The 57,671-nt window shown below is 39.6% G+C and carries 51 protein-coding genes (1 of these 51 cut by a window edge); 29 read left to right on the top strand and 22 right to left on the bottom strand.

The annotated features are described in order from the left end of the window. Positions 1–14: 14 nt before the first annotated feature. Complete coding sequence (locus IAE19_RS08345; RefSeq protein WP_200460476.1) at positions 15–1,409, bottom strand: cobyric acid synthase; 1,395 nt, start codon at positions 1,407–1,409, stop codon at positions 15–17. A 339-nt stretch (positions 1,410–1,748) separates the two neighbouring features. On the opposite strand from IAE19_RS08345, the gene cysD reads away from it, so the two are divergent. Together cysD and cysN are read left to right on the top strand one after the other, a co-directional pair. Continuing rightward, positions 1,749–2,657, top strand: coding sequence for a sulfate adenylyltransferase subunit CysD (cysD, locus tag IAE19_RS08340; protein ID WP_004990602.1), 909 nt, complete (start codon positions 1,749–1,751; stop codon positions 2,655–2,657). 52 nt (positions 2,658–2,709) lie between these two features. Then, positions 2,710–4,323, top strand: coding sequence for a sulfate adenylyltransferase subunit CysN (cysN, locus tag IAE19_RS08335; protein ID WP_200460475.1), 1,614 nt, complete (start codon positions 2,710–2,712; stop codon positions 4,321–4,323). A gap of 59 nt (positions 4,324–4,382) precedes the next feature. Here the strand turns inward: cysN and IAE19_RS08330 are convergent, their stop codons facing one another. Next, positions 4,383–5,723 (bottom strand): CitMHS family transporter, encoded by a 1,341-nt coding sequence (locus IAE19_RS08330; RefSeq protein WP_200460474.1) that lies wholly within the window; start codon positions 5,721–5,723, stop codon positions 4,383–4,385. Between the two features lie 289 nt (positions 5,724–6,012). Here IAE19_RS08330 and IAE19_RS08325 point away from each other — a divergent pair, with 289 nt between their 5' ends. Beyond that, a complete protein-coding gene (locus IAE19_RS08325) occupies positions 6,013–6,516 on the top strand; it encodes a hypothetical protein (RefSeq protein ID WP_200460473.1) in 504 nt (167 codons plus the stop codon). 42 nt (positions 6,517–6,558) lie between these two features. Here the strand turns inward: IAE19_RS08325 and IAE19_RS08320 are convergent, their stop codons facing one another. Together IAE19_RS08320 and IAE19_RS08315 are read right to left on the bottom strand one after the other, a co-directional pair. Continuing rightward, positions 6,559–7,881, bottom strand: a complete 1,323-nt coding sequence (locus IAE19_RS08320; RefSeq protein ID WP_200460472.1) for a hemolysin family protein — start codon at positions 7,879–7,881, stop codon at positions 6,559–6,561. Between the two features lie 128 nt (positions 7,882–8,009). After that, on the bottom strand, positions 8,010–8,999 hold the full coding sequence (locus IAE19_RS08315) for a LysR family transcriptional regulator (RefSeq protein ID WP_200460471.1): 990 nt from the start codon (positions 8,997–8,999) through the stop codon (positions 8,010–8,012). Between the two features lie 603 nt (positions 9,000–9,602). Between IAE19_RS08315 and IAE19_RS08310 the strand changes: the two genes are divergently transcribed. After that, positions 9,603–11,207, top strand: a complete 1,605-nt coding sequence (locus IAE19_RS08310) for an isocitrate lyase (RefSeq protein WP_200460502.1) — start codon at positions 9,603–9,605, stop codon at positions 11,205–11,207. 76 nt (positions 11,208–11,283) lie between these two features. On the opposite strand, the gene IAE19_RS08305 is transcribed toward IAE19_RS08310, so the two are convergent. From IAE19_RS08305 to IAE19_RS08290, 4 genes are all read right to left on the bottom strand, one after another. Then, on the bottom strand, positions 11,284–12,258 hold the full coding sequence (locus tag IAE19_RS08305) for an NAD(P)H-dependent flavin oxidoreductase (protein WP_200460470.1): 975 nt from the start codon (positions 12,256–12,258) through the stop codon (positions 11,284–11,286). A 174-nt stretch (positions 12,259–12,432) separates the two neighbouring features. Beyond that, complete coding sequence (locus IAE19_RS08300) at positions 12,433–12,924, bottom strand: copper resistance protein NlpE (protein WP_200460469.1); 492 nt, start codon at positions 12,922–12,924, stop codon at positions 12,433–12,435. Positions 12,925–13,071: 147 nt separating this feature from the next. Continuing rightward, a complete protein-coding gene (locus IAE19_RS08295; protein WP_200460468.1) occupies positions 13,072–13,395 on the bottom strand; it encodes a hypothetical protein in 324 nt (107 codons plus the stop codon). Between the two features lie 126 nt (positions 13,396–13,521). Next, positions 13,522–14,283 (bottom strand): 3-oxoacyl-ACP reductase, encoded by a 762-nt coding sequence (locus IAE19_RS08290; protein WP_200460467.1) that lies wholly within the window; start codon positions 14,281–14,283, stop codon positions 13,522–13,524. A 191-nt stretch (positions 14,284–14,474) separates the two neighbouring features. Here IAE19_RS08290 and IAE19_RS08285 point away from each other — a divergent pair, with 191 nt between their 5' ends. The 10 genes from IAE19_RS08285 (at position 14,475) to IAE19_RS08245 (ending at position 21,174) form a co-directional block, all read left to right on the top strand. Continuing rightward, the gene (locus IAE19_RS08285) at positions 14,475–15,350 is read left to right on the top strand and encodes an urease accessory protein UreD (RefSeq protein WP_200460466.1); all 876 of its coding nucleotides are present in this window, start codon (positions 14,475–14,477) and stop codon (positions 15,348–15,350) included. 120 nt (positions 15,351–15,470) lie between these two features. Beyond that, entirely contained in the window at positions 15,471–15,773 is a 303-nt protein-coding gene (gene ureA, locus IAE19_RS08280; RefSeq protein ID WP_200460465.1) for an urease subunit gamma, read from the top strand. Between the two features lie 20 nt (positions 15,774–15,793). Then, positions 15,794–16,114 (top strand): urease subunit beta, encoded by a 321-nt coding sequence (locus IAE19_RS16590; protein ID WP_200529618.1) that lies wholly within the window; start codon positions 15,794–15,796, stop codon positions 16,112–16,114. An 18-nt stretch (positions 16,115–16,132) separates the two neighbouring features. Continuing rightward, a complete protein-coding gene (gene ureC / locus IAE19_RS08275) occupies positions 16,133–17,833 on the top strand; it encodes an urease subunit alpha (RefSeq protein ID WP_200529619.1) in 1,701 nt (566 codons plus the stop codon). Between the two features lie 27 nt (positions 17,834–17,860). Further along, a complete protein-coding gene (gene ureE, locus IAE19_RS08270; RefSeq protein WP_200460464.1) occupies positions 17,861–18,340 on the top strand; it encodes an urease accessory protein UreE in 480 nt (159 codons plus the stop codon). After that, on the top strand, positions 18,330–18,992 hold the full coding sequence (locus tag IAE19_RS08265; protein ID WP_200460463.1) for an urease accessory protein UreF: 663 nt from the start codon (positions 18,330–18,332) through the stop codon (positions 18,990–18,992). Before ureE ends, IAE19_RS08265 begins: the two co-directional genes overlap by 11 nt. A 93-nt stretch (positions 18,993–19,085) precedes the next feature. Next, positions 19,086–19,700, top strand: a complete 615-nt coding sequence (gene ureG / locus IAE19_RS08260) for an urease accessory protein UreG (RefSeq protein ID WP_200460462.1) — start codon at positions 19,086–19,088, stop codon at positions 19,698–19,700. Positions 19,701–19,709: 9 nt separating this feature from the next. After that, on the top strand, positions 19,710–20,282 hold the full coding sequence (locus IAE19_RS08255; protein ID WP_200460461.1) for a HupE/UreJ family protein: 573 nt from the start codon (positions 19,710–19,712) through the stop codon (positions 20,280–20,282). Between the two features lie 66 nt (positions 20,283–20,348). Continuing rightward, positions 20,349–20,804: a hypothetical protein gene (locus IAE19_RS08250; protein ID WP_200460460.1), complete on the top strand. Its 456-nt coding sequence runs from the start codon at positions 20,349–20,351 to the stop codon at positions 20,802–20,804. Between the two features lie 133 nt (positions 20,805–20,937). After that, positions 20,938–21,174, top strand: a complete 237-nt coding sequence (locus tag IAE19_RS08245; RefSeq protein WP_227612215.1) for a hypothetical protein — start codon at positions 20,938–20,940, stop codon at positions 21,172–21,174. Between the two features lie 8 nt (positions 21,175–21,182). On the opposite strand, the gene IAE19_RS08240 is transcribed toward IAE19_RS08245, so the two are convergent. The 3 genes from IAE19_RS08240 to mrdA are packed head-to-tail and all read right to left on the bottom strand — an operon-like array spanning position 21,183 to position 24,519. After that, positions 21,183–21,917 carry a sulfite exporter TauE/SafE family protein gene (locus tag IAE19_RS08240; RefSeq protein WP_200460459.1) on the bottom strand — a complete coding sequence of 245 codons (735 nt, stop codon included), beginning with the start codon at positions 21,915–21,917 and terminating at the stop codon, positions 21,183–21,185. Positions 21,918–21,949: 32 nt separating this feature from the next. Further along, the gene (gene rsmD, locus IAE19_RS08235; protein WP_200460458.1) at positions 21,950–22,495 is read right to left on the bottom strand and encodes a 16S rRNA (guanine(966)-N(2))-methyltransferase RsmD; all 546 of its coding nucleotides are present in this window, start codon (positions 22,493–22,495) and stop codon (positions 21,950–21,952) included. Beyond that, positions 22,495–24,519, bottom strand: a complete 2,025-nt coding sequence (gene mrdA / locus IAE19_RS08230; protein WP_200460457.1) for a penicillin-binding protein 2 — start codon at positions 24,517–24,519, stop codon at positions 22,495–22,497. The genes rsmD and mrdA overlap by 1 nt, the downstream gene beginning before the upstream one ends. Positions 24,520–24,755: 236 nt before the next feature. On the opposite strand from mrdA, the gene IAE19_RS08225 reads away from it, so the two are divergent. From IAE19_RS08225 to IAE19_RS08210, 4 genes are all read left to right on the top strand, one after another. Beyond that, positions 24,756–25,274 carry a hypothetical protein gene (locus IAE19_RS08225; protein ID WP_200460456.1) on the top strand — a complete coding sequence of 173 codons (519 nt, stop codon included), beginning with the start codon at positions 24,756–24,758 and terminating at the stop codon, positions 25,272–25,274. Positions 25,275–25,337: 63 nt separating this feature from the next. Further along, on the top strand, positions 25,338–26,654 hold the full coding sequence (locus IAE19_RS08220) for a hypothetical protein (RefSeq protein ID WP_200460455.1): 1,317 nt from the start codon (positions 25,338–25,340) through the stop codon (positions 26,652–26,654). Between the two features lie 83 nt (positions 26,655–26,737). Further along, complete coding sequence (adk, locus tag IAE19_RS08215; protein WP_200460454.1) at positions 26,738–27,397, top strand: adenylate kinase; 660 nt, start codon at positions 26,738–26,740, stop codon at positions 27,395–27,397. 69 nt (positions 27,398–27,466) lie between these two features. Beyond that, positions 27,467–27,640, top strand: coding sequence for a hypothetical protein (locus IAE19_RS08210; protein ID WP_200460453.1), 174 nt, complete (start codon positions 27,467–27,469; stop codon positions 27,638–27,640). 17 nt (positions 27,641–27,657) lie between these two features. Here IAE19_RS08210 and nth read toward each other — a convergent pair whose 3' ends face one another. Further along, entirely contained in the window at positions 27,658–28,341 is a 684-nt protein-coding gene (nth, locus tag IAE19_RS08205) for an endonuclease III (protein ID WP_200460452.1), read from the bottom strand. Further along, positions 28,342–29,136 carry an RnfABCDGE type electron transport complex subunit B gene (locus IAE19_RS08200; RefSeq protein WP_200460451.1) on the bottom strand — a complete coding sequence of 265 codons (795 nt, stop codon included), beginning with the start codon at positions 29,134–29,136 and terminating at the stop codon, positions 28,342–28,344. Positions 29,137–29,424: 288 nt separating this feature from the next. On the opposite strand from IAE19_RS08200, the gene gdhA reads away from it, so the two are divergent. Then, complete coding sequence (gene gdhA, locus IAE19_RS08195) at positions 29,425–30,810, top strand: NADP-specific glutamate dehydrogenase (RefSeq protein ID WP_320159414.1); 1,386 nt, start codon at positions 29,425–29,427, stop codon at positions 30,808–30,810. Between the two features lie 72 nt (positions 30,811–30,882). Here gdhA and IAE19_RS08190 read toward each other — a convergent pair whose 3' ends face one another. Together IAE19_RS08190 and metH are read right to left on the bottom strand one after the other, a co-directional pair. Continuing rightward, on the bottom strand, positions 30,883–31,650 hold the full coding sequence (locus IAE19_RS08190) for an META and DUF4377 domain-containing protein (protein WP_200460449.1): 768 nt from the start codon (positions 31,648–31,650) through the stop codon (positions 30,883–30,885). Positions 31,651–32,049: 399 nt separating this feature from the next. Further along, on the bottom strand, positions 32,050–35,736 hold the full coding sequence (gene metH / locus IAE19_RS08185; RefSeq protein ID WP_200460448.1) for a methionine synthase: 3,687 nt from the start codon (positions 35,734–35,736) through the stop codon (positions 32,050–32,052). Between the two features lie 436 nt (positions 35,737–36,172). Here metH and IAE19_RS08180 point away from each other — a divergent pair, with 436 nt between their 5' ends. Then, on the top strand, positions 36,173–37,804 hold the full coding sequence (locus IAE19_RS08180; protein WP_200460447.1) for an inorganic phosphate transporter: 1,632 nt from the start codon (positions 36,173–36,175) through the stop codon (positions 37,802–37,804). A gap of 132 nt (positions 37,805–37,936) precedes the next feature. Then, positions 37,937–39,280 (top strand): D-serine ammonia-lyase, encoded by a 1,344-nt coding sequence (locus IAE19_RS08175; RefSeq protein WP_200460446.1) that lies wholly within the window; start codon positions 37,937–37,939, stop codon positions 39,278–39,280. A gap of 36 nt (positions 39,281–39,316) precedes the next feature. Here IAE19_RS08175 and IAE19_RS08170 read toward each other — a convergent pair whose 3' ends face one another. The 3 genes from IAE19_RS08170 to IAE19_RS08160 all read right to left on the bottom strand — a co-directional run bounded on the left by IAE19_RS08170 (position 39,317) and on the right by IAE19_RS08160 (position 42,233). Next, positions 39,317–39,685 carry a DUF1090 family protein gene (locus IAE19_RS08170; protein ID WP_200460445.1) on the bottom strand — a complete coding sequence of 123 codons (369 nt, stop codon included), beginning with the start codon at positions 39,683–39,685 and terminating at the stop codon, positions 39,317–39,319. A 143-nt stretch (positions 39,686–39,828) separates the two neighbouring features. After that, positions 39,829–41,361 (bottom strand): hypothetical protein, encoded by a 1,533-nt coding sequence (locus tag IAE19_RS08165; RefSeq protein WP_200460444.1) that lies wholly within the window; start codon positions 41,359–41,361, stop codon positions 39,829–39,831. Positions 41,362–41,615: 254 nt separating this feature from the next. After that, positions 41,616–42,233 (bottom strand): rhomboid family intramembrane serine protease, encoded by a 618-nt coding sequence (locus IAE19_RS08160; protein ID WP_200460443.1) that lies wholly within the window; start codon positions 42,231–42,233, stop codon positions 41,616–41,618. Between the two features lie 159 nt (positions 42,234–42,392). Between IAE19_RS08160 and nfuA the strand changes: the two genes are divergently transcribed. The 3 genes from nfuA (at position 42,393) to IAE19_RS08145 (ending at position 47,830) form a co-directional block, all read left to right on the top strand. Continuing rightward, on the top strand, positions 42,393–43,031 hold the full coding sequence (gene nfuA, locus IAE19_RS08155) for a Fe-S biogenesis protein NfuA (RefSeq protein ID WP_200460442.1): 639 nt from the start codon (positions 42,393–42,395) through the stop codon (positions 43,029–43,031). 188 nt (positions 43,032–43,219) lie between these two features. Next, positions 43,220–45,424, top strand: coding sequence for a TonB-dependent siderophore receptor (locus IAE19_RS08150; RefSeq protein ID WP_200460441.1), 2,205 nt, complete (start codon positions 43,220–43,222; stop codon positions 45,422–45,424). A gap of 204 nt (positions 45,425–45,628) precedes the next feature. Next, positions 45,629–47,830 (top strand): TonB-dependent siderophore receptor, encoded by a 2,202-nt coding sequence (locus tag IAE19_RS08145; protein WP_413784516.1) that lies wholly within the window; start codon positions 45,629–45,631, stop codon positions 47,828–47,830. 47 nt (positions 47,831–47,877) lie between these two features. Here IAE19_RS08145 and IAE19_RS08140 read toward each other — a convergent pair whose 3' ends face one another. Next, positions 47,878–48,873 (bottom strand): hypothetical protein, encoded by a 996-nt coding sequence (locus IAE19_RS08140; RefSeq protein WP_200460439.1) that lies wholly within the window; start codon positions 48,871–48,873, stop codon positions 47,878–47,880. A 70-nt stretch (positions 48,874–48,943) separates the two neighbouring features. After that, a complete protein-coding gene (locus IAE19_RS08135) occupies positions 48,944–49,978 on the bottom strand; it encodes an alpha/beta fold hydrolase (RefSeq protein WP_200460438.1) in 1,035 nt (344 codons plus the stop codon). A gap of 322 nt (positions 49,979–50,300) precedes the next feature. Between IAE19_RS08135 and IAE19_RS08130 the strand changes: the two genes are divergently transcribed. Next, positions 50,301–50,915 carry a carbonic anhydrase gene (locus tag IAE19_RS08130; protein ID WP_200460437.1) on the top strand — a complete coding sequence of 205 codons (615 nt, stop codon included), beginning with the start codon at positions 50,301–50,303 and terminating at the stop codon, positions 50,913–50,915. A gap of 34 nt (positions 50,916–50,949) precedes the next feature. Here IAE19_RS08130 and IAE19_RS08125 read toward each other — a convergent pair whose 3' ends face one another. Next, positions 50,950–51,537, bottom strand: coding sequence for an arylesterase (locus tag IAE19_RS08125; RefSeq protein ID WP_227612213.1), 588 nt, complete (start codon positions 51,535–51,537; stop codon positions 50,950–50,952). A 92-nt stretch (positions 51,538–51,629) separates the two neighbouring features. On the opposite strand from IAE19_RS08125, the gene IAE19_RS08120 reads away from it, so the two are divergent. Together IAE19_RS08120 and IAE19_RS08115 are read left to right on the top strand one after the other, a co-directional pair. After that, positions 51,630–52,382: an ABC transporter ATP-binding protein gene (locus IAE19_RS08120; RefSeq protein WP_200460435.1), complete on the top strand. Its 753-nt coding sequence runs from the start codon at positions 51,630–51,632 to the stop codon at positions 52,380–52,382. Beyond that, positions 52,379–54,844 carry an ABC transporter permease gene (locus IAE19_RS08115; protein WP_200460434.1) on the top strand — a complete coding sequence of 822 codons (2,466 nt, stop codon included), beginning with the start codon at positions 52,379–52,381 and terminating at the stop codon, positions 54,842–54,844. The genes IAE19_RS08120 and IAE19_RS08115 overlap by 4 nt, the downstream gene beginning before the upstream one ends. Before the next feature lie 32 nt (positions 54,845–54,876). Here IAE19_RS08115 and IAE19_RS08110 read toward each other — a convergent pair whose 3' ends face one another. After that, positions 54,877–55,689: a rhomboid family intramembrane serine protease gene (locus tag IAE19_RS08110; protein WP_200460433.1), complete on the bottom strand. Its 813-nt coding sequence runs from the start codon at positions 55,687–55,689 to the stop codon at positions 54,877–54,879. Positions 55,690–55,769: 80 nt separating this feature from the next. On the opposite strand from IAE19_RS08110, the gene mtgA reads away from it, so the two are divergent. Together mtgA and ppk1 are read left to right on the top strand one after the other, a co-directional pair. After that, complete coding sequence (gene mtgA / locus IAE19_RS08105; RefSeq protein WP_200460432.1) at positions 55,770–56,444, top strand: monofunctional biosynthetic peptidoglycan transglycosylase; 675 nt, start codon at positions 55,770–55,772, stop codon at positions 56,442–56,444. Between the two features lie 126 nt (positions 56,445–56,570). Beyond that, on the top strand, positions 56,571–57,671 hold the 5' portion of the coding sequence (gene ppk1 / locus IAE19_RS08100) for a polyphosphate kinase 1 (RefSeq protein ID WP_200460431.1). It continues 993 nt past the right edge of the window; 1,101 of the gene's 2,094 nt are visible here — the first part of the coding sequence; its start codon is at positions 56,571–56,573; its stop codon lies off the right edge, out of view.

The following is a 57,671-nucleotide window of genomic DNA, read 5'->3' as shown; positions in this document are numbered from 1 at the left end:
AAATACTTGATTAATCAGACCTGAATCGCATCCAAAATCAGATGTATGTTTAAACGCTGACGGCATTGCTCGACAAAGTCTTTAATTTTTTCAGTTTTATAACGTTGAAAATCAAAACCTTGATAATCTATAGAGATCGATCGTAAGTATTTTGACCGAAAAGCATTGTGATCAAAGATTTGATGAATAAAACTTCCTTGAATATGTTCATGTTGAAAATAAAGTGGATATTTTTTACTTACCCCATGATGCATCTCAAAACCTTCAATTGGCATGTCAAAAATAGTATAGATTTTTTTTGCTAAAATTTTATCTTTGATAAATTCAATATCATCATCAATAAAACCTAGCCCTTCGGCAGTTGTAGGTTGGGGGGTTTCGACCTGTTCTGGGTCATTTAGGTTTTGAAAGAGCATTTCATAACCGCCGCAAATGGCAAAAATCGCTTTTTTACGCTGTTGTAGCTGTTCAAATAAGCCATTTTGTTTTAACCAGTTTAAATCTTGAATCACCAGTTTTGAACCAGGTAGTATCACCAGATCAAAACGCTCCAGTGAAATAGGGCTATTGATAAATTCCAGTAAGACTTCATCATCAGCAATCAAAGGCTCAAAGTCGTTGTAATTGCTCATATAAGGATAGGCAATGATACCAATCGTTATTTTTTTCTGACTGGGTTGTTGTACAAAATTTTGCAGGCTGGCATTGTCTTCAAAACCAAGATTAAATGGCATATACGGCAAAACGCCCAGCACTGGAATTTTAAATTTTTCCTGAATAATATGTATGCCTTCATCAAATAAAGACAAATCACCACGAAATTTATTGATGATCACACCAATGACACTGTCACGTAAGTGCGCAGGAAGCAGATTATAAGTACCCCAAACCGAAGCAAATACGCCACCTTTTTCAATATCAGCCACCAAGATAATTTTAGTGCGGTAGGTTTCAGCAATGAAAAGGTTGGATAAATCCTTGTCGATTAAGTTGAGTTCAACCGGGCTGCCTGCACCTTCTGCTACAACGCAATCATAATGTTCAGCCAGATACTCAAAACAGCGTTGTACCGCAGGTTTGAGTTGATCCAAGTCACGATAATATTCCAGCACATGTTGCTGGGAAATCACTTTACCTTCGACAATAACTGATGCGCGGCCATTTGCACCAGATTTCAACAATATTGGATTGAGATGATACGAGGTCGGAATACCCAGAACTTCAGCTTGAAATGATTGGGCAATAGCAATTTCACTGCCATCATCACAGACGCGTGCATTATTGGAGACATTTTGTGCTTTGAACGGAGCAACCCGCACACCTGCATCTTGTAAAATTTTAGCAATCACAAAGGTCAGGGTGGATTTTCCAGCATCACTGGACGTTCCAAAAATCGAAATATGTCTCATACTGATATGCTTATCAATAAAATCGGGTAGGCAGAAACAGGCGGCTACGGCATAATACGCTATTTTACGATCAACGTAGTGGTCAAATTCAGACTGCATTGCGTGTTTTGTATATGATTAAATCAGATATACATATGAAAAAACATGCAAAGTGGGCGCTGTTTAAATCACTATAATGAATATCTATTTCCAGATCTAGCATAAGGCCAATCTGGTGAGCTATGTCGAATTTTCAATTTGGAGTTGTTATGGCACTCGTTCCTCCATATGGTGGCGCAAGTTGTGACGAAAAACTACTTGGCGGCTTAATGATTAAAACGGACTGGAAAGGAGATGCACATGACTGAAGATAGATTAACCCATCTCAAGCAGCTTGAAGCTGAAAGTATCCATATTATTCGTGAAGTTGCAGCCGAATTTGAAAACCCAGTGATGCTTTACTCGATTGGTAAAGACTCTGCGGTTATGTTGCATCTTGCACTTAAAGCTTTTTATCCTGCAAAACTTCCATTTCCATTGTTACATGTGGATACTGGCTGGAAATTTAAGGACATGATTGCTTTTCGTGACAACATGGCTAAAACCCATGGCTTTGATTTGATCGTGCATCAAAACAAGGAAGGTCGTGACGCGGGCATCAATCCATTTGATCATGGTAGCTCGAAATATACCGATATCATGAAAACTCAAGGCTTAAAACAGGCTTTGGACAAGTACCAGTTTGATGCAGCTTTTGGTGGTGCGCGTCGTGATGAAGAAAAATCACGTGCTAAAGAACGTGTTTATTCGTTCCGTGATAGCAAGCACCGTTGGGATCCTAAAAACCAGCGCCCAGAACTTTGGAATCTTTACAATGGTAAAGTAAACAAAGGTGAAAGCATTCGTGTATTCCCATTGTCTAACTGGACTGAACTGGATATCTGGCAATATATCTATTTGGAAAATATTCAAATCGTACCGTTGTATTTCTCTGCGGTGCGTCCTGTGGTTGAGCGTAGTGGTACGCTGATCATGGTAGATGATGAACGTATGCGTTTAAAAGAAGGCGAAGTTCCACAAATGAAATCAGTACGTTTCCGTACTCTCGGCTGTTACCCATTAACAGGTGCCGTGGAATCTGAGGCAGATACCTTGCCTGAGATTATTCAGGAAATGCTTTTGGCCACAAGTTCAGAACGTCAAGGTCGTATGATTGACCATGATGAAGCGGGCTCAATGGAAAAGAAAAAGCAGGAAGGTTATTTCTAAGCAGCTTTAATGAATGTTTGGAAAAAGATTTCAGAATTTGTGGAGTTAGAGCATGTCTCATCAGTCAGATCTTATTAGTCAGGATATTCTGGCCTATTTAAAACAACATGAGCAAAAAGATTTACTACGCTTTTTGACGTGCGGTAATGTTGATGATGGTAAAAGTACCCTTATTGGGCGTTTACTTTATGATTCAAAATTGATTTATGAAGATCAATTACAGGCGGTTACGCGCGATAGTAAAAAAGTCGGAACCACTGGCGACGCTCCTGATCTAGCTTTACTTGTAGATGGTTTACAAGCTGAACGTGAGCAGGGCATTACCATTGATGTCGCCTATCGCTATTTCTCTACAGAAAAGCGTAAGTTCATTATTGCGGATACTCCGGGGCATGAGCAATACACACGTAATATGGCGACAGGTGCTTCAACAGCAGACCTCGCGATCATCCTGATCGATGCCCGTTATGGTGTACAAACTCAAACACGTCGCCATTCATTTATTGCAAGCTTACTCGGTATTAAAAATATCGTAGTTGCGATCAACAAAATGGACTTAGTTGAGTTTTCTGAAGCACGTTTCAATGAAATTCAGGTTGAATATGATGCTTTTGTGAGCCAATTGGGAGATCGTCGTCCAGAAAATATCCTATTTGTACCGATTTCAGCTTTAAATGGTGATAATGTCGTAAATCCATCGACGAGTACGCCATGGTACAAGGGTCAAACCTTGATGAACATTCTTGAATTGGTGGAAATTAAACGTGAATCCAATAAACATGAATTCCGTTTCCCTGTTCAATATGTGAATCGTCCAAACCTTGATTTCCGTGGCTTTGCAGGGACAATTGCACTCGGTGAAATCAATGTCGGTGATGAAATCGTGGCATTACCATCGGGCAAAAAATCGACTGTTAAAGAGATCGTAACTTTTGATGGTAATCTTGAACAGGCGATTGCAGGTCAGGCAGTAACCTTGACCTTAAATGATGAAATTGATATCTCTCGTGGCAACGTGTTGGTGCGTTCAGGTGAGCAGCCGCTGATTTCTCGTTCTGTACGTGCATCTGTGGTTTGGATGAATGAACATGCTTTAGTGAAAGGTAAGTTATATAACGTCAAGATTGGTACACAAACTGTTCCTGCCAAAGTGACCGAAATTAACTATCGTGTCAATGTGAACACACTTGAGCACACGCAAGTCGAAGAACTTGAATTGAATGCGATTGCTGATGTGACGGTTGAATTTGATGCGCCAGTAGTATTTGATCGTTATCAGGATTCTCGTTATACAGGTTCATTTATCTTCATCGATCGTTTGAGTAACGTAACGGTTGGGGCCGGTATGGTTGAAGCTGCGGTTGAATGGACTGCCAGCAATAATCCTGTAACCGCGGAAGATCGTGCAGCACGTTTGGGTCAAAAACCTGCAGTGATTGGTATAGCTGTATCCTTGCTTGAGAAAGCTCAAGCCTTGGAAAGCTTGCTGATTCAGCAGGGTGTCGTGGCGATTGTCAAGGCAGACTTGAATCTAGAACAGATTAACCTACTCCGTGAAACGGGTGTAGTGGTAATTACGACGATTATCGAAGGTACAGATACAAACGTAACAGCTGAAACTGTTGAGGATGTAGTTGACCAAGTCGTAGAGTTAGTTCGTTTGTAATTAGACTCTTGAAACAAAAAAAACCTCCTAAATTTAGGAGGTTTTTTTAATCGAACCATTTAAACGATACTGATCAATGGAAAAACGCCAAATACTAAAGCACTGCCCATAAGTACACAACACGTCATAAATGCCCATTTCAAAGTAAATTTTTGATGGTCAGCAAACTCAACTGCAGCTAGACCACACAGTAAATAAGTTGATGGAACTAATGGGGAGAGGAGGTGAATCGGCTGACCTACAATAGACGCTCGCGCAATTTCAACGGGTTCAATTCCATAATGAGTAGCAGCTTCGGCTAAAATTGGTAATACGCCAAAATAGAAAGCATCATTGGACATAAAAAATGTCAAAGGCATACTCAGCGCCCCCGTAATAGGTGCCATATATGGCCCCATACTTTCAGGAATGAGCGAAACAAATTGTTTTGACATGGCTTCTACCATACCTGTTCCCGTCAAAATTCCTGTGAAAACTCCTGCAGCAAAAATCACACCAACGACTGCAAGTACACTATCGGCATGCATAGCAATTCGTTTTTTCTGCATTTGTAAATCTGGGTAGTTCACGATAAGTGCAATACAGAAACCGAGCATAAATAGAATAGGCATTGGTAAAATTCCTTTTACCAAGGATGCCATCAGCACGATTGTCAAAATACCATTAAACCAGCGTAAATGTGGACGCTGCGCTTCAGGGTCTTTAGAGATAGTAATGTTGTCAGCATGGCTAATGTCGTCAATACTAATCACCCCCAGACGTTTACGTTCATGTTTACCATAGAGATAAGCAAGGAAGAATAGCCAAATAATGGCAATCAACATAGATGGAATCATTGGGATAAATACGTAGCTGGCATCGACTTGTAATGCACTCGCGGCACGAGCAGTTGGTCCACCCCAAGGTGTAAGATTCATAACTCCACTACTTAATAACATTAAACAGGTCATTACCAGTGGATTCATGCCAATACGTTTATAGAGTGGCATCATCGCTGCGACACAAATCATATATGTAGTTGAACCATCACCATCCAAAGAAACAGTTAAGGTTAAAAAAACAGTACCTAATGTAATTTTAAGTGGATCTCCTTTCACTATCTTTAAAATCCATTTAATTGATGGGTCAAATAAGCCCGAATCGATCATTAAGGCAAAATACATAATTGCAAAGAGTAACATCACGCCAGTTGGTGCAAGCTTTTTAATACCATCTAGCATAGTTTCACCTAACATTGACACTTCAATATGGCTTAAACTGTCAATATGAAACCCAAGTCCCCAACCGATCAGAGCAAAAATAACAGGAATGAGAATGAGTGCAACCAACGCACTGAGACGTTTTGACATGATCAAATACATAAAACACATGATCATGCTAATACCTAAAAAAGTAAGCATAAAAGCGATCCTTAGCCCAAAAAATTATTATTGATAAAACACGCTTTCACTTTAATGTGGAGCAAATCTATATTTATTATTTATTCTAAAAAATGCAATTACAAAACATATTTATAATACTAAGGTCTATAGTGAGTGGCCTACGTATTTTATACGATGGAGGTAAAAATACCTTATGGCAACAAGCCATCTAAATGTGATGAAAATCTGCAATAGATTATTTATTTTTATTCTGCTTTGAAAACACTTTTATGCGACAATAGTTCTTTCATTTTTCCCAAGGACTCCCATGACAGAGCACTCTCATGAATCTTTAACTGATATCGAAATTATAGATATTTTACAGTCAATGAAGAAAGACGAGCTTGATGCTGAGGCGAAAGAAATTATTCGTGATGGGGGAAAGGCGGGTCGACAAGAAGCACATAAACAAGCACTTGTGGCCTTAAATCATAATTTTGAAGAAAAGTTTGTAGAAGCGGTAACTTTAGCATTGGGGTTAAATGCGGCACAGGCAAAGAAAATTCGATATAAAAAAGATCGTATCCGTATTTTCAAAGCCAAAGGTTTGGATTATATGGCAATTGATGGTGCAGAAACAGCGCAGGTTTTAGCCCAAATTGCGCAGGCTATTTTACGTGAAGATGCAATTGTGACCAAAGATTTGCACAATATTTTTCCTTTTTGGAAAGAGGGCTGGCCGATGGTGCAATTTGATAGTGCCTACAAAATTTTGGCAGAAGACATCCAATTGCATTATGAGGCGTTAATTAATGCATTGCTTGGGCATTGATTGAAAAAAATGAGAGAGATTCAATATAGTCTCTCTCACGAATTAGTCTTCAAGTAAACTTTGATCTTCCAGTTTTTCCAAAATTCGTGTTACTAATAATTGGTCAATTTTATAATGATCAACATCGACCACTTCAAATTTAAAACCACTAAACTCTACACTATCTGCAGGGCGTGGAATTTTGCGTAATTGATACATCATAAATCCTGCCAGAGTTTCATAATTCTCTTCATCTGGCATTTCATCAATTTCAAGCGCATGTTTCAGGTCTTCAATTGGGGTGCTCCCATCAATTAGCCATGAATTATTATCGCGTTTAATAATTTGCTGATCTGCTTCAATTGGGGTTACCCAGTCACCCATTACCGTAATCATAATATCACTTAAGGTAATAACACCCACGACCAAGGCATATTCATTGATGACCACGGCAAATTTTTCTTTGGTTGATCGAAAGCGATCCAGCACTTCGGAAAGTGTCAGGGTATCTGGAATGGTCAAGACCGTACGAATAGTATTTTCTTTGAGCTGGATTAATGATTGACTATTTAAAATCCGAACCAATATATCTTTGGCATCTACATAGCCAATAACCTGATCAATACTTTCATTACACACCAAAAATTTGGAATAAGGATATTCTGCTAGCTTTTGACGAATGCTTTGATCCGATTCATTCAGGGTAAAATACACGATATTTTCTCGTGTCGTCATACTTGATGGAACTGTTCGTTCTTCTAGCTCAAACACATTTTCAATAAAATGATGTTCTTGTTTTTGCAATACGCCCGCTTGTGCGCCCGCTTCCATTACAGCTGAAATATCATCAAAAGTAATATTGTCATCGCGTGTAGTATTCACTTTGAATAGGCGAAATAATAAATTAGCAATAGCATTGATTAACCATGCCAATGGTTTACAGATTTTGATAAAAACCTGAATGGGATTAATGACTGAAACTGCAATTTTTTCAGGTGCGATCATAGCCAGACGTTTAGGCATTAGATCGGCAAATAAAATGAACAGTGAAGTTACAAAGGTAAAGGAAAGGACAAATCCAATAGTCTGCGTCCACGGACCATCATAGAAACGATCCACTAAATTCACAAAAAATGGACGAAAAGCAGCTTCACCCAAAATACCGCCCAGAATAGCAACAGCATTTAGACCAATTTGCGATGCAGCAAAGAAATCAGCTGATTGGTGCTGAAGATCAAGGACTTGTTGAGCACGTTCATCGCCTGATTCCGCAAGAATTTTTAATTTTACTTTACGCGCACCAGCAAGGGCGATTTCCGTCAAAGATAAAAAACCCGCCGCGATAATCAGCATGACAATGATAACGACGTTTTGAAAAAGGCTCACAGTTCACCTGTAGTCATTCGTTATTATGAGAAAGTTTTAATACAATGAAAAAGAGGGAGGTAGTTTTAACTACCTCGGTATAGGATCAGTATAAGCTTGAAAACAGAAGAAATTAACAAAAATTTATTTTAATAATGCGAAAATTGCGAATTATTGGTTAAAAACTCGCGATTTTCTTCTTCTATCATTTGACGTGCGACAAATAAAATCAGTTGTCGTAACCAACGATGGGCTGGATGATGATGCAATAGCGGACACCATGCCATTTTTAATTCAAACTCGGGAATATAAAACGGCGGATCTTTGATTAATAATTTTGGATTACTGGCTTGCAATCGAGCCATACGAGTAGGCAAGGTTGCAATTAAATCTACATTTTGAGCCAATAACGCTGGCATTTGATAATGACGCGTAAATACTGAGATTTTACGTTTTTGACCAATACGTTCCAGCGCCTGATCAATCCAGCCTAATCCCGCTTGTTTATCCGGATTAATGCCAAAACCAACGCCCATTCCAGTTTTAGATACCCAAATATGTTGCGCATCTAAATAGTTTTTGAGATTGAGATGCTGACCCGCTGGGTGTTTATCATTTAACAAGCAGCTAAAACTATCACGCCAAACTAAAACCTGATGGAAACTTTGTGGTATTTCATTGAATCGGTTAATGGCAAGATCGACTTTACCTTGTTCCATATCACGGTAAGATACATCACTTGGAGTAAGAAAATCTAATACCACATTGGGAGCTTCAGAACGTAACGCTTTAACCAAACGAGGAACCAGAGTCGCTTCAGCATAATCTGAAGTCATAATGCGAAACACTCGATTACTGGTATAAGGTCGAAATTCGGTACGCGGTTCCAAAATCATGGACAGATCAGAAAGTGCATCGCGAATACGGGGCTGTAATTCAAGTGCACGTTCCGTCGGAGTCATGCCTTCTGATGAGCGGATCAAGAGGGGATCATTAAATAAATTGCGAAGTCTACGCAAAATATTACTCATAGCGGGTTGGGTAACGCCTAACTGTTCGGCGGCACGAGTGACATTTTTTTCGCGAAGAAGCACGTCAAGATAAATTAATAGATTAAGATCTACCCGCTCCAGATTCATAAAAAAAATACCGAAAATAAAATCATGAAATTGTGATCGATTATGCCATAGATGAATGGATTTGTGTGAAAAAACGCTGAAAAAAACAGCGGTTCTAAGGCGTAAATCTAAATATTATGATGGATTAGACATCTTGAAATATTGATAGAAAATTCTGAATCAACTTTAGAAAATAATTCAAAAAAGTAGAGTTCGTGTGAGTCTAAATGATCTGATTCATCATTATAACGTGGGTTGTTAAGCTAAACATTGGCAAGTTTTTACTATTTCACATCATGAAACGATGAGTAAATTCACATTGTGACTTAAGTCGAATAGATCAAAAAACCACTTAAAACGACCAAATTGAATCATTTTATGAATTTTATAATTTAATTTAATTTATAAAAATCAATAGTTTGAATTTTAGGTATATAATTATAATACGACTTTAATCTATATATTTTTTTAAAAAATACTGAAGATTAATGGAGGATATTGGATTAATTTTTTGGCTCAGACTAAGCTGTGATCATATTGATGGAGTGGCTGAATTATAGTCGAGTCAAATAAACATGACAGTTCAGCATGACATCTTTTCGATGAAATCCTAAAAAGGAATATATCATGACATATCAATCAGCTCTTGAGCACGTACGTGCCGTAAAAAACAAATTAGGTGGCACTTGGGATGCAATTCGTCCTGAAGACGCTGCTCGTATGATCGTTCAAAACCGTTTCCATACTGGTTTGGACATCGCTAAATATACAGCTGCTATCATGCGTAAAGATATGGCTGAATATGATGCTGACAACAGCAACTATACTCAATCTTTGGGTTGCTGGCATGGTTTCATCGCTCAACAAAAAATGATTGCGAATAAAAAATATTTCGGCACAACCAACAAACGTTATATCTATCTTTCTGGTTGGATGGTTGCTGCACTTCGTTCTGAATTTGGTCCACTTCCTGACCAATCTATGCACGAAAAAACTGCTGTGCCAAAATTGATTGCAGAAATCTATACTTTCTTACGTCAAGCTGATGCGAAAGAATTAAATGACTTATTCCGTGCATTGCAAAAAGCTGAAGGTGCTGGCGATACTGCAAAAGTAAAAGAAATCGAAGCTCAAATCGATAACTTTGAAACTCATGTTGTGCCAATTATTGCTGACATTGATGCTGGTTTCGGTAACGAAGAAGCAACATATTTGTTAACCAAGCAAATGATCGAAGCGGGTGCATGTGCAATCCAAATCGAAAACCAGGTTTCTGACGCTAAACAATGTGGTCACCAAGCTGGTAAAGTAACAGTTCCACACGAAGACTTCCTTGCGAAAATTAATGCTGTACGTTATGCGTTCCTTGAGCTTGGTGTTGATGATGGTGTTATCGTTGCGCGTACTGACTCTGAAGGCGCAGACTTGACTCAAAAGATCCCTGTATCGAAAGAGAAAGGTGACTTGGCTTCTCAATATATCAGCTACTTAGATACTCAGGAAATTGATATCTCTGAAGCAAGTGATGACGAAATCCTGATCAAACGTGATGGTAAATTACACCGCCCAACGCGTTTAGCTTCTGGCTTGTATCAGTTCCGTGAAGGTACTCAGCATGACCGCGTTGTACTTGACTGTGTAACTAGCTTGCAAAATGGCGCGGACATGATCTGGATCGAAACTCCAACTCCAGATGTTCAAGGTATTGCTGGCTTTGTAAATGACATCAAAAAACAAGTTCCAAATGCAAAACTTGTTTATAACAACTCTCCATCGTTCAACTGGACCTTAAACTTCCGTCAACAAGCATATGATCGTTGGGTTGCTGAAGGTAAAGATGTTTCTGGTTATGACCGTGCGAAGTTAATGAGCGCTGAATACGATGCTTCTGAATTGGCTGCTGATGCTGATGAAAAGATTCGTACTTTCCAAGCTGATGCTGCACGTGAAGCTGGTGTGTTCCATCACTTGATCACACTTCCGACTTACCACACTGCTGCTCTTTCTACTCATGAGCTTGCTAAAGGTTACTTCGGTGAAGAAGGTATGTTGGCTTATGTTGCTGGCGTACAACGTAAAGAAATCCGCGGTGGTATCGCATGTGTTAAACACCAAGCAATGGCTGGTTCTGACATCGGTGATGATCACAAAGAAATCTTTGCAGGTGAACAAGCGCTTAAAGCGGGTGATGCAAGCAAAAATACAATGAATCAATTCTCAGCTCACTAAGTTGAAATTGATTTAAAGAAAACCCTGCATATGCAGGGTTTTTTTATGAACTTTTGAGTTCAATTTGATCCAATAATTACGAACCGATAAAACGGTTTAAGCGCTGTTGAATAATTTTATGCGCCTCAGTCATAATGCCGTGAATGAGATCATGACAGCTTGGAATATCGTGAATCAGTCCTAACACTTGTCCTGCTGAAAGTAATCCTGCATCAACATCACCTGTTTCCAAAGCAATGCGACCTTTTGCACCAGATACATAAGGACGAATTTCTTCAAATTGAATGTCTGGTTTCTGGCTAAGTTCAACGACCAAATCAGAAATACTATTTTTGGCCACCCGAGTAGTGTTACGAAATTTTCTAAAAATCAGGTTAGTTGAACGTTCATCTTGCGTTAAATAATACTGTTTGATTTTTTCATGAATAGGCGCTTCCTGCGTCATACAAAAACGAGTCCCCATATTGATGCCTTCTGCTCCAAGAGCCAGAGCTGCAACCAAACCACGACCGTCTGCAAAACCGCCACTGGCAATGAGTGGAATTTTTACTTGATCCGCGGCAGCTGGAATCAAAATTAATCCAGGAATATCATCCTCTCCCGGATGTCCAGCGCATTCAAAACCATCAATTGAAATAATATCAGCCCCCATACGCTGTGCAGAAAGGGCGTGACGAACTGAAGTACATTTGTGGAGTACTGTAATGTTATGCTTCTTTAAATCTTCAATATGTTCCTGTGGCTTATTACCTGCGGTTTCTACAATTTTGACACCACTTTCAATGATAGCTTGACGATATTCGGCATAAGGTGGTGGATTAATGGCTGGTAAAAAAGTCAAATTCACAGCAAAAGGTTTATCAGTCATTTCCCGACAACGCTGTATCTCTTTTAATAGATCTTCGGGGGTGGGTTGAGTCAATGCAGTAAGCGTTCCTAAACCACCCGCATTGGAAACTGCACTTGCTAATTCAGCTCGTCCGACCCACATCATGCCACCTTGAATAATGGGATATTCAATACCAAGTAATTCTGTCATACGAGTTTTCATTGAAGAGAGTCCTTATTTTTCATTGGATATATTTTGCAGTTTGATCTTACTATAGTGTTTTATTTTTAGAAATTTCAACCATGTTTTTAGAAATTTTATTTCATTATGCGATATTTATAAAAATACCAATCCTTTAGGATTGGTATTTATCAAGACATTATATGAACTCAGCGTTTAATGGTTTTCTTTTTTTAATACATAAAGATCAGCCATCGCACCTTCGATTTTATTGCCTTCCATGTCCAATGCAGTTGCGGTGTTTTCACCAATAAAGAAGTAACGTTTATCAGGTTGAGTATCCAGAATAATCACAGAAGGTTTTTGCTCATCAAATTTAAAAGTACCTTTGGTCTCGATGGGTTTACCATCACTTTTACCACCAAGATAAGTTTCTTTTAACTCAAAAGTTTTATCAGCTTTTAATTCTAGTTCAGTTTTAATACCTTCACAGTCGGCACAAGGTAATTTACCTTCATAATCACCCGCCCAGTCCAACGAGTTCTCAGCTGTATGAGCAGTATCGACAGCTGTTGCTGTTTCGGCAGGAGCAGATGCAACATGAGTTTGGTCCGCAGCAGCTGGTGTTATTTCAGCTTGGTTTTCTTTTTTTGAACATGCCATTAATAAGGTCGTTGCGATTGCAATCGCAATAATTGATTTTTTCATTAGATGTGTCCAAGTATTTTTTAAATCAAAACTTAGACTATAAAAATATGAGTCTTAGAAAAAGTGAGGATATGTAAGCAATTTGAATAAAATCATTCTTTTAGTATCAATTTGGTTGGATTGTGTAGGTTTTGATAAGGTGATCATTTAAAAATCAGACGTTACGCCACCTAATGACTGACATGCCGATTTATAAAGCTGATATTGCTGTTCAACCACTTCATCCAGTGGCATATCAAACAGCGTTTGACCTTCTTTATATTGTTCAATATAAGTACTGGCTTTCTGTTTGCTTACGGCTAAGGATTGCTGATGAAAAGTGTTGATATTACTTTGAGGCATATCATGCACTTCAATATTTTTGCATTGAAAGTGTTCAAGCATTTTTTCTGCGCTTTTAATTTCACTCGAGCTTCCTAGTGCGCAGCCAAACAATAAAGCAGAACTCGCCATAATAAAGAAAAATTTCATAAAATTGAGTGAAAGTAAAAGTGGAGTAATATTTTATAAGGATTTTAAAATAAAAAAGTTGGCGTATTTGAAAAAAGTGCTTAAATTTTGGCTAATTAAGCACTTTTAAACCTCTATACTGGAAATTTAGTTTTTCACCAAGCCGCCATCTACCATTAAATTTTGGCCAGTGATGGCCCGTGACCAAGGCGATAAGAATAGCAGAACGGCATCGGCAAATTCCTGCGGTGTTGTGGTTCGTCTGAGAGGGGTGGATGCTGCAATTAAATCGAATACTGCATCAGGAGTTGCTTTACTGGCATCCGTGGTTTGTAGCAAGCCACCCGAGAGCATGTTGATATTAATGCCAAATGGTCCTAATTCATGTGCACTGGTTCGAGTAAAAGCTAAAAGTGCTGCTTTGGCAGACGTATAATCATGGTAAGGCACTACAGGATTTTGCACCAGATTAGTTCCTATATTAATAATTCGTCCAAATTGCATGGCTTTCATGTCTTCAAGTCCAGCTTTTAAAGTGTTTAACGCGGCTTTTACTGCACCTTGAAATTGCTGTTGCATGGTCTCCCATGTCAAGTTTTCAATAAATGGACGAGCATCACCATTAAATTCAAACTGAATCAATGCATTATTAACTATAGACGTAATTCCACTTCCAAAATGATTTTTGGCTGCTTCAAACATGCGCAAAACCTGATCACTTTGGGTGACATCAGCTTGGTAAATAAAAACGTGTTCTGGAAATTGTTGTTGTAAATTTTCGGCTGCTGTATGGCTTTTTAAATAGTTCACTACAACGCGGGAGCCTTGACTAAGTAAAGCGTGTGAAATTGCTAAACCTAAACCACGTGCGCCGCCAGTTACTAGCACGATTTGCTCTTGAATTTCCATGTTGAACCACTTTTAGATTGGATTAAAGACGACTCAAGATTAGGAAAAACCGAGACTGAAATCAAATATATATTTTCCTTTCAAGTGGGTGATAAATTAAGCATATAATTTGAAATACAATAATCTGCAAGTTATTGGTGCAGTTTTTGCATTATAAAAATGCCACTCACTTATGTCATAAAAGGATTGAAATGAATCAACCGCAAGACTTTATCGCCCAAAGGTCTAAAGCTTTGTGGTATGCAGAGTTGGAGTTGGGATTTAAGCATGATGGTCATCGCACCATTATGAATCATCGAAAACATTATGGTCCTGTTCGGGTGCAAAAAATGCTATGGCCCGAAAAAACAGGAGTTTGTCATGCGATTATTGTGCATCCACCCGCAGGAATTGCAGGGGGTGATCATTTAACTTTTCAAATTTCTACCCACCAAACTTCACATGCGGTAGTGACCACACCAGGCGCAGGTAAATGGTATAAAACTAATGGCAAGCAGGCGTTTCAGCATATTCATTTAAATGTAAAAGAGCATTCCATATTAGAGTGGTTGCCACAAGAGACCATGTTATTTGATGGTGCAAATGCACATTCAGAAACCCACATTCACTTAGATCAACCTGCTAGTTTTATTGGTTGGGATATGTTGGTGCTTGGACGACAGGCACGTGCTGAGACCTTTCAGAGCGGTGCGTATGCCAATCAATTTAAACTTTATCGTGAACAAAAACTTTTAGTCGCAGATACGCTACGTTTTAAAGGACAGGATCGATGGTTATCTTCTTGTTTAGGCATGAATAAACAGGCGGTAATGGGGAGTTTATGGGCAGTTGCTCCTGAACAATATCGTGCTTCTTCTTATTTAGAAGCGCAAATTGAACTGATTCGTGAATTAATGATGCGTATGGATGTACCCGTTACTTTAACTCGATTAGATGATGTCGTCTGCGCGCGTTTTCTAGGAGATGATGTCAGAATTTGTCACGATGCTTTTGCTGCGATTCGTGCACGATTACGCCGTTATTGGTATGGTTTGAATGAAGAATTTCCACGTATTTGGCGTACTTAGACGTATTTAGATATATGGCGTACTTAATAATGTGTTTTAGTCATATTACATACAAAGATCAAGATGACGATTTGTGCATATATTTTGCTTCAACCTGAATAATCAAGATTAGGAATATTTATGGAACTTAATCCGACCGAAAAAGACAAGATGCTAATTTTTACTGCGGGACTTATAGCAGAACGTCGCAAAGCCCGTGGTTTGAAATTGAATTATCCAGAAGCAGTGGCTTTTATTTCTGCCGCTTTGCTTGAGGGTGCACGTGATGGTATGAGCGTGGCTGACTTGATGCATTACGGAACGACATTATTAAGCAAAAATGATGTGATGGAAGGTGTACCAGAGATGATTGCGGAGGTACAAGTCGAAGCGACTTTCCCTGACGGCTCCAAACTGGTCACGGTTCATCAGCCCATTGTATAACGAGAACAAAGGAGAGCGGCATGATTCCTGGTGAAGTGATTACCCTAGATCGTGAGATTGAGTTAAATGTAGGACGACAGACCATAAAAATAACGGTAGCTAACACAGGTGACCGTCCTATTCAGGTGGGGTCACATTTTCATTTTGCTGAGGCAAATGATGCTTTGCAGTTTAATCGTGAACAAACCAAAGGTTATCGTCTGAATATTGCCGCGGGTACAGCCGTACGTTTTGAACCAGGTCAGAGCCGTGATGTGGAGTTGGTCGCATTGTCAGGTAAGCGAGAAGTTTATGGTTTTGCTGGACGTGTGATGGGCGCATTAGATTCAGAAATAAAATGATTTAGAAGGTCTATGATTATGAAAATGTCGCGTCGTGCATATGCTGAAATGTTTGGGCCAACGGTGGGAGATCGTGTCCGCTTAGCCGATACAGAACTGTTTATTGAAGTTGAACAGGATCTGACCACTTACGGCGAAGAAGTTAAGTTTGGTGGGGGGAAAGTCATACGTGATGGCATGGGCCAATCGCAAATGTTGGCGAATGAGGTTGCAGATACTGTTATTACTAATGCCTTGATTGTCGATTGGTGGGGCATTGTCAAAGCAGATGTTGGCCTTAAAAATGGACGTATCTGGAAAATTGGAAAAGCAGGGAATCCTGATATTCAACCCGATATTACCATTCCACTTGGAGCGGCGACTGAAGTTATTGCGGGCGAAGGTCAGATTTTGACTGCAGGCGGGATCGATACACATATTCACTGGATTTGTCCGCAACAGGTTGAAACTGCGTTGATGTCAGGTGTGACGACTATGGTCGGTGGTGGTACAGGCCCAGCCGCAGGAACCTCAGCGACTACTGTTACACCGGGACCTTGGCACATTGGCACAATGCTACAGGCAATTGATGATTTGCCGATGAATATTGGTTTATTGGGTAAGGGGAATTTAAGTTTACCTGAGCCGATTCGAGAGCAGATTAGAGCAGGTGTGGTGGGGTTAAAGCTACATGAAGACTGGGGATCAACACCCGCCGCAATTGATAACTGCCTCAGCGTCGCAGATGAATTTGATGTACAAGTAGCGATTCATACTGACACGCTTAATGAAAGCGGTTTTTTGGAAGAAACATTGGCTGCATTTAAAAATCGTACTATTCATACTTATCATACCGAAGGTGCCGGAGGAGGACACGCGCCTGATATTTTAAAAGCTATCGGCCAAGCGAATGTACTTCCATCTTCAACAAATCCGACTAGACCTTATACCATCAATACCATTGATGAACATTTGGACATGCTGATGGTGTGTCATCATCTTGATCCTGCAATTGCCGAAGATGTCGCATTTGCAGAAAGTCGTATTCGCCGTGAGACCATTGCAGCAGAGGATATTTTGCAAGATCTTGGTGCAATTGCGATGATGTCCTCAGATTCGCAAGCTATGGGACGTGTCGGCGAAGTGATTATTCGTACTTGGCAAACTGCGCATAAGATGAAAATTCAGCGCGGTGCTTTAGACGGTGATCATTCAAGTCACGATAATAATCGTGTCAAACGCTATATTGCTAAATACACCATTAATCCTGCAATTACGCACGGTCTAAGTCATGAAATAGGCTCCATAGAAGAAGGTAAGTTGGCAGACTTGGTGCTGTGGAAACCTGCATTTTTTGGGGTGAAACCGTCAATGATTATTAAAGGAGGCATGATCGCGGCGGCACCCATGGGAGATATTAATGCCTCAATTCCAACACCCCAGCCCGTACATTATCGTCCGATGTTTGGCGCTTATCCGCGAGGTGTGCATAACACGTGTATTACATTCTTGTCTCAAGTCGCGATAGAAGAAGGTGTAGTAGAAAGGTTAAAACTGAAAAAGCTGATCAGTCCATGTAAAAATACCCGAAATATTACGAAAGCAGATATGAAACACAATACCTATTGTCCAGTGATGGATGTTCATCCAGAAACGTATGAGGTCCGCGCGGATGGTAAATTGTTGACGTGTGAACCTGCTGACGTATTACCGATGGCGCAGCGTTATTTCTTGTTTTGACCATCAGAATTAAGTATGAGGAATTCTATGAAAATCTACACCCAGCGTCTCAATGAAATATTACCTGATCAGACTTTTGATACTGTCGAATTGACTTTTGATACACGACAAAAATCGCGTTTCCGTGCCACTTTAGCCAATGGCACAGATATTGGTGTTGATTTACCACGTACTGGCATTTTACGCAGTGGATCTTTTATTGCCACTAACAACGGTGAGATATTACGCGTCGATGCCAAGCCAGAACCACTCATGCAAGTGATGGCCAAAACTGATTTTGAATTACTTAAGGCCGCTTATCATCTAGGTAATCGTCATGTACCTTTAATGTTGACGCCTTATGCGCTGTATTTTGAACCTGATCATGTATTGGCAGAAATGGTCGAGGGTTTAGGGCTGGACGTAAAACAAGTTGAACATGCTTTTGAACCCGAAAGTGGCGCTTATGCACAGCATGCGCATGATCATCGTTTAAGTCCAATCAAGTCCTTACATCATGTCCATTAAGGCTGCGCAACTACTCAAGCTGTTGACCTTGTCATCAACGGCGTTGCCTGTAGGCGCATATTGTTATTCTCAAGGTGTTGAAAGTGCAATTGAAACAGGATTGATTCAGGATGAAGCCAGTAGTGTGGCCTATTTTGAAGAAGTGCTGGAAATGCTTTTGATACGGTTTGAATTACCTGTATTGAAACGTTTAATGACGTCTTATGCCAATGATGTGCAGTTTTTATATTGGGCTGATTTATATAAAGCCAGCCGTGAGAGTAAAGAACTCTTGGCAGAGTCACAGCAGCTGGCATTTTCATTAAATGCATGGATTAAAGATGTCTTGAAAATGCCTGTTGAAGTGAAAAAACAATATGGTTTTGTACCTGTTTATGCACAATTATGTGGCCGTTTAGGTTTAAACGAAGCGGATGTTTTAACGGCTTATAGTTTTAGTGTGCTGGAAAACCAAGTCTTGGCAGCTGTTAAAACTGTACCGCTGGGTCAGATGAGTGGACAGCGGATTTTGTGGCATTTACATCATCTAGTGCCACAGGCAGTCGAACAGGCTTTAGCATTAGCAGATGATGAGATCAGCAGTGCCTTACCCCAATATGCCATGTTTAGTATGCGACATGAAACCCAGTATTCGCGATTATTTAGATCCTAAATTTTTACTACAACATTTTAGTTATCTTTCAAAGATGTAAGTGAAAAACTAGGTGTATAAAATTTTATAGAGTTATAGAAATAGGAATCAAAAATGACAGAACGTAGTCCTTTACGTGTAGGTATTGGTGGTCCAGTTGGATCAGGTAAAACTGCACTAACCTTAAACTTATGCCGTGCATTGCGTAATAAATACAACATGGCAGTTGTGACAAATGACATTTATACCAAAGAAGACTCAAATTTCCTGACGCGTAATGAAGCGATGTCGCCAGACCGTATCGTGGGTGTTGAAACTGGCGGTTGTCCGCACACAGCAATCCGCGAAGATGCATCTATTAATCTGGCGGCGATTGATGACTTATGTGAAAAGTTTGAGGGTTTGGAACTAATCATCATTGAAAGTGGCGGCGATAATTTGGCTGCAACATTTAGTCCAGAATTGTCTGATCTCACTTTGTATGTGATTGATGTGGCAGGCGGTGAGAAAATTCCACGTAAAGGCGGCCCAGGCATTACCAAGTCAGATTTACTTATTATTAATAAGACTGATCTTGCGCCGATGGTAGGGGCAAATCTTGACGTTATGGAACAGGATGCCAAACGTATGCGCGGCGAAAAACCTTTTTTATTTTCAAACATGAAAACAGAAGATGGTTTAACCCAAATTATTGAATTCATTGAAAAGCAAGGCTTATTTAAAGCTTAAGGAGGCGCTATGCGCGCATTCAACAAACAGCTATTAGTGGTCATGTTTGGTTTTTTGCCGATGATCACTATGGCTCATCCTGGACATGATCAGACGCATTTGGGATTTTGGGAAGGCTTAATCCATCCTTTTACTGGACTTGATCATCTAATGATGGCGATTGGGTTTGGTGTATTGTTGTGGACCGTGGCAAAACAATGGCGAATTTTAGGCATATTGGGTTTAAGCTTAAGTTTGGTAATTGGCTTTATTCTGGGCGCAAATCAGATTGTATCAGCAAGTGTGGCTGAGTATGGCATCGTTGCTTCTTTGGTGGTGCTAGCGATTGCACTATGGAGCAGATCCTATCGCGTATTACCGATAGCCGCTGTATTGATGGCGAGTTTTCACGGAATAGCGCATGGGGTTGAACTTGCGCCACAAGGTCATACAGTGGGGTTAGTGCTCGGCATGATCTCTGGTATGACGATTTTATATGTTATGGGTCTGGGTTTGGGTGAATTCATTCGCCGCTATGTGCCTTATGGTCGTAAGATTATGGCAGGTTTGGCCGCTATCGTTGCAGTAGTTGGTTTAACTTAGTGAATTGTATTTATTCAAGTTTAAAGGTAGCGTATGCTACCTTTTTTATTCTTTTTTTAAGAGACAATGGGTTTTCATAAAATCATTTTCAGGATATTTATTGTATGGGATATTACATATTTACCCTATGCTTATGCCTATGATTTTTTTGCCGAAAATTCTTCAACACAGGTGGCAGAGGTCGAATATAGCCCTGAGAATACAGATTTGAATCAAATACAAAAACATTTGGCTGAACAGCATGAGCAAGAAGAAAATAATTATGAGATTCTGAAAAATCCTTTTTACTCCAACGAACGTATCAATATCTACAACTACACCGCTTATAATGCTGATAGCCTAAAAAATAAAATGATCAATGGTGGTTCAGAGCATATTAGTGCCAATGATTTGTCCATTTCATTTGGCTATGGCATGACCTATAAAATTAATACACAACATAAAGTGGGTTACGAATATATTTCAAGTTTTCCTTATGATCGTGGCCAATTGATCCGTATTTTTTGGATTTGGTCTTTTTAAGATTGCAGTTAAGTATATTTACCGATTTAACATAACAAATATAGAGCATATCTAAATTACTTGTATTTTCTTCAAATTGATTTGTCTGGTTTCAGGCAGACTGATTGCAGTTTGAAAAGCAAGAGAGTTTAGCATGATGAAAAAAATACGTTCTTTAGTTTTGATTGTTTTGAGTTTATTTGGATGTATTTTGAGTTTACCTAGTCAGGCCCAAAACAATACACTAATCTCTAGTCAATTTATGATGCACCATTCAAAACATTGGAGCTTGCAGCCTCAGCAGCAAAATGACGATGATGATGTACGTGAACGTCGTGAGGAAGAAATGGTTCGTGATATTCGACCTGTTCGACTGGACCGTCCCCAGTAAATAAATGTTTAGACCAACGTTGAGACCACCAAAAAAGCTCCAGAAGCAAACAATAACGAGAGCACGATTTGTTTGAACTGCTTTTCTGAGATTTTATAAAATAACTGCGCGCCCAATATTGCTGGAACAGTGACACTGACCATCAGGGCAAAAATATAAGGCCATTGTCCGAATTGCACAGTCCCTTGAAAAATATAGACAGCAAAAGTAAACAGCTGAATCCCAAAATTAAAATGTCTGAGGATGTAACGTTGTTCAATTTTACTTAAACCCTTAAGCATGACCCAAGCAGAGGGCAATGAACCGCAAAAACCACCCAGTCCACCTAACACACCACCAAAAAAACCAATCATTGCATCTGTTTTTTTGCCTAGGCTTTTTAATGATTTAAATTCAGGTGCAAAGTACATCACTGGACACCAGATCAGTAAAAAAAGACCTAAGATCAGTTTAAAAGTTTGCGCATTAATTTGATGTAAAAGATAAGTGCCTAAAGGAACTCCGATTAAGCCTGCGATGATATAAGGAAGAACCAGAGATACATTGAGCTGATGTGGGCGTTCTTTACTCAATGCGATAATATGGCTCCATAAAGAAGCAAAAACCACAAGTGGAGCAGCCAGTTGAGGCGGTAAAGCCCACACCCAAAAAGACATGGCAACCAAGGCAAAAGCAAAACCCGTTAGTCCCTGAACAAAACCTGCAATACACGCGCCGACTAAAAATAATGACCATGATTGCATAAATATTTTATCTCATCATTTAGACGAAGGATTTAATTTTTTTGGAAAAGTCCTGCGCGAACTGTGCCTGCTTTGGTGGATTTTATCAACTGCCATGATGATGGCAAATCTAACCGATTCAGTTCCTGATCCGCTTCGACATAAATAAAGGCTTGCTCTTTTAATAAAGGATCGATCAATGTGGAAAGATCTTTCCAAAGTTGCAGGGTGTAGGGCGGATCAAGAAAAACCACATCAAACTGCTGATTAAGTTTTGGTAATACCTGTTGTGCGGTTGCAACCTTTAACTCACAATTTTGTGCGGCGAGAAGTTGAATATTTTGCTTCAGGATTTTAGCTTGAGTTAAATCAGGCTCGATCATCAGAACTGAACTAGCCCCGCGTGATAGTGCCTCAAAAGCCAAAGCACCTGAACCGGTACAAACGTCCAGCACCACAGCATTTGGAATGTCCCACATCAACCAATTGAATAAGGTTTCACGAACCCGATCTGGAGTAGGCCGCAATCCATCTATACTTGCAAAAGGAAGAACACGACGTTTCCATTCTCCTCCAATAATTCTGAGTTGATTCTTCATTACTCCGTATCCTCGGCAGTAATGGGAACAGATGCAGGTGCAGCTTGTGTTTGAGGTTTTTGTTCAGGTTTTTTCTTATTAAGATTGGCACTCGGATCAGCTTCTAGTATGGCACTACTTGGAAGTTCACCAGGCTTAATTCCTGCGGTCATTAATCCACCGCTAATTTGATGGTTTGCTGGGCGAATTTGCTCTTTTTTACGGTTGACAAGCCAATAATCAAATATAGGTTTGGCAAGCTGAGCGGCTGAACCCCCATGGCGGCCATTTTCCCAAATGACTGAAATGGCAATTTCAGGATTTTCGGCAGGCGCAAATCCAACAAATAAACCATGATCCAGTTGGCGCTGGGTAAGAATGGACTCGTTATAGCGTTTACCCTGCGCAATACTTTTAACTTGTGCAGTTCCTGTTTTACCCGCAATTTGATAAAGCGGTGTACGAATACCACGTCCAGTACCAGATTGAACTACATCGACCATCGCATCACGCATGTTGATCCAGTCTTGTTCGGTCCCATTAAAATTAATTTTGCCATCTGGCGCATTGTGAATTTCATGTTTTTTTGCCCCACGAGTGGCACGTAATACATGCGGGGTCACATGCGCACCATGATTAGCTGTAATCGCGGTTGCCATTGCGAGTTGAAGTGGAGTAGCAGTAAAAGCACCCTGACCAATACTAACGGAAATAGTTTCACCTTTTAACCATTTTGATTTTCGGGTACGCATTTTCCATTCAGGACTTGGATAGAGACCGGTACTTTCACTAGGTAAATCAACTCCAGTTTTTTCACCGAAACCAAATTGACGCATCCAGTCATTCATGCGTTCGATGCCCATCTGATAGGACAATACATAAAAATAAGTATCACACGATTGAATGATGGCTTTGTGCATGTTTACGACACCATGACCAGTTTTTTTCCAGTCACGGAATTTATGTGAGTCACCAGGAAGATGGAAGTACCCTGGATCATTAATGGTCGTTGCCCAATCAACTAAAGCATAATGAATACCACCCATAGCCTCCATTGGCTTGATCGTGGAACCGGGAGGATAAGCTCCCTGAACCGCACGGTTATAAAGTGGCTGATCCAGATTGTCGCGCAATGCACTATAGTCTGTACCGCTAATACCGGTAACAAATAGATTTGGATTAAAACTTGGACTGGAAACCAGTGCTAAAATTTCACCTGTGCGCGGGTCTATTGCTACGATTGCCCCACGTTTGTCTGCCAGTTGTTCTGCCGCAACCACTTGTAGGCCATAATCCAAAGACAGATATAAATCATTCCCACGAGTGGATTCTTTACGACCTAAGTGCCTGAGAACATTCCCATGTGCATCGGCCTCAATAGATTCATAGCCAGGCGTACCATGCAATAAATCTTCGTAGGTTTTTTCAACTCCGATTTTCCCAATCAGGTTCGTTCCTGCATAAATATCACTATTAATCGATTTTAATTCTTTATCATTGATTCGACCCACATAACCAATCACATGAGCAAATAAATCACCATGTGGATAATAGCGTGTCATTTGGGTTTCAATCCGTACCCCAGGAAACTTATATTTTACTTCACTGAATTTAGCGATATCTGTTTCTGTTAGATTCAGCTTAATCGACACTCGTTCGGTTTTGCGTGCGGTTTTGATTCGTGATTTAAAACGATCAATATCATCCTGACTGAGGCTTAAAATAGGGGTCAGTTGTTCAACCGTGCCTTCAATATCTTCAATATCGGCTTTGCTTAGTGTTGCAGTAAAAACTGGATAATTATCTGCAAGCAAAACACCATTACGGTCATAGATATAACCTCGCGCAGGAGCGAGAGGTTGTAAGCGGATACGGTTTTTATCAGAGGCTGTTGAAAACTCCTCATAATGCACAATTTGCAAATATGCATAACGACTAAGCAGTAGTAATAAAGAACAGCAAACTAGTCCAATGGCAAAAAAGATTCGCCCTCGATAAATGCGCTTTTCTTGCTGATTATCTTTTAAAGGAAAGTGCTGTTTCATACCTAACTGACTTGACAAAGCAGACCACAAAAATAGCCGACAAGTTTAACCCATTCGTCATCATAATTTTGGATATTTTTAAATTATTCACGAAATTTTTTTAATTGCTTTTTTGACCATGCAGACATCAAAATTGTAATGTGCTGTATATAAGAACGAAAATAATTCTGTTAAAGTCACAAATTGGATGAGTGGAATCCCCTATATCAGATAAATAGGGAAACATGGAGAAAATAATGAAAAAAATCTATCCCTTGGTCGTGCTTCTAGCCCTTAGTCAGGCAGCCTTTGCAGATGAAAATCGTTTTAAACCTGAAGCAAAACTCACCGAGGGAAGCGCATCGACATGGAATGCAGGTGCCGGGATTACCCAAAAATTAATTCATCTGAACGGTGAATGGGTGAATCCATATGGAATAGCCTATGCTAAAGTGGGTACTTATCTAAATGGCGACCATAACTTTGGTGGTCAAGTCGGTTTTCGCTATCCTTATTACCTCACTGGTGTAAATAAAAATGGCTATTATGTTGGGCTGTATGCAGGTTCAATTGAAAGTAAAGAAATCAATGGCGATGATAAAACCCGTTTAGGTGGTGGCGTTGATCTCTCTTATGTATGGCTGGATAAAGAACGAATCAGTACTGTTAGTGTAGGCATTGGTGCGGGTGAAAAGTTAAAAGATGCGAGCGGCGAGGTTGTAGCGGATATAGAACCCAAACTACAAGTTTCCTATACGTTAAGTATTGGCCTGTAATGTTTAATTGTAGCTTTAAAAATGTAGAAGCCCATAAAGTAGAATGAAATACGAGAGTAATGGATGTTAGAGTTCGTCAGTAATTTGTGGCAAGCCTTTTTAAACCGACCTGATCATCTGGCGGTCTTGAGTATTATTCCAGTAACTGCCTTTGTGACATGGGCACATGTGTGGATGGCTTTAAAAATGGTGTTTTACCCAATTAATTTCTGGGGATTCCACCTAGGGCCATTACCCGTCGGCTGGCAGGGGATAGTGCCAAGAAAAGCTGGACGTATCTCGGGCATTATTACCGATAATACTTTATCCAAACTAGGTTCCCTACGCGAATTTCTTGAGGCGATGGATCCTGCTGACATGGCACGGATTATTGGCGAGCAGGTTGGTTTTGAGCTTGAGCATTTGATTGATGAAGTCATGATTGATCGAAATGCGGTCCTCTGGGAAAATTTGCCTTATTCCATTAAGCGTCGTATTTATGCGCAGGCGCACAAACAATTACCTGCTGTGTTAAAAGAATTAGTGACTGAACTGACCATGAACGTCGAGTCACTTGTAAATATGCGTGAAATGGTTGTTAGCCAGATGGAAGGTGACCGCCGTTTAATGGTACGCATGTTTTTAAAAGTGGGTCAAAAAGAAATCAATTTTATTTGGCATATTAGTGCATTAATTGGGATGTTTTTTGGTATTTTCCAAATGCTGGTGTGGTTCTTTGTGCCATGGCACTGGACAGTACCTTTCTGGGCTGCGATTTGGGGCTTTTTAACCAACTGGATTGCGATCTGGATGGTATTTAACCCGATTGAACCGCATTATATCCGCTATCCTCAGTTCTTTCGTTTAACGACTGACCGTAAGTTTCCGTGGGTTGTTCCCGTCATTCCACGTATTGGAACGTATAATGTTCAAGGCGCATTTATGAAGCGTCAGGAAGAAGTATCGGATGTATTTGCAAGTGTGGTCACCGAAGATCTGATTACTCTTAAATCCATTATGACTGAAATGATGTATGGCAGTAAAAAAGATAAAACTCGCCGAATTGTCAAGCGTCATATTAATGAAATAATGGAAACCCCGTTGGTAAGAACTTCACTACAGCTTTCCTTGGGACCACGTGAATATGCTAAACTTAAGACAGACTTGATTGATCGATCAATTGAAATTACGATGGTGCCTGTATGCGACCCTGCTTTTAATGCGAGCCGTGCACAGAAAATATTTCAAATGTTTCGTGATCGTATTCGTGAACTAACCCCCAAAGAGTTTCAGAATCTTTTGCGTCCTGCATTTCAGGAAGACGAATGGATTTTGATTGTGTTGGGTGGGGTCACAGGTTTTATCGCAGGTACGATTCACTTATTTGTTGCTTTCTTATAATTTAATTAGATGTTGGTAGGTATGGTCTATACAACCATAGTCAAAGACATCATGAAAATTGTTCTTAATGAGGATTTTTTGTTATGCGCATTATTTTACTCGGACCACCTGGAGCAGGTAAAGGTACTCAGGCTCAGTTGATCTGTAAGCGCTACGATATCCCACAAATTTCAACCGGTGATATGCTCCGTGCTGCAATTCGTGAAGGTACTGAACTCGGCCTTAAAGCTAAAAGCGTAATGGAATCTGGTGGTTTGGTATCAGATGAGCTGATTATTGGCTTGGTAAAAGAACGCATTGCACAACCTGATTGTGTTAATGGCTGCATTTTTGATGGTTTCCCGCGTACTATTCCACAAGCAGAAGCTTTGGAGAAAGAAGGTATTTCAATTGATCACGTGATTGAGATTGCTGTACCAGACGAAGAAATCATTAAACGTCTTTCAGGGCGCCGCCAACACCCTGCTTCTGGTCGTGTTTATCATATTGAATACAATCCACCAAAAGTCGAAGGTAAGGATGATGTAACAGGTGAAGAACTGGTACAACGTCCTGATGATCAGGAAGAAACGATTCGTAAACGTTTAGGATCTTATCATACTGAAACTGAGCAACTCGTAGGTTTCTATCAAGGACGTGCAGCGTCTGGTGAAAATGCACCGACGTATGACAAACTAGACGGTTTACGTAAAATCGAAGATGTGCAAAAAGATTTATTTGCAATTTTAGATCAAACTAAATAAGCCGCATTATTTTGTTTTAAAAGAGCTCTGTTATGATAGGGCTCTTTTTGTTTTTCAAGGTCGATTATTTTGAAGATCGCTTTAGTTGTTTTGGTGATTCTAAGTTTAGCTGGGCTTGGCTATTTACTTTATATTAGTTATAAAATGCTACGTCGCGTACAACAGCAGGAAGCACAGGAAAAAATACAAAATAAATCAATACATAAAGATCCTGTTAAATCTTCTGAAAAGAAGTCCGATTAAATCAGATTAAAAGAGTTTTATGATTGAATAGGTAGCGCACCTTTATGTGCCCCAAACTCAAAACGCTCAGGCCAATTACACACATCTGATACTACACATTCACCGCATTTGGGTTTACGTGCCACACAGCAGTAACGACCATGTAAAATTAACCAATGATGTGCATCCACGATAAATTCTTTAGGAATGACTTTAATTAGACGGTGTTCCACTTCCAATACATTTTTTCCAACTGCCAAACCTGTACGATTCCCTACGCGAAAAATATGGGTGTCGACGGCCATAGTGGGCTGACCAAACGCAGTATTTAATACCACATTTGCTGTTTTGCGTCCTACACCTGGTAATGCTTCAAGTTCAGGTCGGGTACTCGGAACTTCACCTTGATACTTTTCCAGTAAAATTTGACAAGTCTTGATGACATTTTCTGCTTTGGCGTTATATAAACCAATAGTTTTAATATATTCTTTCAGCCCATCCACGCCAAGCGCATAAATTTGTGCGGGTGTATGAGCCACAGGATAAAGTTTATCTGTCGCTTTATTGACACTCACATCTGTGGCTTGTGCGGAAAGCATCACGGCAATCAATAGTTCAAATGGTGAAGAATAATTAAGTTCAGTTTGTGGATGAGGTCGCTGAGCACGTAGACGTTCAAAAAACGTTTGAATCTGTTTTTTGGTCATATTCTTCACTGGCATTTAAAGCTCCTGAATTTCGCCTAAACGTTGCTGTAATTGATCAAGTTGCTGCTGTTTTGTAGGATCTGGCCGAACATTTAGCTGTTTTTCTAGTTTTTTGATCTGTGTCCGGATTTTAGCCAATTCGATCGTGGTTTTGGCATCTATCGAATTTGTTATTTTGGTCTTACCTTCAAGACGCTGAATAACTGGTATTTCTTCAAGCGCATTTGAAAACTGGGCGAATAACTCAGTGTCAATCTCAGCACGAACAACAGGTCCTTTACGATGAACGCGACGTAATTCTTCACGTTGAATATGAGCGTAATAACGTTGTCTTAAATCACTTTGTTCCTGTTGCTTTTGAAGGGGTGTTAAAAGCGGCTGTGGGTCTTCAATGAGATCAATACAATCTACAGGACAAGGAGGAATACACAGTTCACAGCCCGTACATAAGTCGCTTAGAACACTATGCATAAGTTTTCCGCTTCCGATGATGGCATCAACAGGGCAGGCATTAATACATTTGGTACAACCAATACACTCATCTTCACGAATAATGGCTTTCATTCGTTGTGGACGGCCATCCTCTTGAATGGGCCAAACACTTGCCTCAGCTTGCAAAAAAGGCCGCTGTAACAATGTTGCAAGTGCATCTGCAACGGGCTGACCACCCGGAACACATTTATTGGCATCTTCACCTTCAACAATCGATTTTGCATAAGGTAAACATCCATCACGATGTCCACATAAACCGCATTGGGTTTGGGGTAATAGAGCATCAATTTCGCGGATTAGCGTAATAGCAGCATTCATGGGTTTGGCAAACTGAAGAAAAGATTAAAGAAGTAGCAGTGAAAATAAATGATACACAGACCAGCGTGCTATTTTAGCATGAAAAAAGCCTTAAGATATTGATCTATTATGGTTCTATAAATGCGTTAAAATAGCGCATGATTAAACAAAAGTGATATAGCTAATAAATAAAGTGTTTAAACTAATTGTATGAATTATAAATAAAAATAAAAAAATATAAATAATGATTGTGCTTGGGTGCCAAACATTATTTAATCAGTTGCTCTAAAATTTATCATTCTTTGAGAAATTTGCACAATATTGAATCATTTTACAACTGAGGACGAAGCGTTGAAATATACTAGCCTTAACGACTTCCTAAACGCCGTGAAAGCACGGGATCCGCATCAACCAGAATTTCTACAAGCCGTTGAAGAAGTCATGATGAGCTTGTGGCCCTTTATTGAAAAGCATCCTGAATATGCAGAGTATGGTTTGCTGGAACGTTTGGTCGAACCTGAGCGCGCAATTCAATTTCGTGTATCGTGGGTCGATGATCAAGGTCAAACGCAAGTTAATCGTGCTTTTCGGGTGCAATATAATTCTGCAATTGGACCATTTAAAGGCGGGATGCGTTTTCATCCTTCTGTTAATTTATCTATTCTCAAATTTTTAGGTTTTGAACAGACCTTTAAAAATGCATTGACGACCTTGCCTATGGGTGGCGGTAAAGGTGGTTCAGATTTTGATCCTAAAGGAAAGTCTGAAGGCGAAATCATGCGTTTTTGCCAGGCATTAATGATTGAACTTTCTCGTCATTTAGGACCAGATACAGATATTCCCGCCGGTGATATTGGGGTAGGTGGGCGTGAAGTCGGCTACATGGCAGGTATGATGAAAAAACTCAGTAATAATACTTCATCTGTATTTACTGGTAAGGGAATTTCTTTTGGCGGCAGCTTAATGCGTCCTGAGGCTACAGGTTACGGTACGGTTTATTTTGCAGAAGAAATGTTAAAAACGCACGGAACACATTTTCAGGATAAAACAGTTGCAATCTCAGGTTCAGGAAATGTTGCCCAGTTTGCTGCTGAAAAAGCGATGTTTCTTGGTGCAAAAGTCGTGACATTATCTGATTCCAACGGCACGGTTTATCTAAAAAATGGGTTTACCGATGAGCTTTTAGTTGAAATTATGGAACTTAAAAATAAAAAGCGTGGCCGTATTTCTGAGTTCGCATCTAAACATGGTTTTGAATATTTCGAAGGGAAAACGCCATGGCATATTCCTGTCGATATTGCTTTGCCATGTGCTACTCAAAATGAATTGACGGCGCAAGATGCTGAAGTTTTGATTAAAAATGGAGTGATCTGTGTTGCTGAAGGTGCAAATATGCCATCGACATTGGGCGCAGTTGAGAAATTTATTGAGGCTAAAATTTTATATGCGCCGGGTAAAGCGTCAAATGCGGGTGGGGTAGCTACTTCTGGTCTTGAAATGTCACAGAATGCAATTCGTCTAGCGTGGTCTCATGCAGAAGTTGATGAGCGCTTACATGCCATTATGAAAGATATTCACGCGAACTGCGTGAAGTATGGAACCAAAGACGATGGTTCTGTGAATTATGTAGATGGTGCCAATATTGCAGGTTTTGTAAAAGTCGCTGATGCCATGTTGGCACAGGGTGTGTTTTAAATCTACAAATTTGTAAATGCATATAAAAAAACCGATGCTTAATGCATCGGTTTTTTTATTCATATTTTGAGGTTATGGTTTTTTAACCATTTCCTGTTCAACAGTCATGTCGTGCACATAAGCATATTTTGACTGATCAGCCGCAGGGTTTTTACGTTCATAACGTTTTACCCGAATAATTACACGTTGATCATCACGATGCTGATAGCCTTCGATTTGATCATAAAATAAAGTCCAGTCTTTATCGACCTGAGTTTTGATGCCTTTACCATCATATTTAATTTCACGAACCTGTAAGCAGGTTTGTGGCGCTACGCCAGTGCATTGTTTGGTGTCTGGAGCGATTTCCAGAAAAATAATTTCACCCTGAGACTGATACTTAGTTTCAGGAGTCATAGTTCCTTTAAATTCATATTGTTGACCATTCGATGCGGTAATAGTCAGGGTGGGTTGCTCAATAGAGGAAGTATTTAATTCAAATTTATTTTTTTGATCGCTTAAAAGACCGCTTGCGAATCGTTCATTCTTCATGAGAGCAGGTTCACAAGCTTTCATAGTTGAAACTAAAGAAGATGTAATTAATTGATTGTTTTCGATTTTCCATGAGCCGCCCTGATTATTACAGCCCGTAATAATACTTAAACGATTTTCAGAAAAATTTAATTGAATTGGGCGAGGTGTACCATCTGGCTGATATGACCATGTATAAGCGCTCAAAATTTTGTTTGCATTCATTTGTTTTTCTGCATGAATTACGGCTGGAGCTGAAGTCTGTTGAACAGATTGGCATGCCACAATGGAAAAAGGTAAAAGAGCAAGGATTAAATATCTGATTTTCATTTAATAGTACAATTATTGCTTTAACAGACTGTATATTAATAGATTATTAGAAAAATAAAACAAGAACAATGCAGGCTTTCAGTTTCATATTGTATTTATTTTGCAACAATGACGTCATCTTAAAAAAATTATAAATTTTCTAAAAAATGGTTATCTTCTAAAGGCTTGTAAATTTATAAATGACTTTAATTCAGTTTTTTATAGTAATTCTTACCTTCATAACTATTAGAACTCTGGCATTCTGCATGTATAGAATCCAGCAAATTGACACACGTGATCAAGATAATGAGAAGGACGAAGCTCTGTAAAATACAGAACTTCGTCCTTAAATGTTACTTGGTTAAATCATCCAACTCTTACTGAGAAAGATTAAATTTTAAGAGGATCCCTTGTTTAGCTTTATGCAATTGAATCATCTAAATTCGGCGCCAACCAACGTTTTGCTTCATCCAGTGTCCAACCTTTACGTTTTGCATAATCTTCAAGCTGATCCTGAGAAATTTTGCCAACGTTAAAGTATTCACTGTCTGGATGCGAATAGTAGAAGCCACTCACAGAAGAAGGGGGCATCATGGCAAAGTGCTCAGTCAACTTGGTCCCTATCTTCGCTTCAGAACCCAACCAGTCAAATAACACGGCTTTCTCAGAATGTTCTGGACAAGCAGGATAACCCGGCGCAGGACGAATACCGACATATTTCTCTTTGATTAAAGCGTCGTTATCTAAAGTCTCATCGGCTTTGTAACCCCAGAACTCCTTACGAATACGTTCATGCAAATGTTCAGCAAAAGCTTCAGCAAAACGATCAGCTAGAGATTGAACCAAGATCGCAGAGTAATCATCACCTTTGGCTTTATAGTCATTCGCCAATTCTTCTGCACCGAAAATTGAGACAGTGAAACCACCCAGATAATCGGTATTGTCTTTTGATGGGCTAATGAAGTCGGCTAAAGATAGATTTGGCTTACCTGTGACTTTGTCAGATTGCTGACGAACATGCTCAAACGTATGCGTGACATTTTGACCATTTTCATCAAAAACGCTGACGCTATCTGCACCCGTACGTTGAGCTGGATATAAACCAAACACCGCACGTGCATCAAAACGATGATTCTCAATAATGTCTTTAAGCATGGCTTGTGCTTGATTGTATAAATCAGTGGCTGCTTCACCCACTACTTCATCTTTCAAAATTTTAGGGAACTTACCTGCCAAACTCCAAGAAATAAAGAAAGGTGTCCAGTCAAAATATGGCACTAAAGTTTCAAGCGGATAATTTTTAATAACGTGTGTACCTAACGCATTGGGTTTTGGTGGCACGTAGTTTTCATCAACTTTGAAACCATTTGCAATCGATTCAGCATAACTGAGTTTAGCTGCTTTCGGTTGCTTGTTGGCTAAGCGTTCACGAATTTTGGCATATTCTGCTCTATGTTCTGCAATAAAATTACCACGCATTTCTTTCGAGAGCAGGGTAGTTGCAACACCGACCGCACGCGAAGCATCGGCAACATAAATCACGGCATCATTTTGATATTGTGGATCAATCTTCACTGCGGTATGTGCTTTCGATGTGGTTGCACCACCAATCAATAAAGGGATATTGAAACCTTTTCGTTGCATTTCTTTGGCAACAAAGACCATTTCATCCAAAGATGGGGTGATCAAACCAGACAAACCAATGATGTCACATTTTTCATCAATGGCAGTTTGCAGAATTTTTTCCGCAGGTACCATCACTCCAAGATCAACAATATCGTAGCCATTACAGCCTAAAACCACGCCGACGATATTTTTACCAATATCGTGTACATCGCCTTTTACGGTCGCCATCAACACTTTACCTTTAGATTGGCTACCTGTTTTTTCAGCTTCGATGTAGGGGTTTAACCAAGCCACAGCTTGCTTCATCACACGTGCAGATTTCACCACTTGCGGCAAGAACATTTTACCTGAGCCGAACAGGTCACCGACCACGTTCATACCATCCATCAATGCACCTTCAATAACATCCAGTGGACGTTTGGCTTTTAAACGGGCTTCTTCGGTATCTTCATCAATATACGTAGTGATCCCTTTCACAAGCGCGTATTCAAGGCGTTTTTCAACTGACTCATTTCGCCATTCCAGATTTTCAGCTTCACGCTGTGCACCACTGTGACCACGGAATTTCTCCGCTACTTCAAGCAATTTTTCTGTAGCGTTTTGACCAGATTCACCTTGGTTCTGATTTAAAACCACATCTTCAACGGCTTCTTTGAGTTCTTTGGGAATATCATCATAAATCGCCATTTGACCTGCATTGACGATTCCCATGGTCATGCCTTGTTTAATGGCATGGTAGAGAAATACCGAGTGAATTGCTTCACGGACAGGTTCATTGCCACGGAAGGAGAAGGAAACGTTAGAGACACCGCCAGAAATCATGGCATGAGGCAAGTTTTGTTTGATCCAGCCTGTGGCTTCAATAAAGTCCACAGCATAATTGTTGTGTTCTTCGATTCCCGTTGCGACTGCAAATACGTTCGGGTCAAAAATAATGTCTTCAGCAGGGTAGCCTACTTCATTGACCAAAATGTCATAAGAACGTTTACAAATTTCACGTTTACGTGCAGCTGTATCTGCCTGACCAACTTCATCAAAAGCCATGACAATAATTGCAGCCCCATACTGGCGACACAAACGTGCTTTTTCAACAAATTCGTCATACCCTTCTTTTAGGGAAATCGAGTTAACAACAGGTTTGCCTTGTACACACTTCAAGCCTGCCTCAATGATTTCCCATTTTGAAGAGTCAATCATGATTGGCACACGAGAGATATCCGGTTCAGACGCGACAAGATTCAGGAAGTGTACCATCGCATTTTGCGAATCGAGCATGCCCTCATCCATGTTGATGTCGATGATTTGCGCGCCTGCTTCAACCTGTTGCTGTGCAACGTCTAAGGCTTCACTAAAATTTTCTTCACGAATTAAACGCAGGAACTTTTTTGAACCCGTCACGTTAGTGCGTTCGCCAACATTTACAAAAAGTGAATCATCATAAATATTAAATGGTTCTAAACCACTTAAACGGCAAGCGGGTTTAGCCTCAGGGATTTGGCGTGGCTTGATGTCTTTTACTGCGTTATAAATCGCACGAATATGATCAGGTGTTGTACCACAGCAACCGCCTGTAATATTGATTAAACCACTTTCGGCAAACTCTTTTAAAAATGCCGCGGTTTGCTCAGGAGTTTCATCATATTCACCAAAAGCATTTGGTAAGCCAGCATTCGGGTGCGCTGAAACAAAAGTATCAGCAACATCAGAAATCGTTTTCACGTGTGGGCGCATTGCATCTGCGCCCAAAGCACAGTTAAACCCAATGGAAAGTAGATCGCCGTGACGCACTGAATTCCAAAACGCTTCCGCAGTTTGACCAGTTAAAGTACGACCCGATGCATCAGTGATCGTGCCCGAAATCATCAACGGGAGCTCTCGTCCAATTTGCTTGAATACTTCTTTGACTGCAAAGATTGCAGCTTTACAGTTTAAAGTATCAAACACGGTTTCGATCAAAAGGATATCTGCACCGCCTTCAATCAGCGCATGCGTTGCTTCAACATAGTTTTCTTTTAGTTCATCAAAAGTAATATTACGAAATGCTGGATCGTTCACATTAGGTGAAATAGAACAGGTCCGAGAGGTAGGGCCAAGTACACCAGCAACAAAACGAGGCTTATCAGGTGTCGAATATTTTTGACAAGCTTGCTTGGCTAAACGCGCAGCTTCACGGTTAATCTCTGGAACAAGGTCTTCCATGTGATAATCTGACATGGAAACACGTGTGCCGTTAAAGCTATTGGTTTCAATAATGTCTGCACCTGCATCCAGATACGCTTCATGAATACCTTGAATAATCTGGGGCTGTGTTAAAACCAGTAAGTCGTTATTACCTTTTAGGTCAGAAGCCCAATCAGCAAAGCGTTCACCACGATAATCTTCTTCTTCTAATTTATGGCGTTGAATCATGGTTCCCATTGCACCATCAATAATCAAGATACGTTGGGCGAGAAGTGATTTCAGGGTGGCAAGCGTGGACATAAGAACCCCAGACGAAGTTTAAAAGGCGCATTATTGTAACAGAATCCCTAGCAATAGGTGGGTTTGATTGATCAATGAAATGACCCAAAGGGATTCATACAATTTAGGATGAAGAGGGTGACGATTTCATCAAAATGCAATATTCATGTTTCAGAATAAGACATCGATAAAAAAGTACGCTGAAAGATGAAACTCTGTCATATTTCAGAATAATTGCTTCAAAATACTACACTTGAATGTCATAATTATTTTTTTGACTCAAGTTGTTGTATTTTATTAATTTAATCAATAAATTTGGCATATAATAACCCTAAAAATGGCCATTCATGAAGTCAAATGTCTAAAAAATGACTTCATTAGACCCCTATTTGTCATATAATTGTCATAATTTAATTTAAGAATATGGGGATTTTAACGATCCCCTCGAACCGTCTACATGAATTCAAATCTTCCTCCCGTTTCGGATTCAAATCATGTCGAAGCTGGACATGTTCAATCGACGAATGTACATGTACCTACACCGAAGTTTTTTATGCCGGTGTTTTTTACGGTTATTATTGCAACTCTGATTTACATCGCAGTTCAGGTGAATGCAGATTTGGCACATGTGCCTGCTTTAAGTTTATATTCCATGATCTTACTGGCAACTGCACTTTTCATTGCATTGGGCTTTGAGTTTGTGAATGGGTTTCATGACACGGCAAATGCTGTGGCGACGGTCATTTATACCAATGCACTGCCTGCGCCTGTTGCGGTCATGTGGGCGGGTTTCTGTAATTTTCTTGGTGTTATGGTGGCAAGTGGTGCAGTGGCCTACGGAATTATTGCGCTCTTACCTGTTGAACTGATCATGAACGTCAGCAGCGGTGCTGGGTTTGCCATGGTTTTCGCCTTGTTGATTGCCGCGATTATCTGGAATTTGGGAACTTGGTTTTTAGGAATTCCTGCTTCGAGTTCACATACTTTAATCGGTTCGATTTTAGGTGTGGGAATCATGAATCATCTGATTAATGCTGCAACGGGTAGTACCAGCGGCATTGATATGGATCAGGTAATTAAAGTAGGTAAAGCTTTACTCTTTTCTCCATTGATTGGTTTTGCCTTTGCTGCTGTTCTATTCCTATTAGTAAAAAAAGTATTTAAGCGCCAACTTGAACTTTTCCAACCACCAGAAGGTAATAAACCACCACCACCGTTGATTCGTGCCATTTTAATTTTCACCTGTACAGGCGTAAGTTTTGCCCACGGTTCTAATGATGGCCAAAAAGGTATGGGGCTCATCATGTTGGTGTTGATTGGTTTGGTTCCAATGGCTTATTCATTGAATAAGAGTTTGGACGCGCAGCAATTACAAACCTTTGAACAATTGTCTGGACAGACTTCAACCGTGCTTTATGCCCAGCATACTGATGTGGAAGATGAAAAAGCGCGTATTATTTTGACTAAATATATTCAGACCAAACAGCAAACGCCTGACGTGGTTCCTGCATTAGCTAGTTTGACTGAACATTTGGGTCAACGTGTGGGTAGTTATGGCAGTCTAAAAGATATTCCTGAAGATGCGATTGGTAATATTCGTAATGATATGTACTTAAGTACTACAACTTTTAAGCGTTTGGACAAGGCAGAAGCATTACCTGCTATGTCATCAGATCAGCAAAAAGTGGTTAAACAATATCGTGATAGTCTGGATTCTTTCCTGCAATATATTCCAACGTGGGTCAAAGTTGCAGTTGCGCTGGCTTTAGGTTTGGGAACAATGGTCGGTTGGAAGCGTATTGTGGTCACAGTCGGTGAGCGTATTGGTAAGCATCACATGACTTATGGACAAGGTATGTCTGCTGAATTGGTTGCAATGAGTACCATTGCAGCGGCTGATGGATTGGGGATGCCTGTTTCAACTACGCATGTATTAAACAGTGCGGTTGCAGGGACAATGGTTGCCAATAAATCGGGTTTAAATTTTAATACGATCAAAACGATTTTATCGGCTTGGGTATTTACTTTACCTGCAACTATCTGTTTATCGGGTGGTTTATATTGGTTGTTCTTGCAGTTTGTTGGCTAATTAAATCTTCATATAGCGAACAAAAGGTCACGAGAGTGGCCTTTTTCTTATCTGAATTTTTTACAAATAAACCTTTTATTTTCTACGATGTTTGATATTTTGTAGCTGAAAACTACTTTGATATTGATCATAATGACTGCTTTAAATTTAGCTCAATTACAACAAGATCCATTGATTCAAATATTACAACAGTACCAGCCGGTTTTTTGGTTTCCATCTGAAACCAACTCATTACAGCAAGGCTTACAGGCCGTAGGTTTAGCGCGTTCCGATATTGAAGATGCAGAACGTAGATTACAACGTTTCGCGCCATTTATTGCTCAGGTTTTGCCAGAAACGCAAAATCAGCAGGGTATGATTGAGTCTGAGTTGGTACATATTCCACGCATACAGCAACAACTTTCACTACAGTGGAATATTCCTTTACAAGGTCAATGGTGGTTGAAAAAAGATAGTCATTTACCAATTTCAGGTTCGATCAAAGCGCGGGGTGGAATATATGAGGTGCTTGCTCATGCTGAAACATTAGCTTTAAATGCTGGCTTAATATCTGTAGAAGAAAATTATCGAAAATTTGATTCAGATGAATTCAGAACGTTTTTTCAGAAGTATCAGATCGCAGTCGGTTCAACAGGCAATCTAGGACTTTCGATTGGTATCATGAGTGCTAAACTAGGGTTTAGAGTTTCAGTACATATGTCTGCGGATGCCGGACAATGGAAAAAAGATAAGCTACGGTCTTTAGGTGTCAATGTGGTCGAATATGCCAGTGATTACGGAGTTGCTGTTGAGCAGGGGCGTAAATTGGCACAGACCGATCCCAACTGTTTTTTTATTGATGATGAAAATTCCAAAACTTTATTTTTAGGATATGCCGTCGCAGGTTTGAGACTTAAACACCAATTGATCGAGAACCATCAAGCAGTGGATGCAGAGCATCCATTATTTGTATATCTACCTTGCGGTGTCGGTGGTGGACCAGGTGGTGTCAGCTTTGGACTTAAGCATGCTTTCGGTGAACATGTCCACTGTATCTTCGCTGAACCAACGCATTCGCCGTGTATGTTACTTGGCGTTTATACAGGTTTACACGATCAGATCTGTGTCAATGATATTGGACTGGATAATTTAACTGCCGCAGACGGCCTCGCAGTCGGACGAGCATCGGGTTTTGTGGGACGTGCTATGCAAGGCCTGATTGATGGGTACTACACTATCTCTGATCAAAGTCTCTACGATTTTATTTCACAATTAGATCAATCCGAACAAATTCGACTCGAACCTTCCGCTGCGGCGGGATTTGGCGGGGCATACTATACGGCCGCGCAAATATCCTATCAACAATTGCATCAATTCACCCCATTGCAATTAGCCAATGCCACTCATGTTGTGTGGGCAACGGGTGGGGGCATGGTGCCAGAAGATGAAATGCAAAAATACTTACAACAGGCTAAGAATACGAAAGAACTCAATTAACGTGTACTGTATTGAGTCTCATTGAGCTTTAAATTGTTAATTGATGCTTTGAATTTGTTCAAGTTCGAACAGTGCTTTATTTAGTTCTTGCTGTGTTTTTGCAATTTTTTTCGTGTCTTGCTTTTGCTGGGCTTCAGAAAGTTCAGTTTTTAACTTCTTAATTTTCTGTTTAATTTTTACCTGTATTCTAATTTGTACTGAAGTATCGTCGTGACAGTAACGATCGATACTTTCTATTGCGCGTTTTAAATCTTCAACCCGATAATTGCTTGCATATTTTTCAGCATGGTGAAGTTGATAAGTAAGTTCCTGTTTTTTAATTTCACAATCTTGTGCAGCATACGTTGAAGAGATAAATACCAAAACTGTTGCCAAAACAACGACAGTTTTTTTGACATTATTCATTAGGAGAAACCAAATTGTTAAAAAGATAGATAGAGTTTGGACATCCTCAGGTGATGAATTTATTTAAAAATCAGTCACCTGATGCCCAGAGCTCAATCTATCAAGTCTTCTCCCATAAATATTGGCATTTAAGACGGTTATATTTATCTTTTTCTCAATGGATTTTTATCGCTAATAAAGCCATAAATTGCAGCAAATGGTAGTGCAGTTCTGGCCAAATAAGCCACGCGCCATAATCCTCCATGATTTGCGCCCTCCATCATTAACTCCAGCGGATGTTCAAGTTCAGTTTCTGGGTTAGCAAGGCAATTATTATTTCTTAAATCATGTACCCACAGTGCAGCCATAATTGCATTGGTTGTTTCAGGTTTAAATGCTTCTACATCAAATAAATCGGCACCATTAAATGCTGCTTTTAAAAGCGGATTTTTGGTGACTGAATGGGTGGTGGTTGAGGGTGCGATATTGATGCTCACGCGCTGTCCTTGATAACGCGCCAAAGTTGCGCGCCACTGTTGAATGCGTTTTGCCAAAGCATAATTTGGCCCTTGTTCAATTACTAGACAATCTGCAATACCATATTCTTTTCTATTATCTGAACGAATCAGGCTTTGTTGATTGGCTTTAAAGAAATGCTTTAATGAAAGTGTTGAAATTCCTTTGGTCAGTAACTTTTGTAGTGTGGAGCGCTGTAATGACTTTTGATGCGCTGCCACAACCACTTCTTTAGGCACCGCATAAACATCAGTAGGAGTACACATAAACATTAGACTGGTATTTGCCTTACGTTCGCTGACCAGACTCATGATGGTGTCCATGGCCATGGACACACGTACATGTTTTTCGCCATCCAGATAAGCAATAGCAGCGAGATCCAGACTTTGTTCAAACTTAATCAGCCATTCGGCAATTTCAGGTAATTGCGTCAGCAGGTTTGCTCCTAGCTTATCTTTAAGTTCATAAGACGGAGTCGCATTATTTACAGACTCCAGACTTGGAGCAATCAAAGTGGCATTTCCCTGCTGAATGGTGGTTAATATCTTGTCCCAGACTTTGGCATTGGGTAAGTCAACTGCAACAATATTCGCTTTCCATTTTGCAAGCCATGTTAGTGGACCAGCTTCAGATGCCGCACCAAATAGCACCATGGTACGATCTGATAAATCGAACCATTCTGGATGAGCATTGACTTCTTTTAGGGCTTGAGCATGGCTTGGTTCAATGATACCGCGCTGCTCCCAATTTGAAATTTGATCGAGCAATGTTTGTCCCTGTAGTTTTTTACCTTGGTAGGGGACATACCACTCAGGCTTTTCCTGACTTTCGCCTTTTAATATAACGGTATTTAATTCTGCAATATCGGGTACCTGAATCACATCTTTAAGCAAATATTGTTCGCCATTACGATAAAACTCAAAACTATGGTGTGCTTTATGCAAGCCTTGTTTGGCGATGGTAATCGGATTGATTGTTTTAGCAATGCCTTGTTCAACTAACGCTTTAAAATAGATCGGGTAGTTTTTGCGCCAGTCTTTTTCTTTTGCAGCCTGTTGAGAGATTTGATTATCAACCAAAGACAATGCCTCAGAGATAATGGCTTTACCAGTCTGAGAGGTACTTGCCTTTTGAGTAGCAGGATTGACTGGAAATTGTAAACCTTCTATTGAACTGGACATGCAAAAAAACTCACTTTAAATGGCATTAATATACAGATGTAAACATTATCTATGCCAACTTGCTTTGCAGGGTGGCATTAACTACCAAAATTGCAAGAAAGCGTTAAATCTAGTGTTTAGTCGTAAACAGATTTGAGAACTAAACGCTTTTTAAAAATATGCTCAACGATATGAAAGCAAATAAAGAGCGTAATCTTTATAAAACCGTACGTATAAAAAAAGCCCTGAAGGACTTAATTTAGTAGAGGCATCGATCAAAAAGGCAGATGTGTGAGTTTATTTATGAAATGTGTAATTAGTCGTGGCTCCAAAATAATAGTCATCACGACACCATAGGCTGCGCCCCATAAATGTGCACTATGATTAATATTACTATTGCCACGTTTACCAGACCAAATACTATATCCAACATATAAAATTGCAAAAATGATGGCAGGAACAGGAATAAAAAATACGAGAATTAATTTCCATGGCTCAAATAAAATATAGGCAAACAGGACCGCAGAGACTGCACCTGATGCACCTAAACTGGCCCAGTTGGCATCATTTTTATGTTTTAGATAACTTGGCAAAATTGCAAAAATAAGACCACCTAAATAAAACAGCACAAAACCTAGATCATAGAAATATTGGCGATAAAAACTTTCAATGACACTGCCGAAGAAAAATAGGGTAATCATGTTAAATAGTAAATGCGTACCGTCTGCATGCACAAAACCATGGGTAATGAAGCGATCATATTGACCGCGTTGCATAGCAGGGGGCCAGAAAATCAGACGATTCATGAGTGCCTGATTGGAAAAGGCAAGGAGGGAAATGATGACAGTAATTGCAATGAGTGTAATCGTATGATTAAAAGGCAAATGAAACATAGGAAAATTTATAAAAATATTAAACTTAATTGCCATAATGCCATTAAAAACAAGGGAAGACACATTTTAGTGTGAATAAATCCGACAATTTTGGTTGATTTTTTTTAATTCTCCCGCATCTTCAGTTAAAATAAGCACTTCAGCTTGAGGATGATGATTATGTCGACTGAGAACACCAACACTGTGGTTGCAGAAGAAATTCCAAACCTTTTGATTACTCCATCTGCACAAGAGTATTTAAGTGATCTGTTGGACAAACAAAATACTCCGGGAATTGGCGTTCGTGTTTTTGTTGAACATCCGGGTACTCCACGTGCTGAATGTTGTATGGCATATAGCGCACCTGACGAAGTGGTTCCGACTGACTACAAACAGGATTATGCCGCATTTCCTGCTTACATCGATCAGCCATCTATTCCTTATTTAGTAGATGCTGTGATTGACTACAACAAAGACCGTTTTGGTGGTCAATTGACTTTTCGTGCTCCGAATTCCAAAGTGCCACGTGTTGGACCTGATGCATCAATTGAAGAGCGCATTACCTATGTACTGCAGTCTGAAATTAATCCTGGCTTGGCAGGCCACGGGGGCAATTGTGCTTTGGTTGAAGTACAGGATGATCCTGAAAAAGGGTTGACAGCAGTGCTCAAATTCGGGGGTGGTTGTCAGGGTTGTTCAGCAATTGATGTAACTTTAAAACAAGGGGTGGAAACGACTTTACGCCAGCATATTCCTGAGTTGCAGCGTGTTGTGGATCAAACTGACCATACACAGGCAGAAGGTGCTTATTTCAAATAATCACGAAATATGAACTGAAGACCTCTAGTTTAGCTAGAGGTTTTTTTTGCCTATAAATCGGAATTTTAAATAAAATATGTAGAAATAATGATAATTATTATCATTAGTATTGTTTTTTATATGTGAATTGTTACAATGCAATCGTTTTTTTAAGCTTCTTTTAATATTTCTTAAAATAGGGGATGAAAATGTCTCAACCTATATTGCGTACCGTACTCTCAGCAGCAATTGCTGCAACTCTTTTCTCCACAGTTCATGCAGCAGATGAAGAGACTGTAAATGCTGAACAAAACACAACACAAACAGATTCTACAAAATTAGAAAAAATCGTTTTAACTGCAGAAGAACAGGTGAAACAATCCTTAGGGGCATCTATTATTACTGCGGAAGATTTAGAAAAAAATCCAGTAAGAAATGACATCTCTGAATATGTGCGCCGTATGCCTGGTGTAAACTTGACAGGCAATAGTGCTTCTGGCGTTCGTGGGAATAATAGACAAATCGATATTCGAGGAATGGGTCCAGAAAATACACTTATTTTGATTGATGGTAAACCAGTAAGTTCACGTAATTCAGTGCGTTATGGCTGGGGTGGCGAACGTGATACACGGGGAGACTCCAACTGGGTGCCTGCTGATGCCATTGAATCAATTGAAGTGTTACGTGGTCCAGCTGCCGCACGTTATGGTTCTGGTGCTGCAGGTGGTGTAGTCAATATTATTACCAAGAAAGTGACCAATGAACTGCATGGTTCTATAGAAACATATACAAGTCAGCCTGAAAATAACAAAGAAGGTGATTCAAGCCGGGTAAGTTTTAATGTAAGCGGGCCAATTATTAAAGATATTTTGTCATACCGTTTATATGGTAACTATAATAAAACCGATGCGGATGCGATTGATATTAATAATTCAATTGAGAGTACCGCAGCGGGGCGTGAAGGCGTAAAAAATAAGGATATTTCTGGACGGTTAGCGTGGCAGATGGCAGATAATCAGCTTTTGATGCTGGATACCTCCGTAGGACGACAAGGAAATATATTTGCAGGTGATACACAATATAGCAGTGATGCATCTGCCAATCCAATTTTAGCGCAACTCTACGGTAGTGAAACGAATACCATGTATCGGGATAGCTATGCATTAACTCATGAAGGAAACTGGAACTGGGGCAAATCTAAACTTCTTGCACAATATGATCAAACCAAAAATAAGCGTTTTCTTGAAGGGTTAGCGGGAAGTGGCGAAGGCTCAATTAATACTCTTTCAGATAAAATGACTTCAAAGCTCAAAACAACTCGCTTTAATGGTGAGGTTAATATTCCTTTGGAAATAGGTTTACCCCAAAATTTAACCTTAGGGACAGAATGGGTGGAAGATCGATTTAATGATCCAGCATCAACACGTAATGCTGACTCAACTGGGCAACTAGCTTCAGGAAACCGTGCCCGGATGACTTCACGTACTTATTCAGCTTACATTGAAGATAATCTTAAAGTTACAGATCAAACCGATGTTGTTTTAAGTGTACGTTTTGATGACCATGACAAGTCTGGGAGTAACTGGAGTCCAGGGTTAAATATTACCCAAAAACTAGGCGATTACTTTACCTTGAAAGGGGGAATTGCAAAAGCTTATAAAACACCAAACATGTTCCAAAATGCTGAAGGATATTTGTTAAATACACGTGGTAATGGTTGTCCAATTCAAGCCAATGGTAATCGTTTAAGTAACTGTTATTTACAGGGAAATGAAAATCTTAAACCTGAAACTTCTGTAAATAAAGAATTTGGAATTCAGTTTGATAAAGATGAAGTCAGTGCGAGTTTAACTTGGTTTAGAAATGACTATAAAGACAAAATTTCATCTGGTACAGATGTCATTCGCCAGATTACCGTAGGGAATACAACTTACAACGTATTGAAATGGCAAAACGTTCCTGAAGCTTTGGTACAAGGTCTCGAAGGAAGTATAAGTTTAAATTATGGTAATATTACATGGACAAATAACTTTACTTATATGATTGATTCTAAAGATAAATCTACAGGTAATCCGTTGTCCATCATTCCGCAATACACCATTAACTCTATCTTCGATTACGACATTACAGATCAATTGGATGTTAATTTTATTTATACCCAATATGGTCGTCAGGAACCAAGAAAATTTGCAAAAAGTAATTCTGAATTAAATGGCGGTATCAATCCAGAAGTAGTCAAAAGCTATGGGGTTGCAGGGATCAATATGGGGTATAAGTTCACTCCAGCCATTTCTGCTCGTGTAGGTATTAGTAATATTTTTGATGAGCAAATTTTACGTGACAGCAATTCAGATAGTCAGACCTATAATGAACCAGGTCGTGCCTATTATGCCTCTTTGAAATATTCATTCTAATTTAACTTTTTTGAAAAAAGACGCGTTATGCGTCTTTTTTTATTGATACTTATTGTGAAATTTTTCTAATAAATAACATTTAAAGTTAAATTATTAATAATAATAGTTCTCATTTTTATTGAAATTTACAATTTTTTTGCTAGAATGCCTGCGAGTTTTAAGCTTGATTTAAGTTTTTAAGAATCTATGAGAGGGGTGTGGGTAATGATTCGGCGTTCAATTTTAACAGTATCAATATTGGTGAGCATGGCGGCGATGGCAGAAACAGAGCAAAATATCTCTGAAAAAGCCGAGCAAACTGATGCAACAAAATTAGAAAAAATTGTATTGACCGCCGAAGAGCAAATTAAACAATCCTTAGGTGTATCCGTTATTACTGAAGAAGATTTGGATAGACTCCCAGTAGTCAATGATATTTCTGAATATGTTCGAAAAATGCCAGGGGTCAATCTCACTGGAAATAGTGCAACAGGTCAGCGCGGTAATAATCGGCAAATTGATATTCGGGGAATGGGACCTGAAAATACACTGATTTTAATTGATGGAAAACCAGTAAATTCGCGTAACTCTGTACGTTATGGATGGCGTGGTGAACGTGACACCCGTGGCGATTCAAATTGGGTTCCTGCTGATGCGATTGAATCAATAGAAGTGATTCGTGGACCTGCTGCTGCCCGTTATGGAAGTGGGGCAATGGGGGGGGTAGTTAATATTAAAACTAAAAAAGTGACCAATGAAGTTCATGGATCTATTGAGGTATATACTAATCAGCCAGAAAATTCCAAAGAGGGTAGTACGCACCGCGAAAGTTTTAACTTAAGTGGGCCAATTATTAAAGATGTTTTATCTTATCGCTTATTCGGTAACTATGCGAAAACAGATTCTGATGCACCTGATATAAATCCATTAACTGCAAGTGGAACACGTGCAGCGGGTCGGGAAGGTGTTGAAAATAAAGATATTGCTGGACGTTTAGCATGGCAAATCAATGACCAGCAAAGTCTTACGTTGGATACCTCGCTAGGTCGTCAGGGCAATGAATATACAGGTGATATTCAAAATAGTAACTTTGATGCTGGCGGAGAAAATAACAATGGATTTGCAAATGCAGAATATGTTTTAGGTTTGTTGGGTAAAGAAACTAATACTATGTATCGGGATAGTTATGCCTTAACTCATGAAGGTAAATGGTCCTGGGGCGATACAAAATTAATTGCACAATATGATAAAACCAAAAATAAACGGATTCCTGAATCTTTGGCAGGCGGACCAGAAGGAAGTCCAAATTCGTTTGACAAGAAAACCTCTGTTTTAGAAACCACCAGATTTAATGCCGAAACCAATATTCCTCTGGAAGTAATGGTTCCTCAAGTTTTAACTTTGGGCGCAGAATGGGTGGAAGATGAGTTTAATGATCCATCCAGCACGGTTCAAACTGACAGTTCAGGAATAATTAATTTACCGTCAGATCGTTCTAATATGAGTTCTCGTATTGCTTCTGCCTACATTGAAGATAACTTTAAATTGACCGATGCAACAGATCTTGTGTTAGGTGTGCGTTTTGATGATCATAGTAAGTCGGGATCTAACTGGAGTCCAAGTTTAAATATTACACAAAGATTAGGTGATTATTTTACTTTGAAGGGGGGAATTGCTAAAGCTTATAAAGCTCCGAATATGTACCAGAATGCTGAAGGTTATTTACTCTTTACTCGCGGAAACGGCTGTCCAGATACGACTGCAACGGCAACAGGAAGCTGTTATTTAGTTGGAAATGCAGATCTAAAACCTGAAACTTCAGTGAATAAAGAAATCGGTATCCAATTTGAAAAAGATGATGTGAATGCCAGCTTAACATGGTTCAGAAATGACTATGAGGACAAAATTACTTCAGGTGACGAGGTTGTTGGAACTACGACTATTGGTTCTACGACGTATCACTTATTGCAATGGACAAATATTCCCAAAGCACTTATTCAGGGGATCGAAGGAAGTATCACCTTAAAATTTGATAATGCTTCGTGGACAAATAATTTTACCTATATGATGGACTCTGTAAATAAATCAACAGGAAATCCACTATCTGTAGTGCCAAACTATACAATTAACTCGATCTTTAATTACGATATTACTGATCAATTTGATGTGAACTTTGTTTATACCCAATATGGCCGTCAAAGACCTCGTCAGTTTGCCGAGACTCGTAATACTTCCATGAATACAACCAGCGTGAAAAGTTATGGGATCGCGGGGATTAATGCAGGATATAAGTTTACTGATCAATTCAGCGGACGAATCGGTATTAGTAACTTATTTGATGAACAATTATTACGTGATAATGATGTAAATCAAACCTACAATGAACCTGGCCGTGCATATTATGCAAGTTTAAAATACCAGTTTTAAACATTGTCATGACCATCTAAAAAAGCCGCATAAGCGGCTTTTTTAATTTAATTCAGAATATTCTTAACCTGCTCAGAATAATAAAACTTTTCCAGATAATGTCGTGCACGTTCACGCAAATGCTTGGATTGAATCAATTCTTGAATAATGGGAGTCAATAATTCAGTCAGCTGATTCTGAATCAATTCTTCATTGATATTTAAGTCGCGTAATAGCAAATCAAAAGAACGTTCCTGATTGCGTGCATACCATGCATATACACCATCATGTACCTGCTGTTTTAGATAATCGGTCTGACGAATGTGTTCCCAAATTTCGTGACCAAGTCCAACAGTCTTGGGCAGGTCATTTACTTCGATATAATTACGCACCACATTCACAGGTAGTTTTTTGATTTTGTGCCACAAACTGGCTTGAAACTGATACAGTTTTTCATCATTAAAATGTTGATTCAGTACCGTTTCACTTAGTTGACTAAGTTTAATAATATTTTTTTGAAGATAATTGGCAACGGTATCATCCAAATTAGAGTCGGTGACTGACTCAAGCACGGATTTTCCCATCTTCATAAAACGGCCAACACCAGGAACTTTTTTACTCATGAGGGAATTATCCAGATAATCCTGAATAGAATGCTGGATAAGCTGTGTCACCATGGTAGAAAATGCAGGATTATTGGTAATACGTTTAATGAGAGCCTTACGATGTTCGCTTTTGCTGGCAACGTATTGGGCAATATGGTCAATTGTTGCTACAGGGATAATATCTTCAATCGTCGTATTATCATTGCTTGGGTGAATCAGTGCAAAACGAATATGTTCACTGATTTGCTCAATTAAAAAGGGACTGGCAGCACTATCCAAAATTTGGGTTTGAATTAAATGATAGATCTGTTCAAATGACCACAAATCTTTCAACTGTTGTTTTCTGAACCAATGATAGAAAAAAGAAAATTCAGCCTGAATATTCTTTTTTTGTGAAAATTCCAGATCTAAAAAATCAAGCTGGGCTTCTATTAATTGGTCAATGATAGCGTTGTTCATAGGATCCCTGAATTGAGTGCCTGACTTTTTAAAGTTTGGCTTTTTAATGTGTGAATTTAGTGTGTAGCTTTTAATGTGTGCCTAGGGACACAAGCGGATCGATTAAGGGATTTTTTTGATGTTGGGTTTTTTCTAAAAAAGGCAGATAGTATTGAATAACCAATTGATCTGCTTCAAGTATAGGCATATGACCGACATGATTTAAAATAATAGGGGGTTCGGCACGTTTCAACATTTTTTTTAATTCGCTTGCTGCTTCTACATTCACAATTTTATCCTCTGCACCCCATAAAATTAGGGTCGGGGCTCCAATAGAACGGGTTAAAACAGAAAATGTATCTGGCGTATAGAGACGTTTCAAGGCAACCAGTTGATCAACAATTTTACCAGTTTCCTGTGCATGTGTGATTAAATTCTGTTCCATGGCATGTTTGTAATCATTGGACAAAAAAGGCGGATGATACATGACCTGACTCAGCACATAATTTAAATCGCCTTCTTTGGAAACAATTAACTGTTTGAGATAATTTGGATCTTTTAAATAAATGGTGTTGGCAGAATGATAGACACCAGCACTGCTGATTAGAAACAAACTTTGTGTATCGAAGGCATATTGTGATGCATAGAGCATGGCAATGGCGCCACCCACAGAATGCCCGACAATATTAATCTGGTTGGATAAATGCGCGGCTTCAGTAAAGCGTCGCAGTTTCTCTGTTACATTGGGTACGGATAAATCAAAGTCTTTTGGAACGATAGTATCGCCTGCCATAGGAAGATCAGGAATAATCACGTGGTAATAGGGAGTTAATGCTCTAGCAATAGAGTTCCAGTTATCACGACTTCCCGCCAAACCATGAATAAGTAAAATAGTCGGCTTATTGCTTGCGCCACCTTCGCTATAAACCCAGGTAACATCATCTACTTTAAGGGTTTTGGTTTTTAAGCCAGCCCAGTTACGTTGCTGTTGCAATTCGTCATGTAAATTAAAATGACATTCTGCGGCTTGAGCGACGTTCAAAGTTCCTCCCAAAAATCCTATACATATACAAAAAGCAAATGCCAATATGTACGAAAAAGTGATTTGAGGAACGCGGAAAGTCATTAAACTTCATCCTTGAAAGTTGCTGACGCTTTTTGAGTCTTTGTATTATGAAATAAAGACAAAATAGTCGTCATTTGCTGCTAAAAAAAATATAGAAGAATTATAGTCAATTTGGTCATTGGTCCAGACTCAAAAAATGTTAAATAGGTCGTATTATTGGGAAAATAAAATGTAAATAAATTTATAGACAACAAATAATTATCATAAATTGATTAAAAAAATATCAAAACTCAGAAAGATTGTCATAGTTTAGTTTTTGTCAGTGACTTTCACAGTCTAGCTTATTACACTATTTTGAATTCATTATTTGATGGCAAAACAAATGATCACTGCTCAGGAAGCGCTTGAACGTCTTAAAGCTGGTAATAAAAGATTTGCGACAGGTGAAGTTACTCATCGTAAATTATTATCACATCAAGAACGTACCGAAATGTCTCAAGACCAAAATCCGTTTGCCATCATTTTAGGGTGTTCTGATTCACGCGTACCCGCTGAAATTGTGTTTGATCAAGGATTGGGTGATTTATTTGTCATCCGTGTTGCAGGGAATATTGTTGCACCTTCGCAAGTGGGAAGTGTTGAATTTGCAGCTGAACGTTATGATTGCGCAGTTGTCGTCGTCTTGGGTCATAGTCATTGTGGGGCGATTCAAGCCACAGTGGATACCTTAATGAATCCAGATCATCCGCCATCTGATAATTTGATGTCAATTGTGAATCGGGTACGTCCTTCAGTAGAAATTTTGCTGCAAACCGATTTAAAACATGATCATGCGAAGTTGTGTATGCATGCCGTTCGTTCAAACGTGTTTGCTTCCGTCAATCAGTTACGTCATGGTTCAGCTGTGCTTGAAAGCCTGATTGCCAAAGGTAAAATGATTGTAGTCGGTGCTGAGTATTCTCTAGAAACAGGCGAAGTCACTTTTTTTGATTTTTAATGTTTTGGTAAAGGCAAATTGAGTGAAAGGCGCGTTATAACGCGCCTTTAATATAGGGATAGGCATTGTCCAGTAAAATAGTTTGCGCTTTAGCATTCGGATGAATCTGATCATTTTGCATCAGATTTTTATGACCAGCGATACCTTGCATGAAAAATGGCAGTAATTTGACCTTATACTGCTGACTAACGACTTTATAGTTGTTTTCAAAGGCTTGACTATAAGCTGTACCGTAGTTAGGCGGAATTTTCATACCAAATAAGACTACTTTAGCTTTGGCTTGCTGACTTTGTTGTACTAATTTTCCCAGATTTTTTTGAATCATTTGAGGCGGTTGACCTCGTAAGGCATCATTACCACCTAACTCTATAACGACCACGTCAGGTTTATAACTTTGTAGTAATTTTGGCATTCGAGCCAGAGCACCGCTGGTGGTTTCACCACTCACACTTGCATTGACCACTTTATGCTGTTTCGGATACTGTTGGTCTAGACGTTTTTGTAGTAACTGAACCCAACCTTGTTCAGGGTTAATTCCATAACCTGCACTTAAGCTATCTCCCATGATCAGAATGGTTTTGGCAGAAACTGCAAAAGGTGTCAGTGTCAGCAGAGCGACCATGTAGCATTTTACAGATTTGGGTTTGAACAGCTGTTTTAAAATTTGCATAGTAAAAATGACCGATCATTGAATCAGACAGGATAGTGACCATCATGCCACAACCGATTATTTCTGCCCACCAACTGACACAAACGATTCAATTAAATAACAAAGTTCTAACTATTCTTAGTGATATTAATCTCGAAATTTATGCTGGAGAGCAGGTCGCGATTACTGGACGTTCAGGTTCTGGAAAATCTACATTGTTGGGTATATTGGCAACGCTAGATCAGCCGAGTTCTGGTGAAGTATGGGTCTGTGGACAAGCGGTGCATCAACTTAATGAAGAAGCGCGTGCAAAAGTACGTCTGGAAAATATCGGTTTTGTATTCCAATCTTTTCAACTATTACCCCATTTGAGTGCATTGGAAAATGTCATGCTACCACTGAGGTTACAACCTCATTTTGAGTATCAGGTGGCTGAACAAAAAGCATTATCTTGGCTAAAACGAGTAGGATTGGAACGTCAGGCATTGCAAACACCTAAAGTATTATCGGGTGGTGAACAACAACGTGTGGCGATTGCCCGAGCATTAATTGCAGCGCCTAAAATTATTTTTGCTGATGAACCCACAGGTAATCTCGATGGGCAAACCGCACAGGAAATAGAAACATTGTTGTTTGAACTCAATCGTGAGTTAGGAACCACGTTGATTCTGGTGACGCATGATGCAAAACTGGCAGAAATGTGTCAGCGCCGTTTACAGTTGATTGAGGGAAAGCTAGTTGAAGAACAAGGCATTGCCAGCTCATTGTTAGTAGATCAAGTTCCTTCAACGAAGGATCAGGCAGGGAGCGGAACATGAGTTCTTTGCTAAAACCTTTATTTATTCAGAGTTTTCGTACAGGTGGTATTTATCTTTTAATCATTGCCTTGTCACTGGCTATTAGCGCGACCACGGCACTCAAGTTTAGTAATGATCAGATTCAAAATGCAGTAACTTTGCAAGCGGCTGAAATGCTTGCGGCTGATTTGGTTCTTTCTGATAATGAACCGATTGCAGATACATGGAAGCAAAAAGCGAGTGCTGAAAATTTCCAACAATCCGATGTCACCGTATTTAGTTCAATGGCACGGACTCATGATCAATTTGTAATGGTCAATGTCAAGGCAATCGACACCCATTTCCCCTTACGCGGAAAATTACAGATTGAACCTGAAGCAAAACAGATAAAAACGGGCGACATCTGGCTGAGTCCACGTGCCATGGATTTACTCAAAGTCAAACTAGGAGAACAAATTTTTATTGCAGATGGGGAGTTTAAGGTCGCAGGTATCATTACGCATGATTCCAATCAGGAATTGGGTTTTTCTGGATTTTCTCCCACTGTCATGATCAATCAGGCAGATATTGCCCAAACCAATGCGATTCAAGTAGGCAGTCGTATAGAATATCGTTTGCTGATGTCGGGTTCTCCTGAAAATATTAAAAATTTCGAGAAAATTTTTAAGCAGCAACACCATGTTAAAGAGGATGCAGAAGCAGACCCTGAGTCCAGTTTAAGACTGCGAAACGCGGCACAGGGCAATACACGTTTAATGAAGCCCATTGAAAATCTGGATACATTTTTACAATTAGCTAATATTTTAACCATTTTGCTCTGCGGTATAGCAATTGCTTTAACCAGTCAGCGTTATGTACAACAAAATCAGGATCATATTGCCCTAATGCGCTGTCTGGGAGCAACACGTGTCCAAATTGTTTGGGCCTATCTTGGCTTGCTAAGTTTAGTGAGTTTAATTTCGATTTTGATTGGTTCGCTGCTGGGTGTGGTATTAGGTTATGGTCTGTTACAACTAATGTTGCAATTGATTCCCCAATTACAGTTAAGTTTTTCTGTCATTGCGTTTTTATTCGGGCCATTACCGATTGCGATTTTTACCAGTATGGTGGTAATGGCAGGGTTTATCTTGCCAAGTATCTGGGAGTTATTAAATACACCTCCAATTCGAGTGATTCGACAGGAAAGCCGTTCTAGCCGTTCATTTGCTTTTATGTTTTTAGCTGGTGTTTTCAGTTTGGCTATTTTTAGCATGGTACTAAGTGAAAATATTCAACTGAGTGGATTAATGTTGATTGCTATTTTATTACTGAGTGCGATTTTATATGGTGCGGTTTGGAGTTTATTAAAATTTTTCAAACAACGTAAAAATCAGTTTTCAGTCTATGTGCGTACACCTGCGCATACTGCACTACAGGTTACGGCATTGGCTTTAGGTTTAAGTCTAATTACAGTATTGACCGTTTTACGTACAGATCTGTTACAGCGTTGGCAGCAACAATTGCCTGAAGGAACGCCTAATCAATTTGTGTACGGTTTACCGCCTTTTGATATGCCAGAGTTTAAGCAACAACTTGAGCACAATGGCTGGAAAGCTACTCCCTTATATCCCAATATTCGTGGAAGATTGGTGGGGAAGAATGATCAGCCATTTTCAACTGAATTGATTCAGCGCAATAATTCACTACGTCGTGAACTTAATCTGACACAGGCAACGACATTGCCACAGGATAATGTCATTACACAGGGGCAGCCTTTATTTAATCAGACCAATCAAGTGTCGGTTGAGGCTAAACTCGCTGAAGAGTTAGGCATAAAAGTAGGGGATAAGCTAAGCTTTAATTTAGCCGAAGGCGCTTTATCTGCAACGGTTGTCAACTTGCGAACGGTACAATGGGAAAGCTTTAGCCCTAATTTCTTCTTTATTTTTTCACCGCATAGCATGGATGAAAATGCAGGAAGTTATTTAGGCAGTTTTTATGTACCGCCTCAGGATAAAAATAAACTGATTCAGGTTATTCAACGATTTTCAAATACTGTATTTATCGATGTCAGCTTGATACTGGATGAAATTAAGAGACTGGTCAGTGTGTTGGTCCAAGTGATTACTGTCTTGGCCATATTGGTAGGAGTGTCTGGTGTTCTCGTTCTGGTAGCTTGTCTAAACCTGCTTATGGATGAACGCCGTCGTGAAGTGGCATTGATGCGTTCCTTTGGTATGTCAAAATTAAAGCTTAAGCAAATGCTAAGTCTGGAAGTTGGATTGATTGGCTTAATTGCAGGCATTGTCTCTTGTTTCTTTGCTGAGATTATTAGTGCTATTGCTAGTTATAAAATGAATATTGGCTTGCAGTGGCACCCTGAAATCTGGCTGATTTTACCTGTTGCCATGATGTTGATTTGTGGCTTGATCGGGCGATATCGACTGAGTTACTTATGTGATATTCCACCTTTACAAAGTTTAAGAGAAATTAATCCGTCCTAAACGGTGAATTGAAGTAAATCATGAAAAGCCAGCTATATACCCAGCTGGCTTTTCATATGTGCCAAAATTTCCTGCCAAAGAGGCTCAATGGGTGGAATCAGGCTCATACAGTATTGATAAAATAGGGTACAAGTCACTGCGGCAATCACCAATCCAATTATCGGGCCTATCTGGGTCATATTCGTTTTTTGACTGATATACCAAATGAGCGCCAACAAAGCCCCCATGATCATTCCGCCAATATGCGCTGCATTATTAATGCCTGCCGCCATGAAACCAAAAGCAAGGTTAATCGCCATCACTATCAATAGTGACTTTTTATCCAGAATGAAACGTTGATAAGGTAAGGGAGGCGCTAATGCTAATATGGTTAATGCTGCTCCAAGTCCCATTACGGCACCAGAAGCGCCTGCACCAACGTGAGGTAAAAGGGATGGATCAAAATGTTCAAGTAAGGCATAGCTGTCACGAATGGTCATATAACTGCTAAGTAAACTTCCCATCAAACCCGCAAGCAAATACAAACCAATGAAATAAAAACGTCCAAGCATTTGCTCGGCAATACTGCCGAAAATATATAATGCCCACATGTTCAGCATAAGATGCACTAAACCAAAATGAAAAAACATGCTGGTAAATAACCGCTGTGGTTGCTCCAAAAAAGTCATGGGTGAAAAGTCTGCACCCCAACGTATTGCGTCAGCTGTTGTGGGGCTGGTGGCATCGACACCTGACAATACTTGCCAGCCATATAAACCAACATTAATGGCAATTAAAATCGCGGTAATCCACCACTGATTCACTTCAAGTTTACGATTTATTTGAGGAGGACTATATTCAGACATGATATGCTTTTGTTATATATCAATAATGCTTGTATCAAGCTTAACATGAAATATGCTGATTTCTGGAGAACCCTACTGGCATGAAGAAATTTATTGTTCGCGCTGTTTTAATTCTTGTCAGTTTTATTCTTTTGGTGCAGTTATGGATTTTTTGTAGTTTGGCTTGGTGGCGGACTCATCCTGTAGAAACCACCATGTTCATGCGTATCGATTATTGGTCGGATCCTTCAGAACCGCTGAAGCATGAATGGCGTGACTATGATCATATCAGTGACACATTTAAACGAGCGGTGGTTGCGGCTGAAGATGGTAAATTCTTGCAGCATCATGGTTTTGACTGGGATGGAATTCAGTATGCCCTCGAGAAAAATGAAAAATCAGGTGAAGTGGTAAATGGTGGATCAACCATTTCACAGCAATTGGCAAAGAATTTATTTTTATATAATAAGCGCTCATTTATTCGTAAAGGTCAGGAAGCAGTTGCAACGTGGATGATGGAGCGAATGTGGTCAAAGCAGCGCATTTTGGAAGTGTATATGAACTCCGTCGAATTTGGAGATAACATTTATGGTGTCGAAGCGGCTTCCCAATACTATTTTCATAAAAGCTCCAAAAGTTTAACCAATCAGCAAGCAGCTTTTTTGGCTGCGTTATTGCCTAATCCAAAGGGCTATCAAGAAAATCGGAATGATCCAAAGTTTAAATTTAAACAGCGTTTTGCCTTAAAATATATGCGTTATAGCCAGACTCCTTAAGCCCCCCGCATGAATTGTAGTAATTTTTAAAAAAGCTTGTGAAAACGGGCTTTTTTTATGAAATTGTCATAATTTTGCAGCATACTAATAACAGGCATCAAAAATTTATAACCTTAGGTTGAATGCATGAATACCGCGATTACAACTCCATCAGAAACTACGCCGACAGAAGCGGAGTATACCTATAACAATCGCTATATTAATCGTGAACTTTCAATTCTCGATTTCCATCTACGCGTATTGGAACAGGCGGTTGATCCACTGCATCCACTTTTAGAGCGGATGAATTTCCTATTAATTTTCTCGCGTAATCTGGATGAATTTTTTGAAATTCGTGTTGCGGGTGTAATGGAGCAAATGTATCTGGGAAATGAAAGCCGTAGCCCAGATGGTTTAACACCACGACAAGTCTTAGATCAAATATCTGAAACGGCACATGCAGCGATTGAACGTCAATATCGTATCTTAAATGAAGAAATTTTGACAAAACTTCGCGACGAAGATATTTGCTTTCTGCGTCGTGGTGAACTTACACCTGCGCAGTCTTCATGGATTAAAAAATATTTTCAGGAACAAGTTGCACCTGTATTAACTCCCATCAGCTTAGATCCTGCGCATCCATTTCCCCGCTTGGTGAATAAAAGTCTGAATTTTATTGTGACTTTAGAAGGTAAAGATGCCTTTGGACGTCAGATTGATCTAGCAGTTGTACCAGCACCGCGTTCATTACCGCGCGTTGTACGCTTGCCTGATGAGTTAACAGGCGGTAAAGAACATCATGTAATGCTTTCAGCTATTATTCATGAACATATCTCTGACCTTTTTCCAGGAATGACCGCGACAGGCTGTTACCAGTTCCGTGTTACTCGTAATGCAGATTTAGCATTAAATGAAGATGTCGAAGACTTGGCCAAAGCCTTAAAAGGTGAGTTGAGTTCACGGCGTTTTGGTCGTGCAGTACGTCTAGAGGTGACTGAAAACTGTCCAAAGCATATTTACGAATATTTGCTGGATGAGTTTGATCTAGATGACGAACAACTTTATAAAGTCGATGGTCCAGTCAACCTTGCACGGTTATTGTCAAATTTTAAACGTCCGCATTTACGCTATGATTCGCATACGCCTGTTATTCCCAAAATATTGAAAAAATCTGAAAATATTTTTGCCGCTATGCAAAAGCAGGATATTTTACTCCACCATCCATTTGAATCTTTTGCACCCGTGATT

Origin of the sequence: Acinetobacter sp. S40 (assembly GCF_016624705.1) — a bacterium.
In the GTDB taxonomy this organism is placed as follows: Bacteria; Pseudomonadota; Gammaproteobacteria; order Pseudomonadales; family Moraxellaceae; genus Acinetobacter.
Note: the sequence above shows the minus strand (reverse complement) of the source record. Positions and strands in the feature narration are given on the sequence as shown.

Coding starts and splice junctions, on each gene's coding strand:
- IAE19_RS08345 (WP_200460476.1), bottom strand. CDS start 1,409: ATGAGACATATTTCGATTTTTGGAACGTCCAGTGATGCTGGAAAATCC.
- cysD (WP_004990602.1), top strand. CDS start 1,749: ATGACTGAAGATAGATTAACCCATCTCAAGCAGCTTGAAGCTGAAAGT.
- cysN (WP_200460475.1), top strand. CDS start 2,710: ATGTCTCATCAGTCAGATCTTATTAGTCAGGATATTCTGGCCTATTTA.
- IAE19_RS08330 (WP_200460474.1), bottom strand. CDS start 5,723: ATGCTTACTTTTTTAGGTATTAGCATGATCATGTGTTTTATGTATTTG.
- IAE19_RS08325 (WP_200460473.1), top strand. CDS start 6,013: ATGACAGAGCACTCTCATGAATCTTTAACTGATATCGAAATTATAGAT.
- IAE19_RS08315 (WP_200460471.1), bottom strand. CDS start 8,999: ATGAATCTGGAGCGGGTAGATCTTAATCTATTAATTTATCTTGACGTG.
- IAE19_RS08305 (WP_200460470.1), bottom strand. CDS start 12,258: ATGAAAACTCGTATGACAGAATTACTTGGTATTGAATATCCCATTATT.
- IAE19_RS08300 (WP_200460469.1), bottom strand. CDS start 12,924: ATGAAAAAATCAATTATTGCGATTGCAATCGCAACGACCTTATTAATG.
- IAE19_RS08295 (WP_200460468.1), bottom strand. CDS start 13,395: ATGAAATTTTTCTTTATTATGGCGAGTTCTGCTTTATTGTTTGGCTGC.
- IAE19_RS08290 (WP_200460467.1), bottom strand. CDS start 14,283: ATGGAAATTCAAGAGCAAATCGTGCTAGTAACTGGCGGCGCACGTGGT.
- IAE19_RS08285 (WP_200460466.1), top strand. CDS start 14,475: ATGAATCAACCGCAAGACTTTATCGCCCAAAGGTCTAAAGCTTTGTGG.
- ureA (WP_200460465.1), top strand. CDS start 15,471: ATGGAACTTAATCCGACCGAAAAAGACAAGATGCTAATTTTTACTGCG.
- IAE19_RS16590 (WP_200529618.1), top strand. CDS start 15,794: ATGATTCCTGGTGAAGTGATTACCCTAGATCGTGAGATTGAGTTAAAT.
- ureC (WP_200529619.1), top strand. CDS start 16,133: ATGAAAATGTCGCGTCGTGCATATGCTGAAATGTTTGGGCCAACGGTG.
- ureE (WP_200460464.1), top strand. CDS start 17,861: ATGAAAATCTACACCCAGCGTCTCAATGAAATATTACCTGATCAGACT.
- IAE19_RS08265 (WP_200460463.1), top strand. CDS start 18,330: ATGTCCATTAAGGCTGCGCAACTACTCAAGCTGTTGACCTTGTCATCA.
- ureG (WP_200460462.1), top strand. CDS start 19,086: ATGACAGAACGTAGTCCTTTACGTGTAGGTATTGGTGGTCCAGTTGGA.
- IAE19_RS08255 (WP_200460461.1), top strand. CDS start 19,710: ATGCGCGCATTCAACAAACAGCTATTAGTGGTCATGTTTGGTTTTTTG.
- IAE19_RS08250 (WP_200460460.1), top strand. CDS start 20,349: ATGGGTTTTCATAAAATCATTTTCAGGATATTTATTGTATGGGATATT.
- IAE19_RS08245 (WP_227612215.1), top strand. CDS start 20,938: ATGATGAAAAAAATACGTTCTTTAGTTTTGATTGTTTTGAGTTTATTT.
- IAE19_RS08240 (WP_200460459.1), bottom strand. CDS start 21,917: ATGCAATCATGGTCATTATTTTTAGTCGGCGCGTGTATTGCAGGTTTT.
- rsmD (WP_200460458.1), bottom strand. CDS start 22,495: ATGAAGAATCAACTCAGAATTATTGGAGGAGAATGGAAACGTCGTGTT.
- mrdA (WP_200460457.1), bottom strand. CDS start 24,519: ATGAAACAGCACTTTCCTTTAAAAGATAATCAGCAAGAAAAGCGCATT.
- IAE19_RS08225 (WP_200460456.1), top strand. CDS start 24,756: ATGAAAAAAATCTATCCCTTGGTCGTGCTTCTAGCCCTTAGTCAGGCA.
- IAE19_RS08220 (WP_200460455.1), top strand. CDS start 25,338: ATGTTAGAGTTCGTCAGTAATTTGTGGCAAGCCTTTTTAAACCGACCT.
- adk (WP_200460454.1), top strand. CDS start 26,738: ATGCGCATTATTTTACTCGGACCACCTGGAGCAGGTAAAGGTACTCAG.
- nth (WP_200460452.1), bottom strand. CDS start 28,341: ATGCCAGTGAAGAATATGACCAAAAAACAGATTCAAACGTTTTTTGAA.
- IAE19_RS08200 (WP_200460451.1), bottom strand. CDS start 29,136: ATGAATGCTGCTATTACGCTAATCCGCGAAATTGATGCTCTATTACCC.
- IAE19_RS08190 (WP_200460449.1), bottom strand. CDS start 31,650: ATGAAAATCAGATATTTAATCCTTGCTCTTTTACCTTTTTCCATTGTG.
- metH (WP_200460448.1), bottom strand. CDS start 35,736: ATGTCCACGCTTGCCACCCTGAAATCACTTCTCGCCCAACGTATCTTG.
- IAE19_RS08180 (WP_200460447.1), top strand. CDS start 36,173: ATGAATTCAAATCTTCCTCCCGTTTCGGATTCAAATCATGTCGAAGCT.
- IAE19_RS08175 (WP_200460446.1), top strand. CDS start 37,937: ATGACTGCTTTAAATTTAGCTCAATTACAACAAGATCCATTGATTCAA.
- IAE19_RS08170 (WP_200460445.1), bottom strand. CDS start 39,685: ATGAATAATGTCAAAAAAACTGTCGTTGTTTTGGCAACAGTTTTGGTA.
- IAE19_RS08165 (WP_200460444.1), bottom strand. CDS start 41,361: ATGTCCAGTTCAATAGAAGGTTTACAATTTCCAGTCAATCCTGCTACT.
- IAE19_RS08160 (WP_200460443.1), bottom strand. CDS start 42,233: ATGTTTCATTTGCCTTTTAATCATACGATTACACTCATTGCAATTACT.
- nfuA (WP_200460442.1), top strand. CDS start 42,393: ATGTCGACTGAGAACACCAACACTGTGGTTGCAGAAGAAATTCCAAAC.
- IAE19_RS08150 (WP_200460441.1), top strand. CDS start 43,220: ATGTCTCAACCTATATTGCGTACCGTACTCTCAGCAGCAATTGCTGCA.
- IAE19_RS08145 (WP_413784516.1), top strand. CDS start 45,629: ATGATTCGGCGTTCAATTTTAACAGTATCAATATTGGTGAGCATGGCG.
- IAE19_RS08140 (WP_200460439.1), bottom strand. CDS start 48,873: ATGAACAACGCTATCATTGACCAATTAATAGAAGCCCAGCTTGATTTT.
- IAE19_RS08135 (WP_200460438.1), bottom strand. CDS start 49,978: ATGACTTTCCGCGTTCCTCAAATCACTTTTTCGTACATATTGGCATTT.
- IAE19_RS08130 (WP_200460437.1), top strand. CDS start 50,301: ATGATCACTGCTCAGGAAGCGCTTGAACGTCTTAAAGCTGGTAATAAA.
- IAE19_RS08125 (WP_227612213.1), bottom strand. CDS start 51,537: ATGGTCGCTCTGCTGACACTGACACCTTTTGCAGTTTCTGCCAAAACC.
- IAE19_RS08120 (WP_200460435.1), top strand. CDS start 51,630: ATGCCACAACCGATTATTTCTGCCCACCAACTGACACAAACGATTCAA.
- IAE19_RS08115 (WP_200460434.1), top strand. CDS start 52,379: ATGAGTTCTTTGCTAAAACCTTTATTTATTCAGAGTTTTCGTACAGGT.
- IAE19_RS08110 (WP_200460433.1), bottom strand. CDS start 55,689: ATGTCTGAATATAGTCCTCCTCAAATAAATCGTAAACTTGAAGTGAAT.
- mtgA (WP_200460432.1), top strand. CDS start 55,770: ATGAAGAAATTTATTGTTCGCGCTGTTTTAATTCTTGTCAGTTTTATT.